We start from the raw sequence: 57,671 nt of genomic DNA on the forward strand, positions 1-57,671 counted from the left end.
CCGGCCTTCGACAGCCCGCAGGCTTACCGGCAGGGCTACATCAACTACCTGAAGCATCGCCTGAAGGTGCGTGCGGTGTTCGTGCAGGAGGCCATCCGTGCCCACGCTGCACACGTATGACTATGCCGTCATCCGCGTGGTACCGCGGGTGGAACGCGAGGAGTTCATCAACGTCGGCGTGATCGTGTCCTGCCCGGGCGCACGGCACCTGGAAGCGGCAATCGAGATCGATGCCGCGCGCCTGCACGCCTTCGCGCCGGCGCTGGATATTGAAGCGCTGCAGCCGTGGCTGGATGCCATCGTGGCGATCTGCCGGGGCGATGCCGGCGCCGGCCCTATCGCGCAGCTGCCTGCGCGCGCGCGCTTCCATTTCCTGACCGCCAAGCGCAGCTCGGTGGTGCAGATGTCCAGCACACACGTAGGCCGCACGGCGGACCCGGCGGGCGTGGTCGAACACCTGATGGCAAAGATGGTTCGGGTACCTGCCTAGCGCACTACTTGCCACCGCCCCAGCGTGCAGTCATTTCGCTGCGGATCGGCGTGCGCTCGGTGTTGCTGTCCGTTGCCGTGAAGCGCATCGCCTTGACCGCATTCAACGCCCAGCCACTGAAGGCCGTCGACGGCTTGGCCTCCACCACCTTTACGTCATACGTGCGGCCGCGCTTGTTGACCGAATAGGCCACGGTCACCTCCTCCGCGAACGGCACACGGCCGGGGTCGACATTGAGTTGTGGGCGGAAGGTGCCCTCCACCGGCTTCCAGTACGTCAGCGCTTCGGCCTGCGGCAGCTGCAGCGGCTCGGGAGATGCGGCGGTGGCGACCTGGCTCAGTGCCAGGGCAAGCGTGATGGCAGCAACACGGAGCAGCATCGGGGGCATGGTTGTCATTCCTTGTACGCCAGTGGTTGGTTTCAAGCGTACGCCATCAGGGGCCTTTGCGGTTCACCGCAACGGTTACCGTGAAGTAGGGAATCGCGCTCCACTGCGTGCGCGGATGGTGCAGCGATTCCACGCCCATGCCGATCTGGTACTTCACGCTGCCCGGCTGCTCATGCCAGACATAAGGCGCGCCGCTGCTCCAGCCACAACATACATATGTCAATGACGGCATGCCAAAGGTCTGCTGCAGATAGGCTTCGATCTTCGCCGCCGAGGCACCGCTGACGCGATACCGCGCTTCCATCGGCTGGATGTAGGAATCGTCGTCCTGCGTGCAGCCCACGTATTCCAGCTCGGCTGGTTTTCGTCCCATCGCCTGCAGGAAATCCTGGCAGACGGTGTCGGGGCGGGCCAGGCCTTCGGAGCGGCCGTGCAGTTCCCACTCTGCGATCGCACTGATAGGCGCCTGCGCGCTGGCAGTGACGGCGCTGCCGATCAGAAGCAGCAGCCCAGCACTGCTTCCGAGGCGGACGAAACAGGAGGCAGACAGACGCAACAGGGTGATGGCAGATCCTCCGTGGGCGTGACGACATGCCATCGTAATCGACTGGCGCAGCCACCCGCTGCGAACGCTTCGATCAACGCTGCCCCGCAGCAGCGACGGACCCACAACGGGCACGTCGCTGTTGTCGGCTCAGGCCAATGAAGGCCCGCGGTTCTCGTGCTGGCGGCTGTCGAGGGCGAGTTGCTGCTCACGCTGCCGATGGTCACCGGCCAGATCGCGCACCATGTCGTCCATCGAGCGCGCGGGCTGCGCCGTATCCACACTGGCGCGCTCACCGGGAATCAAGCCGGCGACCCACAGGCGATCTCCGGCCATCATGACCCGGTCGACGCGCCCGGCATCGTCGATACCGTTGCGCTTGGACTCCAGCACGGCCTGCACGACGTGCTCATCGCCGATGGTTCCGGGTACTCCCTGGCGGATGCGCTCGAACAACGCTGCATCCCTGGGCGACAGCGAATCCACGCCACTGTGCTGTGGCAGCGGTTCCTGCGTGGCCGGGCCAGCGACCGGTGGATTCGCCGCAGCCTGCTGCCGCGCCTGTACCTGCTCCGGCTGGAACTCCGCCCGCGTATAGGGCGGACGCTGTGGCGGCCAGTTCTCTGCTCGGTCGAATTCGGTGGTGGGGGCAAACTCGCGCGCCACCGCTGCATCGTTCAACTGCCGGCGCGCATCTTCATCGATGGTGTTGCCCGGGCGCAGGGGCAGGCCGTAGTCCTGCTGGAAACTGCGCATGGCCGCCTGCATGCCGGCATCAAACGTGCGCGCCTCGCGCTCGGCACGTGGGTTCGGTTCGGCAAGGTACCCCAGCTCCTCCAGCTGGCGGCGCATCTCGAACACCGGCTCGCCCTTCTCACCTGGGCGCAGGTTACCGTCGGCCAGCGGCCCAGTCAGATCGGTCACCGTCCGGCGCTTGAAGTCCGGATCGACCGCCAGCGTGTCGGTGCGCATGCGCTCCAGCAATGCATCGTCGATGCGACCATTGGCCGGACTGATGCCCCGCTCGGTCTGGAAGCGGCGCACGGCCTGCTCGGTGGAAGAACCGAAGTCCCCATCGGGCTTGATCGCGGCATTGGCGTTGTTGCGGATGTCCAGCCGCTGCAGGTACTGCTGTGCTTCCAGCACCTTCTGGTTGGCGTCACCACGGTGCAGGTCCATCGCCCCAGCGGGCCCCTGCTGGATCGGCACCGGCATCTGGAAGCCCGGCTGCTGAACGCGCTGGACCAGGCCGGCGACCTGCGATTCCCATCCGGTGGCCAGCGTGGCGATGGCGTCCGGATAGGGACTGTCGTTGTTCAACTCACCGCCATTGACCGAGGCTCTCGCCTGTCGGTAGTCGACATGGCTGGCGTTGACGTTGTCGGACAGCCGCACGCCGAACATGCCATCGCGCATCCCCACCACCAGCACCTTGGTGGCGATTTCCGCTTCGGCCGCCCGCTCCGGGTGCTCGACCAGCTCGCGGCCCATTCCCAGCGCCTCGCCCAGCCGCTCGTAGTTGTTGACGTGGGTAAGGTGGGCAAAACCCCGGCCGAAATACTCTTCACCGCCGAAGTAGCGCAGATCCACCGCCTGCTTCCTGCCCCAGTCTTCCTCGGGCGCGGCGAAATTGCGCGATTCGTGCTGTGCTGTAGCCAGCACGTAAGCAATCTGCCGGTGGTCGGTAACGCCATTGTCGATACAGGTGCGGACGATCATCTCGACCGACTGGTCCCGGGTCAGGCCGAAGCCTGACCCACCCTTTCCATAGCCTTCGCTCATCCTTCAGCTCTCCAGTTCCGGAACGCATCCATTCGTCAGGGAAGGACCTACTTCAGCAGGTCCGATTCAGTAGGGACCTGACCCTTGCAGGTGTCATAGCGGCGCATCAGCAGCGTGCGTGGTTCGGTTCCGCGCAGTTGGATGACCTTGTCTTCCCGCTCGCACGGGCTTGCCTTGCCGCGCAGTACGAACCGGCCGTTGTCGATATGGTCGATGTCACGTCCACCGATGGCCGCTTCCAATGCCTTGGCACGCACATAGCGGTTGCCCTTGGCATCAAACAGGTAGAACGCGTGGACGGGAGCGTTGTAGACACCGTTGTTGTCCTGCCATACCTGCAGGTCTGGCAAGCCATCGCCGTTGAAGTCAGAAGCGGTCAGCAGCACGGCGGCCGCAGCATGGGTATTGGCACCGGCGCGGGTCAGGCGTGGCTGCATGTCCGTGACGGCCACCTTGCGGCCGCCACGGGTCACGCCCATGCTCCGCACCTGACAGGTCATCACGTTATCGGTGCCGCTGCAGTCGGCCACCTGGAAGACCACCTGCAGCGCAGGCGTGATCCTGCCCTCGCCGGGCTGCAGGACGATCCTGCCCTGCCTATCGGGTTCGCCATCTGCGGTATGAGCGGCGACCTGCGTGGGTGCCGGGGCCGCCTTGGCTTCAGCAACCAGGGCCGCCGCACCACCGGCCTGCAGCTGGCGGGCACGCAGCAGAGTCATGTGTATACGGCACTGCTGCGAATCCAGTTGGGCAGCGGCATTGCCACCTTCCGGGCAACGACGGTCACGCTGGCGCAGCCATTGCCGCTGCAGATCGCGCAGTACCTGCTGATCATTGGCCGTCATCGTGGAGCGCGCCGCGCTGTAGGCGGCGTTGAGCGCATCGTCGTGCGCCTTGAATTCAGCGTCGACACAGCGACGACGAGCGTCCAGCGCCGTGCCCGCATTGGCCATGCACGGCGCATAGGCGGGGCTCAGGTAACGCACATCGCCGGCGATCAGTTCGGCACCGCTGGGCAGCTTGCGTACGGTGGGCGGGGGCGAGGCCTGTGCCGATGCCCACAGGCAAGGGCCAAGCAGAAGCAGCCCAGCCAGCAACCGGGTGGCACGCCCCGGCAGGCGTTCTGAGTTCAGCATGCGATTCCTTCCGTGGGGCTTGGCCAGCCCCGTCCTGTTCCGATGATGGATCCTGCACGCTCACCCACGCAACTTCAGCGACAGCGGTCACATCCCGCATGCCGGCCTCGGAGCCGGACGCTATTCCGGCAACGCATACGCCATCACGTAATCCCCGGCCGGCGTCTCCATGAAATGGTGCCCGCCAGCCATGATGACCACGTATTGCCGCCCGCCCTGCTCGTACACCATCGGGTTGGCCTGGCCACCGGCTGGCAGCTTGGTGTGCCACAGCTCCTTGCCGGTCTTCAGGTCGATGGCACGCAGCAGGTCGTCGGTCGCTGCGGCGATGAAGATCAGGCCGCTGGCAGTCACCACCGAACCGCCATTGTTCGGCGTGCCGATTTCAATGGGCAGGCCGGAGCGGATGCCGAAGGGGCCGTTGCCACGCGCGCTGCCGAACGGCCGGTCCCACAGCAGCTTGCCGCTGCGCAGGTCGATCGCACGGATACCGCCATAGGGCGGCTGCTTGCACAGCAGGCCAGTGAACGGCAGCCGCCAACCGGCGTTGACGTCGATGCCATAGGGCGTGCCGACCTGCGGATCCCCTGCTCCTTCGGCACCGCCCTTGTCGGCGCGCATCTGCTCGCGCGGCAGCCAGCCCTTGCGGTCGGCTTCGGCGCGCGGCACCAGCCGGTTGTAGTTGGGCATGTCGTTGTAGTTGGCCACGATCACGCCACGCCGCGTATCGATGGCCACGCTGCCCCAGTCCGAGCCACCGTTGTAGCCGGGGTATTCGATGGAGTGGTGATCGCTGCTGGGCGGTGTGTAGAACCCTTCGTAATGTGCCTTGCGGAACTGGATTCGGCAGACCAGCTGGTCGATGGGGGTGATGCCCCACATGTCGCGCTCGGTCAGCGCGTCGTCGCGCCGCAGCGTGTGGTACAGCGAGAACAGCTGGGTGGCGGCACGCTGCTCGGGCTCCACGCCGCCCTGTGGCACCTTGCGCTCCTCGGCCGGGGTCAGCAGCTGGCCATTGCGACGGTCGAGGATGTACATGTCGCCCTGCTTGGTGGGCAGCAGGATCGCCGGCACCTTTCCCGATGCCGTCGGGTAGTCGATCAGGCTGGCCTGCGAACCCAGGTCGTAGTCCCAGACGTCCTTGCGCACGGCCTGGAAGTGCCAGACCGGCTTGCCGGTAGCCACATCGATGGCGACCAGCGAGGTCGCGTACCTGTTCTGGTTTTCGGTGCGCGAGCCACTCCAGTAGTCGCCTGCGGAATTGCCCATCGGCAGGTACACCAGGCCCAGTGCTTCATCGCCGGTAGCGGTGGTCCACATGTTCGGTGTGCCACGTGTGTAGGTCTGCTCGCGCGGTGGCAGGCCGCTGCGCTCGGGCTGGTCCATGTCCCACGCCCAGCGCAGCTTGCCGCTGATCGCGTCGTAGGCCTGGATGACGCCGGAGGGCGCGTCGCGGCGCTGGCCGTCCAGTACCTGGTGGCCGGTGACGATGACACCGCGGACGATCGCCGGCGGCGAGGTGATCGATACGTAACCCGGCGGCACCTCGCCCATGCCCAGGGTGATGTCGACCTGGCCGTTGTTGCCGAAATTCGCGCAGGGGCGACCGCTGTCGGCGTCCACCGCGATCAGGCGACCGTCCAGCGTGCCTTCGATGATGCGTGCGCTGCAGGCTGAGCGGCTCCCTGGCGCCGCGCTCCGGTGGGTGCGAGTCGGCGGCGGTGCGGGCAGCGCGAGATCGGCAGCCACATCAGCGAGTGCGGCATCGGCGAGGGTCGGCGCGCTGGGCAGCTCGTAATAGGACACGCCACGGCAGGCGGCCGTGTACGGGATCGACGCATCTTTCACCTTCGGATCGAAACGCCATAGCTCCTTGCCGCTGCCGGCATCGAGGGCGATCAACTGATTGCGTGCGGTGCACAGGTACAACCGATCACCGATCTTCAGTGGCGTGGTTTCCGCACCCCAGCGCTTCTTCGGCAGGTCGCCCGTGCGGAACTGCCACGCCAGTTGCAGGGTTCCCACGTTTTCCGGGGTGACCTGCTGCAGCGGCGAATAGCGGGTGGCCGCATTGCTGCGCCCCCATGCCGGCCAGTCACCCTCGGCCGGTTGGTCGGCAGGCTGCAGGCCGGTGGTGTCACGGGTGGGATCAAGCCCGGCGCCGACCGCCGGCTCGGGGAACGGCTGATGCCCGTCGACCACGCCATGCGGGGTGAACGCGAGACCGAAGGCGGCCACGAAGACCAGCATCAGTACAGCGGCCACGCTGCGCGACAGCCGCCTGGGCACCGGCGCCTGCAGGGTCGGCGCCAGCAATGCCAGGACGATGCCGAGGGCGGTCACCAGGCCCAGCCGAGGTACCCAGCGCCAGTAATCGCTGCCCGACTCCCACCAGGTCCACAGCAGGCTGCCGATGAACACCAGTGCATACAGCAGTGCACCGCTACGCCGATTGCCCCACAACAGGATGCCGCAGACCAGCAGGCCCAAGCCGGCGATGGCGTAGTACCAGGAGCCACCGAGGCTGAGCAGCCACGCACCAAGGCCGCCGATGACCAGGCCGAGCACGATCAGCAACAGGGCCAGCACGGTAACCAGAGGATGGCGGGGCGGAGGCGCGGAAGCAGACTGCGGCGTGGCGGACATCGTCGATCTCCGGGGGCAGCATGCGCCCTTATGCCACCGTCACCGTGAAGTGCGTGCGTATTTTCGACTGCAGACACGACGACGCCGGCACAAGGCCGGCGTCGTCGGGTACCTCAGCATCGCGGCAGGATCACTCCTGCGCGGCGTCCTCGCTACTGGCAGCAGCCGGTGCGCCGTCGGTCGTGGCCGGGGCGGCGGCGGCCACCTCGTCCTCGTCCTCGTCGATCGAGGCATCCATGCGCTCCACCGCCTGCAGCTTCTCGTCCTTGGACAGGCGGATCAGGGTCACGCCCTGGGTGTTGCGGCCGACGCGGCTGATTTCCGAGCCACGGGTACGCACCAGGGTGCCGCCGTCGGAGATCAGCAGGACTTCATCGTCGGTACCCATCAGCACCGCGGCAACCAGCTTGCCATTGCGCTCGGTGGTCTGGATGCCGATGACGCCCTGCGTGCCACGACCCTTGCGCGGGTAGTCCGGCAGCGGGGTGCGCTTGCCGTAGCCGTTTTCGGTGGCGGTGAGGATGTAACGCAGGTTGGCGTCGTCGGCACCTTCGATCAGCGCATCGCCATTGGCGACGGCCTCCTCGACACCGTTGTCGTCCTCGTTCTCGTCCTCGATGCCGCCAGCACTCTCGGCCACGATCAGGCTGACCACTTCCTCGCCGGCCGGCATCCTGATGCCGCGCACGCCGGTAGCGGTACGACCCATCGAGCGGACCTTGTCTTCACCGAAGCGCACGGTCTTGCCGTTGGAGGCGAACAGCAGGATGTCACGCTCGCCATCGGTCAGGCCGACGCCGACCAGCGCATCGCCCTCGTCGAGGTTGATCGCGATCTTGCCGCGGGCCAGACGGAAGGCGAACTCGCCCAGCGGGGTCTTCTTGACCGTACCGTTCTTGGTGGCGAAGAACACGAACTGGCCATCGGCGTACTCGCGCACCGGCAGCACGGCCTGCACGCGTTCGCCCGGCTCCAGCGGGATCCAGTTGATGATCGGGCGACCGCGAGCATTGGAACCGGCTTCAGGCAGCTGGTACACCGGCAGCCAGAACACCTTGCCCGAACTGGTGAAGGTCAGCAGCGTGTCGTGCGTGTTGACCAGCCACAGCTGCTCGATGAAATCCTCTTCCTTGGTCGACGCCGCGCTGCGGCCACGGCCGCCTCGACGCTGGGCGCGATAGGCGCTGACCGGCTGGCGCTTCACGTAACCGGCATGCGACAGGGTGACCACCACGTCTTCCGGGGCGATCAGATCAAGGATGTCCAGGTCTTCTTCGCTGTGGCGGATCTCGGTACGGCGCTCGTCACCGAACTCGGCCCGCACGTTGATCAGCTCTTCGCGGATCACCTGCAGCAGGCGATCGGGATCTTCCAGGATATGGATGAGCCCGGCGATCACTTCCAGCAGCTGCTTGTATTCCTCGGTCAGGCGGTCCTGCTCCAGCCCGGTCAGGCGGTGCAGGCGCATTTCCAGGATCTGGGTCGCCTGGATCTCGGTCAGCTGGTAGCCGCCTTCGATCAGGCCCACGCCCTTGGGCAGGTCATCGGGACGCGAGGCTTCGGCACCGGCGGCGCCGAGCATCGAACCGACCAGGCCCGGTTCCCACAGGCGCGCAAGCATGCGCTCGCGTGCCTCGGTGGGGTTCGGCGAGGTCTTGATCAGTTCGATCATCTCGTCGATGTTGGCCAGCGCAACGGTCAGGCCTTCCAGCACGTGGGCACGGGCGCGCGCCTTGCGCAGCTCGAACACGGTGCGGCGGGTAACCACTTCGCGACGGTGGCGGACGAAGGCCTCCAGCATCTGCTTGAGGTTCATCAACTGCGGGCGGCCGTCGACCAGCGCCACCATGTTGATGCCGAACACCGACTCCATCTGGGTCTGCTGGTAGAGGTTGTTGAGCACAACCTCGGCCGACTCGCCGCGCTTGATTTCGATGTAGATGCGCATGCCGTCCTTGTCGGACTCATCGCGCAGCTCGCTGATGCCTTCGATCTTCTTTTCCTTGACCAGCTCGGCGATCTTCTCGATCAGACGCGCCTTGTTCACCTGGTAAGGAATTTCAGTGACGATGATCGATTCGCGGCCGTTGTCGGCCACTTCGACATCCGCCTTGGCACGGATGCGCACGCGGCCACGGCCGGTGCGGTAACCGGCGATGATGCCGGCGGTGCCGTTGATGATGCCCGCAGTCGGGAAATCCGGGCCCGGGATGAACTCCATCAGGCCGTCGATATCGATTTCCGGATTGTCGATCAGCGCGATGCAGGCATTGATCGATTCGGTGAGGTTGTGCGGCGGAATGTTGGTCGCCATGCCCACCGCAATACCGGCCGAACCATTGACCAGCAGGTTCGGGAACCGGGTCGGCATGACCGTCGGCTCCAGTTCCTTTTCGTCGTAGTTGGGCTGGAAATCGACGGTTTCCTTGTCGATGTCCGCCATCAGCTCATGCGCGAGCCGCGACATGCGCGCCTCGGTGTATCGCATCGCCGCGGCGGAGTCGCCGTCGACCGAACCGAAGTTACCCTGGCCATCGACCAGCATGTAGCGCAGCGAGAACGGCTGTGCCAATCGCACCAGCGTGTCGTACACCGACTGGTCGCCATGCGGGTGGTACTTACCGATGACGTCACCGACGATACGTGCCGACTTGAAGTAGGGCTTGTTGCTGTGCGCGTTGAGTTCATTCATCGCAAACAGCACACGACGATGCACCGGCTTGAGGCCATCGCGCGCATCTGGCAGCGCGCGCCCCACGATCACGCTCATGGCGTAATCGAGGTAGCTCTTGCGCATCTCGTCTTCCAGGTTGACCTGGATGATTTCCTTGGCGGTTTCTGCCATTCGGGTTCCGTTGTCTGGTAGCGGTCCAGTCCGGCGCATCCACCCGGGGGTGGTCGTGCCGGAACCTCGATTCAACCGCTGGATTCTACCACACGGGGCCGTTTTCCGCCTGCCTTTACGGTGATTTTACCGGCACAAATCAGGAACTTAGGGGGTTGCCGGCCAGCGGCCGGCACTACCGGACGCCGGGGTCGGAGCCCTTTCCAGCGGAAAGGTACCCGCCCCCTGCCCGCGTCAGCCGCCGAAGGCAGCGCGCATGTTCTCCGCGGTCGGGTTCAGGATCACCCCCCGCTCGGTCACGATGGCATCGATCAGCTCGCCCGGGGTGACATCGAACACCGGGTTCCAGGCGGCGATGCCCTCGGCCACGGTGCGGGTGCCGCCCACGCCGTACAGTTCGCCCGGATCGCGCTGCTCGATCTCGATCTGGCTGCCGTCCACGGTATCCATGTCCACCGTCGAGGACGGCGCCACGACCATGAACTTCACCCCGTGGTGGCGGGCCGCGATGGCCAGCTGGTAGGTGCCGATCTTGTTGGCCGTATCGCCATTGGCGCAGATGCGGTCGGCGCCCACGATCACCCACTGCACCGCACCGGTCTTCATCAGGTGCGAGGCGGCCGAGTCGGCGATCAGCGTCGCGTCGATGCCGTCCTGCTGCAGCTCCCATACAGTCAGGCGCGCACCCTGCAACCACGGCCGGGTCTCACCTGCGAACACACGGGCGATGCGGTCCTGGGCCATGCCGGCGCGGATCACGCCCAGCGCCGTGCCGAAGCCGGCGGTGGCCAGCGAGCCGGTATTGCAATGGGTCAACACGCCGCTGCCGGCCTCGATCAGGCCGGCACCGAGTGCGCCCATGTGGCGGTTCGCGGCCAGGTCTTCTTCGGCGATCGCTTGCGCTTCAGCCTCCAGCAGCGCCTTCCAGTCGGCACCGGCAGCGCTCAGGCAACGTCGCATGCGTGCCAGCGCCCAAGCCAGGTTGACCGCGGTCGGGCGCGAGGCATTCAGCCGCTGCAGCGCCGGTTCCAGCTGCTGCAGGGCATGCGCGCCATCGGCCGCCTGCACATCACGTGCGGCCAGCACCACACCCCAGGCGGCGGCGATGCCGATGGCCGGCGCACCGCGCACGGTCAGGGCGTGGATGGCGGCAGCCACCTCATCGCTGTCATGGCAGGCCACATGCTCGACCACGAACGGCAGCTTGCGCTGGTCGAGCAGTTGCAGGGCATCGCCGGTCCACAGGATCGGGCGGATGTGGTCGTAGCGGGCGTAGTCGAGGTCGGTGGCGGTATTCATGGCCCCATTGTAGGGCCACGCCACGCACGGATGGACCCCGTCCGGGGTCAGTTCACCGAGAATTCGGCGCGGCAGCCGCCATCGACCCAGATGCCGCTGCGGTTCCAGCCCCAGGTGCTGCCTTCCTCGCACGGGGTGCTGGAAAGCTGGTTGGAGAGGGTGGCGCTGGTGGAGATGCTGGCGCCACAGAAGCGGCGCTTCTTGGACTTGGATTCGCAGGTCAGCCGGCGCGGCATGTCGACGAAACGACCCTGCTCGTCGGCCACCTCGAAATCACCCTGGCAACCCCGGGTGGTCCACACCTCATTGCGCTTGTAGCCCCAGCCCTGCCCTTCCCGGCACGGCAGCACCGACAGCTGCCGCAGCAACCGTACCGGCGCACCGTCCAAGCGTACCGGGCAGCTCTGCGGGCGACCATTGGACTCACAGCGCACCACCCGCCGCACCAGGCGCTTGCGACCCTCGGTCGGCGGCGCTGCAGCATTCTCTGCCGGGCGCGCACGGAATTCCGCGCGGCAGCCCAGCGTCACCCACACGCCACTGCGGTCGGTGCCCCACTCGCTGCCACGGATGCAGCTGTTGTTGGACAACTGGCGGATCAGGTCAACGCCGTTGCTGACATCGATGTCGCAATGCACCCAACCCATGTCGCGGGATTCGCAGGTCACCACTTCGCTGTCATAGCCAAGCGACTGCGCCGATGCGGTCGACGGAAGCAGGCCACCCCATATCGCCACGGAGTACATCGGTGCCGCTACGACCGCAAACCACTTGACCAAAGCCTTCCCCATGAATGGATGAACCACGACGCAAGTGTGCGGTATCGGCTGTGATAAGAGCATCATCGTGCTTGCTGAATCAAGCGCGCAGACGCGTGTTTTCGTTCAGCCTGCCAGGTCCAGCGGAAATCGGCTCATGCGTGGGCGAAATCGAATGCAAGCACGTCGGCGATGCGCGGTGTGCGGTGCATCGCCATCAGCAGGCGATCAATGCCAACGGCAACACCGGCACAGGCGGGCATTGCAGGCAGTGCATGCAACAACGCTTCATCCAGCGCGGGCTGTACCTGCCCCCGTGCATGGCGACGCTGCAGGTCATGCTGGAAACGCGCGCGCTGTTCAGCCGCATCGTTCAGTTCGTTATAGCCATTGGCCAGTTCCACCGCGCCCACGTACAGCTCGAAACGCTCGGCCAGCGGCGGTGTGCCGGGGCGGATGCGCGCCAGTGCCGCCTGGCTGGCGGGCCAGTCGTGGACCACGGTCATGACCGTGTCATCGAAGTGCGGTTGGATACGGTGGGTCATCAACAGATCCAGCCAATCATCGCGGGTCAGGCCTACCGGATCGATGTGCACCTCGCCCAGCGCGGCGCGCAGTTGGCCCTCATCGGCATCGAACGGGTCCACGCCGGCCTGTTGCTGGAACAGTTCGCGATAGCTCAGCACGCGCAGCGTCGCGCTGCGGCCAACCAGCGCCAACGCCTGCCCCACCAGTTCCGCGGTTTCTTGCAGCAACCGATGGTGGTCCCAGCCAACCCGATACCACTCCAGCATGGTGAACTCGGGATTGTGGCGGCCACCGGCTTCGCCATTGCGGAACACCCGGCCCAGCTCATAGCAGTCGCCCACGCCGGCAGCGAGCAGGCGCTTGAGCGGGAACTCCGGCGACGTGCGCAGCCAGCGGCGGCGTCCGCCCGCATCGACGTGGCCGCTGAAATCGGTGTGGAAGCTGTCGATGTTCGGCTCGGTGTTGCCGGCCACGGAAAGGATCGGCGTTTCCACTTCCAGCACGCCACGCTCGGCAAAGAAGCGTCGCACCAGCGCATTGAGGCTGGCACGCTGTTGCAGGCTGCGCAGCAGTGCCTCGCTCACAGGATGCCCTCCGGGCGCGGATGGTCCAGCGGCAGGGTCAGCAGATCGCGCGTGTCATCGATGTAGCCACTGGCCAGGTACAGGCGGCGCGCCAGTTCGTTGTGATGGTTGACCTCCAGCCGCAGCCGGCTGACCCCGCGCCCGCGCGCGCGTTGTTCGCAGATGGCCAGTGCCCGCTTGCCACGGCCACGGCCACGCGCGCGGTGGCTGAGGTAGAGCTCGTCGAGCAGCATGAAATGGCCGCCCTGCTCCAGGCTGAAGCCCATCGCGATCACCGCATAGCCAACGACGGCCGCGGCCTCGTCCAGCCACAGCAGCACTTCCCCGTTGCGCGGATCGGCCAGCAGCGCATCGACACCACGGCGCACGCGCGCATCGTCGAATTCGATCTTGTCTTCGGCGTAGAAATCGCGCATCAGCGCGATCAGCAGTTCCTCGTCGGCACGGGTGGCCAGGCGGAAATCCAGCGGAGCGGTCTGCATCAGTGTTCCTTTGCGGTTGCGTGCCGGGTGCCTGCGCACCCGGCCGGTTCATCACTCGTGTTCGGCCAGGTAGGCCAGCAGGCGCTCTTCATCCCACACCGGAACGCCCAGCGATTGCGCCTTGTCCAGCTTTGAACCCGCCTCGGTGCCGGCCACCACGAAACTGGTCTTCTTCGACACGCTGCCGGATACCTTGGCGCCCAGCGCCTCCAGGCGCTCCTTGGCGGTATCGCGATTGAGGTGGGCCAGCGTGCCGGTAAGCACCACCGTCTGCCCGTCCAGCGGACCGGCCACCACTTCGGCCAGGGCCGGCGCACTGGCCAGGATGTGCTTCATCTCCACTTCGGCGGCCAGCAACATCGCGCCATGGCCCTCGCTGTCCAGCCAGTCAGCGACGCCGCGCGCGGTGTCATCGGGCAGGCCGGCGTTGACGAACTGGCCGTGCTCGGCGTCCAGCACCGCCTGCGCGCTGGGCAGTGCGGCCACCAGCTTCTCCGCGCGCAGGCGGGTAATGCCGGGAATCTCCGCTTCGACCAGCAGCTGGGGAAGGTCCAGCCCCTCGCGCAGCTTTGCACTTGGCGGGTGCACGTCGCTGATGCGCACCTGCCCCACCTGCAGCAGCGCATCGATGGCCTGTTGGTTGCCCTCCTGTTCGAAGAAGTGGCCCAGCGAGCGCGCCACTTCGCCACCGATGTCGGGCACGCGCTTGAACAACGGCCACGGCAGGCGGCGGATCAACGCCAGATCGCCAAACCACTGTGCCAGTGCCTTGGCGGTGCTCTCGCCGACGTGCTCGATGCCCAGTGCGAACAGCAGTCGCTCCAGCGTCGCATCACGGCTGGCATCGATCGCAGCGATCAGGTTGTCAGCCCACTTGGTCGCGATCTTCCTGGTGTTCCATTCGAAGGCTGCCGGCTGCGCCAATGCCTGCGCGCGCCACCCCGCATCGTTGCCATCCAGCTTCAACACAGCGTTGAGCACCGCGCCACTGCCCTCTGCCGGCAGGTGCAGTTTCAGGCTGGCCGCGAGCGCGGAAGGATCTTCAGCATCCAGCACCAGCTTCAGGTGCAGCAGCTGGTCGCGGGTGAGGCGGTACAGATCAGCCACGCTCCTGACGATGCCGGCGTCCACCAGGGTTTCGATGTACTTGTCGCCAAGGCCGTCGATATCCATCGCCCGTCGCGAGGCGAAGTGGGCGATGGCCTCCTTGCGCTGCGCCGGGCAGGACAGCTCGCCCGAACAACGCCAGGCAGCAGCCCCTTCCTCGCGCACGATCTCCGAGCCGCACACCGGGCAGCTGGTCGGCATCTGCCAGGGCGTGGTGCCGGCGGGACGGCGGTCGAGAATGACGCTGACCACTTCCGGAATCACATCGCCGGCACGGCGCACGATCACGCTGTCGCCCACGCGCACATCCAGGCGCGCGATCTGGTCGGCGTTGTGCAGGGTGGCATTGGAGACGATCACACCGGCCACCGCGACCGGCGCAAGGCGCGCCACCGGGGTGGCGGCACCGGTGCGGCCGATCTGGATTTCGATGGCCTCCAGCGTAGTGCTCTGTTCCTGCGCCGGGAACTTGTGCGCGATGGCCCAGCGTGGTGCGCGCGACACGAAGCCCATGGCCTGCTGGCCAGCGCGGTCATCGAGCTTGTAGACCACGCCATCAATGTCGAATGCCAGGCCGTCGCGACGCTCGCCGATGTCACGGTAGTACGCCAGCAGACCGTCCCTGCCTTCCACCACCTTGCACAGGTCGCTGACCGGGAAACCCCAGTCGCGAAGCTGCGCCAGCGTGCCCGAGTGCGTATCGGGCAACTCACCGCCCTGCACTTCACCGGTACCGTAGGTGAAGAAACTGAGCCTGCGCTGCGCGCTGATCTTCGGGTCAAGCTGGCGCAGCGAACCGGCCGCGGCATTGCGCGGATTGGCCAGCACCTTGCCACCGTGCAGGCGCGCGCGCTCGTTGTAGGCCTCGAAGTCGGCGCGGGCCATGTAGACCTCACCGCGCACTTCCAGTACATCCGGCCAGTCCCTGCCTTTCAGGCGCTTGGGAATGTCGCCGATCTCGCGCAGGTTGGCAGTCACGTCCTCACCGGTGCTGCCATCGCCCCGGGTGGCGCCCAGCACGAAATGACCGTCCTCGTAACGCAGGCTGATCGCCAGGCCGTCCATCTTCGGTTCGGCGGAAAAACGCAGGGTGCCGCGGCGCAGGCGCTCATCGATGCGGCGCACGAAGTCGGCCACTTCCTCATCGCTGAAGGCGTTGGACAGCGACAGCATCGGTACCGCATGGGTGACTTCGGCGAAGCGGCCGGACGGGCGTGCCCCGACCTGCTGGGTCGGGCTGTCGGCACGGGCGAGATCAGGATGCTCGCGCTCCAGCGCCTCCAGCTCGCGCACCAGGCGGTCGTAGTCGACGTCGGGGATCTCCGGCGCATCCAGCTCGTGATAGGCGCGATTGGCCTGGGCGATCTGCCGGCGCAGGTCTTCGGCACGTTCGGCGGGGCTGGGGCTCATCGGAATCCGCGGGTTCTGGGATGGCCGTGAATTCTACCGCGCCTGCGCGCAGCACCTTGTAGAGCCGGGCCATGCGGGACTGGCGGCGAGCAACGGTCGCGCATGATTGGAGACGCTGCATACCCCCTTGCCCGCACTGACCACCAGCGCTAGCGTGCGTCGGTCGCCCTTCCGGAACCGCCCCCTGTGACCTTGCCTGCCTCCCGTCGCCACTTCCTGCAGCTGGCCGGTGCCGGTCTCGCCCTCGCCAGCAGCGGCCTGCCCCGGTCGGCCCAGGCACAGCCGGCGACCGTTGCGCCGCCACCCGCCGATGCGGGCGCGGTGCTGCTGAACTTCAACGAATGCCCCTATGGCCCCTCGCCGGCCGCCCAGCAGGCGGCGCGCGACAGCATCGCCAGCTGCGGCCGTTACCGCTTCGCCCTGGCCGGTGAGGTGCGCGACGCATTCATCGCCCAGGCGGGCATTCCCGCCAACCACGTGCGCTTGTATCCGGGCTCCAGCGAACCGCTGAACCGTGCGGCGACACTGTGGACCGGCCCGCAGGCGGGCCTGGTGGTGGCCGACCCGACCTTCGAGACGCTGGGCGAGATGGCTGCCTCGCGTGGTGCCCACGTGCAGAAGGTACCGCTGCGCGGCGATGGCGCGCACGACCTGCGCGCGATGGCGGCCGCCGCGCACGCGCGACCGACCGGCCTGCTGTACGTGTGCAATCCCAACAACCCCACCGGCTCGATCAGTCCGGCCAACGAGCTGGCCTGGCTGCTGGCCAACAAGCCCGCAGGTACCCGGGTGCTGCTGGACGAGGCCTATCTGCAGTACAGCGAACAGCCCAGCCTGATTGCACAGGTGGCCCAGCGCGATGACCTGATCGTGCTGCGCACCTTCTCCAAGCTGTACGGCATGGCCGGCCTGCGTCTTGGCGTGGCTGCAGCGCATCCGGAGCGCCTGCGCGAGCTGGCGAGCCTGGGCGAGAACCCGCTGCCGGTGCCCGCCCTTGCAGCGGCACTGGCCAGCCTGCGCGACCCGCAGTTGATCCCGCAGCGACGTCTGCAGAACGCCAAAGTCCGGCAGGCCACCATCGCCTGGCTGGGCAAGCGTGGCTTTGACTGCCTGCCGACCGAAGCGAACTGCTTCGTGGTGGATGTGCAGCGCGACGGCGCGGCCTTTGCCAAGGCGATGGCGGACAACGGCGTGGTGATCGGCCGCAGCTGGCCGATCTGGCCGCAGCGCGTGCGCGTGACCGTGGGCACCGAGGAAGAGATGGCGCGCTTCCGCAGCGCGTTCGCGAAGGTAGCCGGCGTACCGGCCTGACCCTATCCACGCATGGCGTGGATCTACTGGTCTGGTGGGGGGCGAACCCTGGTTCGCCGCATCCACGCATGGCGTGGATCTACTGTTGTGGGTGCCGACCGTTGGTCGGCACGCCAGGACCTGCCGCGCTTACCAGCGCGGGGTCTTGGTCAGCGGCGGCGCCTGGTGCTGGCGGTCATAGGCGCGCAGCTCATCACGGATGTGGGCGATGCGCTGGCGGCCGAGCGCGTTGCGGCTGTCATCCAGCACCACGCCATCGAGCAGTTCAGCCATGCGCTGCACGGTCGGCAGCATCTTCTCCCAGGCGTCCAGCGCGGTCAGCGGTGCCGGCAGGGTCAGGAAGAAGGCGATGGCCGGGGTTTCCATGGCGCGGATGTTGCCCATGTCGAAGCTGCCCGGCTTCATGATGCTGGCCATCGAGAAAATCGGGCCTCGCTCGGGATGCCCCTCCACCAGCCGGTGGAAGACATTCATGTGGCCAAACACCAGGCCGGTCTTCTCCGCTGCCACGACGATGTCTTCGCCGCGCAGCTGCTCACCGGCGCGGGCGGCCACGAACAGCGAAACGATCTTGTCGAAATCCTGCGTGGCGCGCTTGCCCAGGTCGCTGGCCGCGCCATCGACATCGGGCAGCCCCAGTTCGGCCTGCTCGACCGTCTCGCCCATGCCAGGCTCGACGCGGTCGCCGGCCACAGGCACGCCATCCTCGCCCAGCACCGGCTCGCGACGCTCGCCGCTGATCGGTTCGGCGCTATCGAGGCGACGGCCCTGGGGCTTCTTTTTCGGGCGGCCAAACAGGAAGATCGCAGCGACCAACAGCAGGCCGGCGGCCAGGATGCCGATGCGCAACAGTGCCGTGTCGGACATTCGTTAGGTTCTCCGGCTAGTTCATTCAGGTAACTAGGATGGCACGTCAGGCCGCGCCCGCCAATCGCGCGGCTTCTTCCAGGTCCACGCTGACCAGCCGGCTGACACCCGGCTCGCGCATCGTCACGCCCGACAACTGGTGCGCCGCTTCCATCGTGGCCTTGTTGTGGCTGACGAACAGGAACTGCACCTTCTCGCTCATTTCCTTGACCATGTTGGCCAGGCGGCCGACGTTGGCTTCATCCAGCGGCGCGTCCACCTCGTCCAGCAGGCAGAACGGTGCCGGGTTGAGCTGGAAGATCGCAAACACCAGCGCCACGGCGGTCATCGCCTTTTCGCCGCCGGACAGCAGCGAGATGCTCGACACGCGCTTGCCCGGGGGACGCGCCATGATGGTCACGCCGGTATCGAGAAGGTCTTCGCCGGTCAGCTCCAGGTAGGCGTGGCCGCCACCGAACAGGCGCGGATACAGCGCCTGCACACCGGCGTTGACACGGTCGAAGGTGTCCTTGAAGCGGCCCCGGGTTTCGCGGTCGATCTTGCGGATCGCATCTTCCAGGGTCTCCAGCGCGGTGGTCAGGTCCACGTGCTGCGCATCCAGATACTCCGAGCGCTGCGAGGCTTCGCCATACTCATGGATCGCGGCCAGGTTGACCGGCTCCAGCCGGCGCATGCGACCGTCGATCTGGTGCACCGCCTGCTCCCAGTCGCCCAGGCGGGCCTCTTCGGGCAGCGCGTTGATCACATCCTGCAGCACGAAACCGGCCTTCTCCACTGCGCCCTGCAGGGTTTCGGCACTGAGTACCAGCGCCTGCTGGTCCAGCTTGCGCTGCGAGATCCGCTCGCGCTGGGACAACGCCTGCTCATCGCGCTGGTGGCGGGTCTGCTCGTAGTTGCGCAGTTCGGCATCGATGCCATCCAGCAACGTGCGCGCTTCGGTCAGCACGCGATCGGCACGGACACGCTCTTCCAGCGCGTTCTGGTGCTCGGCCTGCAGCGATTCGACCGGGGTATCGCCTTCGTCCAGCTGCGAATGCAGTTCGCCCAGGCGTGCATCAAGCTGGCCACGCTGCGTACTCATGCGTTCCAGCGCCTGGCTCAACGACGCCACCTGGGCGCGCTGTGATTCCAGGGTCAGGGCCAACGCGTGCGAGCGCTCGCGCACCGCACGGGCGGCGTCGCGGGCCAGATCACGCGCCTCGGTCAACTGACGGCGTTCGCCCTCCAGGCCCTGCCGGTTAGACTCCAGGTCACCCATGCTGTTGACCGCATTCTCCAACCGCGCACGCGCCTCACGCGCCTGCTCGCGATTGATGTCCAGGGTCTCCAGCAACTGGCTGAGCTCGCCTTCGATACGGTCGATGCGCGTACGTGCCGCCTCGACCTTGCCCTGCTGGCCCTGCAGCTGGCCGGCCAATTCGGACACCGCGCGGTGCGCCAGGTACAGCGCACGCTGCGCATCCTCGCGCTGCTGTTCGGCGGCCAACAGGTGCTCGCGGAAACCGGCCAGCTGTTCTTCCAGTTCGGCTTCGCGCGATTGCAGCTGCTCGATCTGCTCGCGCAGTTCGTTGATTTCGCGTTCGCGCAGCAGCGCGCCCTGCTTGGCGGCGCCGGAGCGCGACACGCGCACCCAGCCTTCGCCCAAGCGTTCACCGCCCTGGGTGATGATGGAATCGCCCTCGGGCAGGCTGGCCTGCAGTGCATTGGCTTCGGCAAGGTCACGCGCGCCGTGCAGGCGTGCAAGCAGGCGCCGGATCGGCGCTGGTCCACGCACACGTGCAGCCAGCGAGGTCGGCGCGACCTTCAGGTCCGCACCGTCATTGGCAACCAGCGCGATGCGGCCTTCGCCCAGCTCACCCAACGCATCGACCAGGCTGGCCGGGTCGTCGACCAGCACGCCTTCGATCAATTGACCGAGCGCGCTTTCCACTGCGTTTTCCCAACCCGCATCAACATCCAGGCGCTCACCCACGCGCGCGGCCGAATCCAGCCCACGCGACTTCAGCCACGCCACCGCCGCGCCCTGCTCCTGGCCGAGTGCAGCCTGCTGCAGGGTTTCCAGCGAAGACAGGCGCCCGCGCAGGCCATTGACCTGCTTGCGCAGCTCGGCCAGCTCGTTCTGCCCGTTGCGCTGCTGCTCCTGCACGGCGGCGACACCGTGCTTGCGCTCCTCGACCTGCTCGGTCAGCTCATCCAGCGCGGTCTTCTGCGTATCGTGCTGCAGGTGCAGCTGCTCGAAGACTTCATCCAGTGCATCCACGTCCAGCCCGGCACGTTCGGCCGCCAGCGCTTCGCGGCGACGATCGGCATCAAGGATCTGCTTGTCCAGGTAGTCCACGCGGGTGCGCTCGACCTCGCCGGCGCGCGAGGCTTCCGAGCTCTGCGAGGTGTGCTGCTCCCAACGCTGCTGCCAATCGGACAACCGCGCTTCGGCCTCACGCAGGCCTTCCTGCTTGATCTCGTTTTCTTCCTGCAGCGCTTCCAGCTGCGGGGTAGCCGCATCGACCGCTTCGCGCAGCACCATCAGCTTGGCCTCGTCGCCGCTGATGTGCTGGCCCAGTTCGGCCAATGCCTGGCGGGTTTCATCGCGCGCCTTGTGCAGGCGCTGCGACAGTTCGCGCTGGTGCTGGATCTGCTGTTCGAGGCGGGCCAGCGTGCTGCCCACCTGGTAGACCTCGGCCTGCGCGGCATTGAGCGCGTCGGCAGCCTCCTCGCGGCGCACGCGGGAAGTCTCGATCCGCGCCTCAGCGTCGCGCTGGTCGGCAATCAGCTGCTGCAGCTTGGTTTCTTCCTGCGACAGCCCTTCGCGCAGCTTGGACAGGCGACCATCCAGGCCACGGTATTCCAGCGCCTTCCACTCCGCATCCTTGACCCGGCGCTCTTCCTGCAACGCCTGGTACTGCTCGGCCTGCTTGGCCTGCCGCTTGAGGTGCTCGAGCTGCTTGGTGATTTCCTCGCGCAGGTCGCCAAGGCGATCCAGGTTCTCGCGGGTGTGGCGGATGCGGGTCTCGGTTTCCTTGCGGCGCTCCTTGTACTTGGAGATGCCGGCGGCCTCTTCCAGATACACGCGCAGGTCTTCCGGGCGCGCCTCGATGATCTGGCTGATCATGCCCTGCTCGATGATCGAGTAGCTGCGCGGGCCCAGGCCAGTGCCGAGGAACAGGTCGGTGATGTCGCGACGACGGCACTTGGTGCCGTTGAGGTAATAGTTGCTGCTGCCGTCGCGGCTGACGGTACGCTTGACCGAGATCTCGTTGAACGAGGCGTACTCGCCGGAGATCGTGTGGTCGGAGTTGTCGAAGATCAGCTCGACGGTGGCCTGCGAGACCGGCTTGCGGGCATTGGAACCGGAGAAGATCACGTCGGTGAGCGAGTCACCACGCAGGCGGCTGGCCGAACTTTCGCCCATGACCCAACGCACCGCGTCGATGATGTTCGACTTGCCGCAGCCATTGGGTCCCACCACGCCGGTCATGTTGGTCGGCAGGTGCAGGGTGGTCGGATCGACGAAGGACTTGAAGCCGGACAGCTTGATCGTGGAAAGACGCATGGCGTGATTGGGTTCCGGGCAAGGGCCTTACGGCCGCCACCATAGTGGATGTCAGGTCAGCCAGCACCTCAAGCCCTTGATTTCAAAAGAATTCAACAAGGCCAAGGGTGACGCAATGGAATGAGTATAGCGGGGCCAATGTTCCACGGGCGGGATGACCGTGGGAGGAGGCTCAGCGCTCACGCCCGCTCGTGCTTCCAGGCTCTGCCGGAGGCCGCCCCGTAAACCGACCCGGGTCCGGAAAATGAGGCCAACGCATTGATCTTCATGGATTCATCCAGGATCTATCGGCACAGGCGCGGCAGGCCAAGCACCGACCCGGCCGGACGGGCCGCCCCAAAACAAAACGGGCACCCTTGCGGGCGCCCGTTCTGGTGATACCAGGCCTTGCGGCGTGGGATCAGGCCTTTTCGGCTTCAACCACGACCTTGACGGTGGTCTCGACGTCCGCGTGCAGGTGCACCAGGACTTCGTACTCGCCAATGTTGCGGAAGGCGCCTTCGCCCAGGATGACTTCGCTCTTGCTCAGCGCCAGGCCGGCAGCGGTGAAGGCATCGGCGATTTCGCGCGCGCCGACCGAGCCGTACAGCTTGCCTTCGGTCGAAGCGTTGGCGGCGACGGTCACGCTCGCGCCTTCCAGCTTGGCCTTGCGGGCTTCGGCTTCAGCGTGGATGGACTGGGCCTTGGCTTCGTAATCAGCGCGCTTGGCTTCGAACTCGGCCTTGTTGCTCTCGGTGGCCGGAACGGCCTTGCCCTGCGGCACGAGGAAGTTACGGCCGTAGCCCGGCTTCACGTCGACCAGGTCGCCCAGGTTGCCGAGGTTGGTGACTTTCTGCAGGAGGATCAGCTGCATGGTATTGCTCCAGATAAGTTATTCGTTAGCGAGGCGCGGGCCCCGCAACAAAGGCTGTCCGAATAGCTGGCACAGCGGGGGCAGCGCGAAGCTGCCCCGCCGGCATCAGACGTCGTGGTTGTCGGTGTACGGAATCAGGGCCAGGAAGCGAGCGCGCTTGACGGCGGTCGCCAGCTGACGCTGGTACTTCGACTTGGTACCGGTGACGCGGCTCGGCACGATCTTGCCGTTCTCGGTCAGGTACTGGCGCAGGGTGTTGAGATCCTTGTAGTCGATCTCCTTGACACCTTCGGCCGTGAACTTGCAGAACTTGCGGCGACGGAAGAACTTGGACATGTCAGTGCTCCTTAGGCGGCCGAAGCGGCGTCGTCGCCGGCATCGTTGTCAGCGGCGGGGGTGGTTTCGCCTTCTTCGTCATCACGACGACGACGCTCACCACGCTCGGGCTTGTCGCCCTTCTCGTCCTTGCTCTTCATGATCAGCGACTGCTCGGTGTCAGCCTCGTCACGCTTGATGACCAGGTTGCGCAGCACGGCGTCGTTGAAGCGGAAGCTCTCGGTCAGTTCGGTCAGCACGGCCTGGTCGACTTCGATGTTCAGCAGCACGTAGTGCGCCTTCACCAGGTTCTGGATCGGGTACGCCAGCTGGCGGCGGCCCCAGTCTTCCAGACGGTGGATGGTGCCGTTGCCGTTCTCGACCAGCGACTTGTAGCGCTCGATCATGGCCGGGACCTGTTCGCTCTGGTCCGGGTGGACCATGAACACGATTTCGTAATGACGACTCATGTTTTTCTACCTTTCGGATGTGGCCTTGCGGCCGGACAGCCCCCCGCCGTTGATACCGCGGTGGGGCAAGGGATCCTGCCAGGGAGGCAGGAAGCCGCGCATTATGGCGCAGATGGGGCTGCCGGGCAACCGGCGAGCCGCAGAGCGACCTGAACCTGGTAGCGCCGGGCCATGCCCGGCGAACGCGGAAACCGCCCCGGGCTACCCCAGATCCACATGCAGGCGGTGCTGGCCGCATTGCAGGCACTGGAACAGGCAGCCAACCATCTCCCCGTCCCGGCTCAGGTGTTCCAGCAACCAGTCGGCGTCGCGCGGGTTGACCTCGGCCACGTCCGGCCGGACCTGATCGAGGATGGGCAGGAGGTCCTCGCTGCCGGCAAAGCCGAGGAAGGCGCAGGGCCGTTCACAATGGCTCAGCCAGACCGATTGCTGCCAGGACGAGTAGCCCGGGGTGCGCTCGCAGATCTCCAGCAGCAGCTCACGGGCGATGGTTGGCGGCGGGTCGGCTGGATCCGGCGACACCCCCTCGATGTCACTCCAGCCGGTGAATTCACCCTCGCAACTGGCCGCTGCCCTGCCATCGGCGATACACCAGGGGCACAGGTAATCGGGACGCAGAGGTGTGTAGAACGGCCCCCGGTAACGAAGCGTCCGCGACTGACCGCAGCAGTCACAGATCCCGTCGACCTCTTCGAAGGAGAGGGCGTAGGCGTTGGGGTGATAAATGAAAAGCGGTCGTTCCATCCGTGGATCCCTTCCCTGCCGACCAAGGTCGGCATCTACCAGAGCAGGTTCCGATAGCGCCGGACCACGTCCGGCGGACGCCAGAACCGGCCGTCAGGCCTTGTCGGCGTCGGTGGTGAAGCTCTCGCCGCAGCCGCACTCCGCGGTGGCATTCGGGTTGCTGAACGTGAAGGTCTCGCTCAGGCCGTGCTTGCCGAAGTCGATCACGGTGCCGTCCACCAGGGCCAGGCTCTTGGCATCGACATAGATCTTTACCCCGTCCTGGTCGAACACGGTGTCGTCCGCGCGCTCCTCGCGGGCCAGGTCGGTGATGTGGCCCCAGCCCGAGCAGCCGGTCTTGGTCACGCCAAAACGCAGGCCCAGCGCGCCGGGGGTCTGGGCGACAAAGCGCTGCACGCGCTCAAAGGCAATAGGGGTCAGGCTGACAGCCATGGTGGATCACTCCAGAGGTACCGGGACATTATAGGGAGCCGATGACCGCAGAAATGCCTCGCAAGCAGAACGCTGCAACCGGTAAACTCCCGTGTTCATAGATCGAGTCGATCAGCAGAGGATTCAAGTCATGACGGTGGTCAGCGTTGAACATGCGCTTGCCGGGAAGATCCCGGAAGGTGGCGAAGTCACGGTACGCGGTTGGGTGCGCACGGTGCGCGGTTCAGCAAATCTGGCTTTCGTGAATGTGACCGACGGCTCCTGCTTCGCCCCGATCCAGGTCGTGGCCGGCGACGCGCTGGCCAACTTCGACGAGATCAAGCGCCTGACCACCGGCTGCTCGCTGGTGGCCACCGGCACGCTGGTGAAGTCGCAGGGCAAGGGCCAGTCGTTCGAGATCCAGGCCAGCGCGGTCGAGGTGGTCGGCTGGGTCGAAGACCCGCTCACCTACCCGATCCAGCCCAAGCCGATGACGCCGGAGTTCCTGCGTGAAGTGGCGCACCTCCGCCCGCGCACCAACCTGTTCGGCGCGGTCACCCGCATCCGCAACTGCCTGGCCCAGGCCGTGCACCGCTTCTTCCACGAGAACGGCTTCAACTGGATCAGCACCCCGATCATCACCACCTCCGACGCCGAAGGCGCCGGCCAGATGTTCCGCGTGTCCACCCTGGACATGGTGAACCTGCCCCGTGACGCCCAGGGCGGGATCGACTTCAGCCGCGACTTCTTCGGCAAGGAAACCTTCCTGACCGTGTCCGGCCAGCTGAACGTCGAGGCCTACTGCCTGGCGCTGAGCAAGGTGTACACCTTCGGCCCGACCTTCCGCGCCGAGAACAGCCACACCACCCGCCACCTGGCGGAGTTCTGGATGATCGAGCCGGAAATCGCCTTCGCCGACCTGGCCGAAGACGCACGCCTGGCCGAGGAATTCCTGAAGTACCTGTTCCGCGCGGTGCTCAACGAGCGCGGCGACGACCTGGCCTTCATCGCCGAGCGCGTGGACAAGAACGCGATCACCAAGCTGGAAGACTTCATCAACGCGCCGTTCGAACGCATCGATTACACCGATGCGGTCAGCCTGCTGCAGAAGTCCGGAAAGAAGTTCGACTTCCCGGTCGAATGGGGCCTGGACCTGCAGACCGAGCACGAGCGCTGGCTGACCGAGGAACACGTCGGTCGCCCGGTGGTGGTGACCAACTACCCCGAGCACATCAAGGCCTTCTACATGCGCCTGAACGATGACGGCAAGACCGTCGCGGCGATGGACGTGCTGGCCCCGGGCATCGGCGAGATCATCGGTGGCAGCCAGCGCGAAGAGCGCCTGGACGTGCTGGATGCACGCATGGCGCAGTTCGGCCTGGATCGCGAGCACTACAGCTGGTACCGCGATTTCCGCCGCTACGGCTCGGTACCGCACGCCGGCTTCGGCCTGGGCTTCGAGCGCCTGGTGGTGTACGTCTGCGGTCTGTCCAACATCCGCGATGCGATCCCCTACCCGCGCGCCCCGGGCAGCGCGGACTTCTAAGCCCACACGCACGACCACGGAGGTACTGCCCCCATGACCCTGTTCTTCGCCCTGTGTTTCGTCGGCGTTGCAGTGGCCGGGTTCAGTGCCTTCGTGATTTTCTGGCCGCTGACCCTGGTGCATGTGCGCGATCGCCATCCGGCGCTGGCGCAGCGCTTCGGCAGTGGCGCCTTCCTCAAGCCCGATGCGCTGGGCTGGCTGCTGCGGCGCGAATACCGCACCCAGCCGGACCGCTCGCTGTCCGGGCTGGCGACGCCCGCCTGGGTATCGCTGCTGACCCTGCTGGCCGGACTGGGCATGGCTGCCCTGCTCTGGCTGGCCTCGCTCTGGTAAGACACACATGAACGACCTTTCCCACGTCCGCGACAGCTGGTGGCTGGCCAGCCTCGGCAACACCCTGATCTGGGCACGCCTGCGCATCCGCGAGGCCGGCACTGCCGAAGTGCTGGACAGCGATGGCAATACGCTGAGCTACGACAGCGAAGACACCGCCCGCTCGCAGCTGTTCGATGCCGAGTTCGTCGAGTACGACGGCCTGGATGAAGAAGATGCGCTGGTGCGCGGCTTCTCGCTGCATGAAGTGCAGCCACCGCAGGCAGGCAGCGACGAAGGCCTGCGCGGGCGCATGGTGCAGTCGCTTGGCAGCCGCGCCTGAGGCCAACCGATGTTCACCCCGCGCGCTTTCGCCGAGACCGACCTGCTGTGGCTGGATCGCCTGCTGGCGCGTGATCCATTCGTCACCGTGCTGACCGCCGGTGGCGATGGCCTGCCGGAACTGACCCGGCTGCCGGTGCTGTACCAGCGCGACGGCGACCACATCGAGCTGCGCGGCCACTGGGCCCGTGCCAACCCGCAGGCACGCCACAGCGGTGCGGCCAAGGTGCTGGTGGAGGGGCCGCATGGCTATGTATCGGCCAGCTGGTATCCGGACAAGGAACCGATGGCACGGGTGCCCACCTGGAACTACGCCGCCGCCGAGCTGCGCGGCCAGTTGCAGCCCTTCGACGATACCGATGCCCTGGCCCAGCTGGTCAGCGATACCGGCGACCACTTCGAAGCCAGCGTCGGCCAGGACTGGCGGTTCGAACCCGAGCGTGACGACCACCGCCGCCAGCTGCGCGGCATCGTCGGCTTCCGTTTTACCGTCGAACAGGTGCAGCTGACGCTGAAGCTGAGCCAGAACCACCCCGAGGCCAACCAGCAGGCGGTGATGGCCGAACTGGAACGCCTGGACAATCCCCATTCCACCGAACTGGCGCAGTGGATGCGCCGGTATCGCGACGAAGCCGCCGCAGGCAGCTGAGCGCTCTGTTTCCCGCGACGACGCGACCAGAACGGCCGCGCCTTGCCCCCACCCGACGTCAGGGACCCCGAACATGAAAGACATCCACAAGCTGCTGCAGAACAACCGCGAATGGGCTGACCGGATCGAGAAGGAAGATCCGGACTTCTTCCATCAGCTGGCCAAGCAGCAGCATCCGGAATACCTGTGGATCGGCTGTTCCGACTCGCGCGTGCCAGCCAACCAGATCATCGGCATGGCTCCGGGTGAGGTGTTCGTGCATCGCAACGTGGCCAACGTGGTGGTGCATACCGACCTGAACTGCCTCAGCGTGATCCAGTACGCCGTGGACCAGCTGAAGGTGAAGCACATCCTGATCGTTGGCCATTACGGCTGCGGCGGCGTGCACGCCAGCCTGAACAACACGCGGGTGGGCCTGGCCGACAACTGGCTGCGCCATGTCGGTGACGTGGCACAGAAGCACGCCGCGATCATGGATGCGATCGAGGAGCCGGAGCTGAAGCATGCCCGCCTGTGCGAACTGAACGTGATCGAGCAGGTGGTCAACGCCTGCCGCTCGACGATCGTGCAGGACGCCTGGGCCCGCGGCCAGAAGCTGATGGTGCACGGCTGGGTGTACAGCCTGAAGGACGGCCGCGTGCGCGAAATGGGCATCGACGTGGGCGCACCTGAAGAACTGCAGCCGGCCTACGAGAAGGCCCTGTCCTACGTTCCGCGCCGCGGCCGGCGCGACTGACCCTCCCTTACGGACACCCCCATGCTTGCCTCCCCCATCAACCTGCTGGGCTGGATCGAGGAAAACCGGCATCTGTTGAAGCCGCCGGTCGGCAACAAGATGATCGACAACGGCGATTTCATCGTGATGGTGGTCGGCGGGCCGAACAGCCGCACCGATTTCCACTATGACGAAGGCCCGGAGTGGTTCTACCAGCTGGAAGGCGAGATGGTGCTGAAGGTGCAGGAGGATGGCGCGGTGCGCGATATCCCGATCCGTGCCGGCGAAATCTTCCTGCTGCCGGGCAAGGTGCCGCACTCACCGCGGCGCCCGCCCGGTGGCATCGGCCTGGTGGTGGAACGCAAGCGCCTGCCGCATGAACGCGATGGCGTGATCTGGCATTGCGAGCGCTGCAACCACAAGCTGTACGAAGAGTACTTCACGCTGCAGAACATCGAGACCGACCTGCCGAAGGTGTTCGCGCACTACCAGGCCAGCCTGGAACTGCGCACCTGCAGCGCGTGCGGCCACGTGGATCCGTTGCCGGCGCCAGTGGCGGCCTGACGGCGCTCCGCCCCCGGTAGATGCCCACCTTGGTGGGCGCTTGTTCGCACGTGCGCCAACCAAGGTTGGCCACTACCGGATCAAGCGGCGCTGGCGCTGGGTGCGCAGCTACCGGGTGATGCCCCAGGCGCTACACTGGCAACCCCGTTGCAGCCTGTTGCCCGACCATGTCCGACCTGCTCAGCCGCACACACGCCATTGCCCTTGATGCCGCCGATCCGCTGCGGCCGCTGCGGCAGGAATTCCTGATTCCGCGCCACGGTGGCGGTGAGCAGACCTACTTCGTCGGCAACTCGTTGGGCCTGCAGCCACGCGGCGCACAGGCTGCAGTGCAGGAAGTGATGAAGCAGTGGGGCGAACTGGCGGTGGAAGGCCACTTCACCGGGCCGACCCAATGGCTGTCGTACCACCGCCTGGTCAGCGCACAGCTGGCCCGCGTGGTCGGTGCGCTGCCAAGCGAAGTGGTGGCAATGAACACGCTGAGCGTGAACCTGCACCTGATGATGGTCAGCTTCTACCGGCCCACGGCCGAACGCCCGGTGATCCTGATGGAAGCCGGCGCGTTCCCGACCGACCGCCATGCAGTGGAGGCACAGATCCGCTTCCATGGCTTCGACCCGGCCGACTGCCTGGTGGAAGTGCAGCCGGATGAAGCCAACGGCACGATCTCGATGGCCGCCATCGAACGCGCGATCGCCGCGCACGGTCCGCGCCTGGCGCTGGTGCTGTGGCCCGGCGTGCAATACCGCAGCGGCCAGGCCTTCGACCTCGATGCGATCACCCGCGCCGCACGCCTGCAGGGCGCGCGCATCGGCTTCGACCTGGCGCACTCGGTCGGCAACCTGCCGCTGCGCCTGCATGACGTTGCCCCGGATTTTGCCGTGTGGTGCCACTACAAATACCTCAACAGCGGTCCCGGCGCAGTAGCCGGTGCCTTCGTGCACGAGCGCCATCATCGCGACACCACGCTGCCGCGCTTTGCCGGCTGGTGGGGCCACGACGAAGCCACCCGCTTCCAGATGGCACCGCAGTTCACGCCAGCGGTCGGTGCCGAGGGCTGGCAGCTGAGCAACCCGCCGATCCTCGGCCTGGCACCGCTGCGGGCATCGCTGGACCTGTTCGAACGTGCCGGCATGGAATCGCTGCGCAGCAAGTCGCTGGCACTGACCGGCATGCTCGACGCACTGGTACGCGCGCGCCTGACGCAGGTGCTGGAGATCGTCACCCCGGCCGAGCCGGAGCGCCGCGGCTGCCAGCTGTCGCTGCGGGTGATCGGCGGCCGCGAGCGCGGACGCGCTCTGTTCGAGCACCTGCGCGCCATCGGCGTGCTGGGTGACTGGCGCGAACCGGACGTCATCCGCATCTCGCCCACCCCGCTCTACAACCGCTATCTCGACGTGCACCACTTCGTCGAGGAAGTGGAAGCCTGGGCTGGCCTGTAAGCCGCCCTCCCCTACTGCTGGACAGTTCGTTGATCGCACATGCATCCCGCTCGCTGAGCATTGTCGGCGCCGGCCTGGCCGGATCCCTGCTGGCCATCCTGCTGTCACGGCAGGGATGGCGCATCACCCTGTACGAACGCCGTGGCGATCCGCGCATCGCCGATTACGAAAGCGGCCGTTCGATCAACCTGGCCCTGGCCGAGCGCGGGCGCAACGCGTTGCGCCAGGCCGGCGTGGAAGACGAAGTGATGGCGCGTGCGGTGATGATGCGCGGGCGCATGGTGCATCCGCGCGAGGGCGAGCCGCAGCTGCAGCGTTATGGTCGCGACGACAGCGAAGTGATCTGGTCGATCCATCGCAGCGACCTGAATACCACGCTGCTGGAACTGGCCGAGCAGGCCGGCGCCACCGTGCATTTCCACCGCCGCCTGCACACCGTCGATTTCGATGCCGGCTACGCACGCTTCATCGATGATCGTGACGACAGCCCGCACGATATCCGCTTCGATACGCTGGTAGGTGCCGATGGCGCCGGCTCGGCGCTGCGTGCGGCGATGAACCGGCGCGAACCGCTGGGCGAGGACATTGCCTTCCTCGACCATTCCTACAAGGAACTGGAGATTCCGCCGAGCGACGATGGCGGCTTCCGCATCGAGCGCAATGCCCTGCATATCTGGCCGCGTGGCCACTACATGTGCATCGCCCTGCCCAACCACGAGGGCACCTTCACCGTCACCCTGTTCCTGCCCAACGATGGCGATCCTAGCTTCGCCACGGTCACCACCGGCGCCCAGGCCGAAGCGCTGTTCGCGCGCGAGTTCGCCGATACCCTGCCGCTGATTCCCAACCTGCGTGCAGACTGGGAGCAGCATCCGCCCGGCCTGCTCGGCACCCTCACCCTGCAACGCTGGCACCAGCAGGCACGTGCCGTGCTGATCGGTGACGCCGCGCATGCGATGGTGCCGTTCCACGGCCAGGGCATGAACTGCGCGTTCGAGGACTGCGTGGCGCTGGCCCGCCATCTGATGGAGGCGGACGACCTGCAGAGTGCGTTCGCCGCATTCGAGGCCGAGCGCAAGCCGAACGCGCGTGCGATCCAGCAGATGGCGCTGGAAAACTATCTGGAGATGCGTGACAGGGTGGCCGATCCGGCCTTCCTGCTGCAGCGTGAGCTGGAACAGGAACTGCAGCGGCGCTGGCCCACGCGTTTCGTCCCGCACTACACGATGGTGACGTTCCTGCACACGCCCTATGCCGAGGCACTGCGCCGCACCGACCTCCAGCGCGCGATGCTGATCGCCGCCACCGCAGGCCACGACACCCTGGACAACATCGACTGGAACGCACTGGAAGCGCAGATCCATGCGCAGCTGCCGGTGCTGGAGGGTGCGCACTGATGGCCGACAGCTTCCTGTTCTACGACCTGGAAACCTTCGGCCAGGATCCACGTCGTACCCGTATCTCCCAGTACGCGGCAATCCGTACCGACAGCGACCTCAATGAGATCGACACGCCGGTCAGCTTCTTCGTTCGCCCGGCCGATGATCTGCTGCCCTCGCCGATGGCGACGATGGTCACCGGCATCACTCCGCAGCAGGCGCTGGCTGAAGGCATCAGCGAAGCCGAGGCGTTCGATCGGATCAACGAGCAGCTCTCGCGTCCCGGTACCTGCGCACTGGGCTACAACACCCTGCGCTTCGACGACGAGTTCATCCGCTACGGCCTGTTCCGCAACTTCCACGACCCGTACGAACGCGAGTGGCGCAACGGCAACTCGCGCTGGGACCTGCTGGACATGCTGCGTCTGATGCACGCCATCCGCCCGGACGGCATCCACTGGCCCAAGCGCGAGGACGGCGCCACCTCGTTCAAGCTGGAGCATCTGGCCGAGGCCAACGGCGTGCGCGAGGGCGATGCCCACGAAGCGCTGTCGGACGTGCGCGCGACGATCGGCATGGCGCGCCTGTTCAAGCAGTCGCAGCCGCGCCTGTGGGACTACGCGCTGAAGCTGCGCGACAAGCGTTTCGTCGGCAGCCTGCTCGACATCACTGCATTGAAGCCGGTGCTGCATATCTCGATGCACTACCCGGCCAGCCGCCTGTGCGCGGCACCGGTGTTGCCGCTGGCGGTACATCCGACCATCAACAACCGGGTGATCGTGTTCGATCTCGACGGCGACATCGATGACCTGCTGGAACTGCCCGCCGAAGTGATCGCCCAGCGCCTGTACCTGCGCGCCAGCGAACTGCCCGAAGGCGTGGCCCGGGTGCCGTTGAAGGAAGTGCACCTGAACAAGGTGCCGGCGCTGGTGGCCTGGAACCACCTGCGCGCTGATGACCACGCACGACTCGGGCTGGACGTGGCGGCGATCGAAGCCAAGGCCGAACGCCTGCGCGCGTTCGCGCCGCAGTTGGCCGAGAAGGCGCGCCAGGTCTACAACCAGCCGCGCGCGGCGAGCGTTTCCGATGTGGATGCATCGCTGTACGACGGCTTCCTCGGCGCCGGCGACAAGCCGCTGCTGGCACTGGCACGGACCACGCCCGCCGAGCAGCTGGCCGCACTGGAAGGCCGCTTCCGCGATCCGCGCCTGCCGGAACTGCTGTTCCGCTATCGCGCCCGCAATCATCCCGACAGCCTCGCGCCGGAAGAACGCGAGCGCTGGAAAGCCTATCGCCGCCAGCGCCTTTTCGGCGAGGAAGGCATGGGCGAACTCAACCTGGCCCAGTTCCAGCAGCAGCTCGACGCGCTGGCAGCCGAGGCGCCCGACGATGCCCGGCGCGCCGCGCTGCTGCAATCGCTGCGTGACTGGGGCCAGCACCTGCAGGAGGACCTGTGAGCACCTATTTCTCCGATGCCAGTTTCAAGTTCCTGCGCAGCCTGGCGCTGCACAACGACAAGACCTGGTTCAACGACCATCGCCAGCAGTATGAAGACCACGTGCGGCAGCCGTTCCTGCGCCTGCTGGGCGACCTGCAGCCGGCCCTGGCCGAGGTCAGCGGACACTTCCGCGCAGACACGCGTGGTGTGGGCGGCTCGTTGTTCCGCATCCACCGCGACGCGCGGTTCTCCAACGATAAATCGCCGTACAAGACCTGGCAGGGTGCGCGCCTGTTCCATGAGCGCCGCCGTGAAGTGGCCGCACCCTCGTTCTACGTGCACCTGCAGCCGGGCGAGAGCTTCGTCGGTGCCGGGCTGTGGCATCCCGAACCGGAAACCCAGCGCCGCGTCCGCCACTTCATCCTCGACAACCCGGGCAGCTGGAAGGCGGCTGCGCACGCACCGGCGCTGCGCAGGCGTTTCGACTTCGAGGAAACCGAGAAGCTGGTGCGCCCACCGCGCGGCTTCCCGGCCGACTTCGAGTTCATCGATGACCTCAAGCACCGCAACTGGGTGATGTGGCGTTCGCTGGACGATGCCACGATGACCGGCCCGCGCCTGCTGTCCACGCTCGGCAAGGACCTGGCGGCGCTCGGCCCGTTCGTGGACTACCTGTGCGCTGCACTGGATCTGGAGTTCTGACCGGCGCCGGTGGCATCGCTGGGATCACCCGCCGTTCACCACCGGCAACCGTACTTGCGGCAGGCTGTGCAGCATGAAGAAGCTCATTGGCATCCTCGTTCTGCTGATCGCTGTGGTGGCCGCCTGGTGGTTCGGCGGCCCCTACCTGACCGTGCATGGCCTGTCCAAGGCCATCGAACAACGGGACACCGCCCGTCTGGAGCGCTACGTGGATTTCCCACGCGTGCGTACCAGCCTGCGCGCCCAGCTCAATGACTACCTGGTGCGCCAGGCCGGCCCCGAGGTGGCTGCCAGTCCCTTCGGTGCCCTGCTGTACGGGCTGGGTGATCAGTTGGGTGGCGCCGCGGTGGACACGATGGTCACGCCCACCGGCATCGGTGCGATGTTGCAGGGCCACGTCCTGTGGAAGCGCGGCCGCAACGAACTGCAGGGCGGCGAGGCCTTGGGTGCAACCGAGCCGGCGCGACCGCTGAAGAACGCCGAACACCACTTCGAAGCCCTGGACCGCTTCGTGGTCGACGTCGATCGCGGCGCCGGCCAGCCACCGTTGAAGGTAGTGCTGGAACCGCAGGGCCTGCGCTGGAAGGTGGTGGACCTGCAGCTGGGGATGTCAGGCACTCCGTAAGCGGTATGCTCACCTTTGAGGACACTGATACAAACGACTGCCAACCAAGGTTGGCAACTACCGAGACATGGCGCTCTGGTAGATGCCCACCTTGGTGGGCGCTGCTCTGGTAGATGCCCACCTTGGTGGGCGCTGCTCTGGTAGATGCCCACCTTGGTGGGCGCCGATACAAAGAAGTGCCAACCAAGGTTGGCAACTACCGGGGCAAGCATCACCCTTCGTTGGCGACACCATGCGGCACGTGGCCGGCAGCTACGTGTTCACGCGCACTGTCGATGTTGTGCTGCGAATCGTCAAAGAAGATGTCGGCACCGAATGCCTGCAGGAACGGGCCCTTGTGCCGCCCCCCTAGGAACAGCGCCTCGTCCAGGCGCACGCCCCATTCGCGCAGGGTGCGGATCACCCGCTCATGCGCCGGTGCAGAACGTGCGGTCACCAGCGCCGTGCGGATGGGCGCGCTGTCGCCGGCCGGGAACACTTCCTGCAGCGTGTGCAGCGCAGAGAGGAAACCGCGGAATGGACCGCCACTGAGTGGCTCGCGTGCACGCTCGCGTTCGTGCCGGCCAAAGGCTTCCACGCCCTGCTCGCGCGAAATGCGCTCGCTCTCGTCCCCGAAGATCACCGCATCACCATCGAAGGCGATGCGCAGCTGCCCGGCCGGGCGGGTGATGTCGATCTGGTCGGCGGCAGCGGCAGCGGTCTCACCCGGCGGCTTGGGCAGGATGGTCGCCGCGGCGATGCCATGCCGAAGCGCGCTGCGCACCGATTCCGGATTGGCCGACAGGAACAGGTCGGTGCCGAACGGCTTCACGTACGGCCAGGTCGGCTCACCGGCGGTGAAGGTCGCGCGGATGATGCCCAGCCCGTAGTGCTGGATGGAATTGAAGATGCGCAGGCCGGTATCGGCCGAGTTGCGTGACAGCAGGATCACTTCCACGCGCGGGTTCTCGGGACTGGCGCCCTGGTTCAGCGCCAGCAGCTTGCGCACCACCGGGAAGGCCACGCCCGGCCCGAGGACGTCGTCCTCGTGCTGGCGCTGGTACTCGGCATAGGCGGCCACGCCATCGCTTTCGAACAGCGCATGGCTTTCTTCCAGGTCGAACAGCGCACGCGAGGTCACCGCGACGGTCAGCAAACGGGGGGAGTTGTCGCCCATCGGTGGGGTCCTTCAAGCGGTCGGCAGTGCCGGCCACCTATTGTCGTCAAAAAACGAACTGTTCGCTCAGGATCCGGTCTTCGAGGTTGTGCTCCGGGTCGAACAGCAGGGTCACCCGGTGCTCGCGCGACTCACGGATCGTCACTTCGACCACATCGCGGGTCTCGTGCGAATCGGCAGTGACGCTGACCGGACGCTTGTAGGGATCGAGCACGCGGAAGCGCACTTCGGTGTCGGCCTTGAGGATGGCGCCGCGCCAGCGTCGCGGGCGATAGGGGGCCAGCGGCGTCAGGGCGATGGTGTGCGAGCCCAGCGGCAGCACCGGCCCATGTGCGGAGTAGTTGTAGGCGGTGCTTCCGGCCGGGGTGGCGACCAGCACGCCATCGCCGATCAGTTCGCCCACCCGCTCCTGGCCATTGAGGTCGATGCCGATATGCGCCGCCTGCCGGGTCTGGCGCAGCAGCGAGACGTCGTTGTAGGCCAGCGACCCGGTGGTGGTACCCGATTCGGTCAGCGCCATCATTTCCAGCGGGCGCAGGTGGGCCGGCTCGGCACGGGCGATACGCGCATGCACGTCGTCGTCGCCGCGGTACTGGTTCATCAGGAAACCCACCGTGCCCAGCTTCATCCCGAATACCGGCCTGCCCAGGTGTCCGTGACGATGCAGGGTCTGCAGCATGAAGCCATCGCCGCCGAGCGGGCACAGCACGTCGGCCTGGTCCGGGGCGTGGTCGCCATAGCGCGAGACCATCGCCGCACGGGCCATCTGTGCAGGTTCGGTGGTACTGGCCAGGAAAGCGATGCGGGGGGTGTCGCTCATCGGTGGATCCGGGGGAAGGCTCGGTGGAGAGCATAACCGAGCGCCGCTGCGCTCGCCGGGCATGTCCTGGCGCTACCTGCTCCGCCGTACATCGGTAGCGCCGGGCCATGCCCGGCGGTCGTCCGCAAGAAAAAACGGCCCCGCTTTCGCGGGGCCGTTCCGGTTCACGCATGCCAGGCGTGGCCTGGCACTACATCACTTACGCGCCGTGGGCAGCAAGCTGACCCAGGCGCTGCACCGCGACCGAAACGGTCGGGTAGTCCAGGGTCTTCTGCTCGGCCAGTTCGGCCAGCATCGCCAGGGTGAAGCGCAGGCTGCTGTCGTCACGACCGATCCACGCGGCCACCTTGGCTTCAGCGGTGCTGCCCTTGGTGGCCAGCACCTGGCCGGCCAGGCTGCGGTGGTGTGCGGCCAGTTCGTCGCGCAGCACGCCACGTGCCACCGCGTGCCAGCGGCCGTTGACCTCCAGCGCGTCGATCTGCTCGAACAGCCACGGCAGCTGCAGGGCGTCGCCCAGGCGGAAGTGGATCTTGGAGACATCCACCGGCTTCAGCTTGCGGGTACGGGCCAGTTCGATGATGTCGAACGCCGGTTCCAGGAAGTGCAGTTCGGCCAGCTGCTGTGCCAGCGCCGACGGCAGGCCCTTTTCCTTCCACTCGGCCACCAGGGCTTCGTAGGTCGGACGCTGCGAATCCGGCAGCACACCCGAAGCAACACGGATGTCGTTGAACGGACCCTGGTAGCGGTTGACCGCCTCGGTGATGCCCGGCATCGGGCCCGGGCGCGACAGCAGCCAGCGTACGAACGAACGCTGCAGCTTCCAGATCACTTCCAGCGCGTCGATCTGCACCGACTCCGGCAGCGTGCCGTCGAGGGCATCGATCTGCGCCCACAGCGCGCGTGCGTCCAGCGTTTCGCGGCTGATGGTGTAGGCCTTGGCGACCTCGGCAATGGAGCGGCCGGTGTCTTCCTGCATGCGCATCAGGAAGGTGGCGCCCATGCGGTTGATGGTCTGGTTGGTCACGGCCGTGGCGATGATTTCACGCTTCAGGCGGTGACGCTCCATCGCGTCGGCGTACTTCTTCTGCAGCGGCGTCGGGAAGTAGCGCTGCAGTTCCTTGGACAGGTACGGATCTTCCGGGATGTCCGAATCCAGCAGCTGGGCGAACGCCACCAGCTTGGAATAGGACAGCAGCACCGACAGTTCCGGACGGGTCAGGCCCTGGCCGCGTGCCTTGCGCTGGGACAGCTCGGCGTCGGACGGCAGGAACTCGATCTGGCGATCCAGCAGGCCCTGCTGTTCCAGGGTACGGATGAAGTGCTGCTTGGAACCCAGGCGCTTGACCGCCATCCGCTCCATCAGGCTCAGGGCCTGGTTCTGGCGGTAGTTGTCGTTGAGCACCAGCGCGGCGACTTCGTCCGTCATCGACGCCAGCAGCTTGTTGCGCTGCTCGACGGTCAGCTTCTTGGCCCGCACCACATCGTTGAGCAGGATCTTGATGTTGACTTCGTGGTCGGAGGTATCCACACCGGCCGAGTTGTCGATGAAGTCGGTGTTGAGCAGCACGCCGGCCTGGGCAGCTTCGATGCGGCCCAGCTGGGTCATGCCCAGGTTGCCGCCCTCGCCCACCACCTTGCAGCGCAGCTCGCCACCATTCACGCGGAGGGCGTTGTTGGCGCGGTCGCCGACATCGCTGTGCTGCTCGCTGGCGGCCTTCACGTAGGTACCGATGCCGCCGTTCCACAGCAGGTCGACCGGTGCCTTCAGGATCGCGCTCATCAGATCGTTCGGCGACAGCGCCTTGACGTTCTCGTCCAGGCCCAGCGCTTCACGCACCTGCGGGGTGATCTCGATCGACTTCAGGCTGCGCGGATACACACCACCGCCCTTGCTGATCAGCTTGGCATCGTAGTCCGCCCAGCTCGAACGCGGCACGGTGAACAGACGCTCACGTTCGACGAACGTGGTCGCTGCATCCGGGTTCGGGTCCAGGAAGATGTGGCGGTGGTCGAACGCAGCGACCAGGCGGATGTGGCGCGACAGCAGCATGCCGTTGCCGAACACGTCGCCGGACATGTCGCCGACGCCAACCGCGGTGAAGTCCTGGGTCTGGCTGTCACGGCCCAGTGCACGGAAGTGGCGCTTGACCGACTCCCATGCGCCGCGCGCGGTGATGCCCATGCCCTTGTGGTCGTAACCGACCGAACCGCCGGAGGCGAACGCATCGCCCATCCAGAAGCCGTGCGCGATGGCCAGGCCGTTGGCGATGTCGGAGAAGGTCGCGGTGCCCTTGTCGGCGGCCACCACCAGGTACGGATCGTCCATGTCATGGCGCACGACATCCACCGGCGGCACGATCTTGTTGTTGACGATGTTGTCGGTGATGTCCAGCAGGCCCTGGATGAACAGCTTGTAGCACGCCACGCCGTTGGCGAAGATCGCATCGCGATCGCCGTTCACCGGCGGCATCTTGGCGAAGAAGCCGCCCTTCGCGCCGACCGGCACGATGACGGTGTTCTTGACCATCTGCGCCTTGACCAGGCCCAGCACTTCGGTACGGAAGTCTTCGCGGCGATCCGACCAGCGCAGGCCGCCACGGGCGACGGCACCGAAGCGCAGGTGGGTACCTTCCACGCGCGGGCCATACACGAAGATTTCGCGGTACGGGCGCGGCTTGGGCAGGTCCGGCACCAAGGCCGAATCGAACTTGAAGCTGATGACATGGCCGTGCTGGCCATTGGCATCGGTCTGGTAGTAGCTGGTGCGCAGGGTCGCATCGATCACGCCCATGAAGGAACGCAGGATACGGTCCTCGTCCAGGCTCGACACGCGGTCCATCAGCTTAAGCAGCGCTTCGCGCGCGGCCTGCATCTGCGCATCGCGGTCACCCTTGCGGGCGTCGACCACGGTCTTGAGCACTTTCAGGGTGGCCTCGTCGCCGGCAGCCAGCACCTCGAGGTGGGCTTTCAGCTGCGCCTGGCCGGCGGCGATGTCTTCCTTGCTTTCATGGCCGGTGGCCGGATCGAAGCGGGCTTCGAACAGTTCCACCAGCAGGCGTGCCAGCAACGGGTAGCGGGTGAAGGTGCCTTCGACGTAAGCCTGCGAGAACGGCACGCCGGTCTGCAGCAGGTACTTGCAGTAGCCACGCAGCATGGCGACCTGGCGCCAGTGCAGGCCGGCAGCCAGCACCAGGCGGTTGAAGCCATCGTTCTCGGCATCGCCGTGCCAGACGCGGGCAAAGGTCTCACCGAAGGCTTCATCGACGCTGGCCGCATCGATCGCACCAGCGGTCGACTCTACCTCGAAGTCCTGCACGTACACCGGCGCGTTGTCCACCGACAGGCGGTACGGACGCTCGGCGATCACCCGCAGGCCCATGTTTTCCATCATCGGCAGCGCGTCCGACAGCGGGATGTCATCCAGCTGGCGATACAGCTTCAGGCGCAGGCCATCGCCGGATTCGCGCGGCACGGCCTGCAGGCTCAGGCGCAGGTCGTCCGGACCGGTCAGCGCGTCGAGCTGGCTGACATCGTTGGCGGCAACGGCGGTGCTGTTGTCTTCGATGTAACCGGCCGGCAGCGCCTTGCCGATACGCGCAGCAATGCGCAGGCCTTCGGCTTCGCCATGGCGGGTGACCAGCGCTTCGCGCAGGTCGTCCTGCCAGTTGCGCAGCACCTGGGCCAGCTTCTGTTCCAGTTCGGCGGTGTCGACATCGAGCATTTCGCCCGGCTTCGGACGCACGATCAGGTGCACCTGGGCCAGCGGCGATTCACCCAGCACCACCGAGCTGTCCACGTACTCGCCGTGCAGCGCTTCCTTGAGCATCGCTTCGATGCGCAGGCGCACGTCGGTGTTGAAACGCTCGCGCGGCAGGTAGACCAGCGCGGAAATGAAACGGCTGTACTTGTCGCGACGCAGGAACAGGCGGCTGCGCACGCGCTCCTGCAGGCCCAGCACGCCCATCGCGGTGCGGAACAGTTCATCCTCGCTGGACTGGAACAGTTCTTCGCGCGGCAGGGTTTCCAGGATGTGGCGCAGGGCCTTGCCGCTATGGCTGGAGCCGGCCAGGCCGGACTGCTTCATCACGTGTTCGTAGCGCTGGCGCACCAGCGGGATTTCCCACGGGCGGCGGTTGTAGGCGCTGGAGGTGAACAGGCCGAGGAAGCGCTGTTCGCCGATGATCTTGCCCTTGGCGTCGAATTCCAGCACGCCGATGTAATCCATGTAACCGGCACGATGCACGCGCGAACGGGCATTGGTCTTGGTCAGGATCAGCGCGTCCTTCAGCCCGGACGTGGTGTTCAGGCCCTGCGCGGCCAGGGTCTTGACCGGACGTGCAGCGGACTTGTCCTTGCCGCGCATCAGGCCCAGGCCGGTGTCGTTCAGCGGCGCCAGCACGTCTTCCTTGCCCTGCTTCTCGACGCGGTACTCGCGGTAGCCGAAGAAGGTGAAGTGGTTGTCGGCGGCCCAGCGCAGGAATTCCTGTGCTTCCTTGCGCGAGGCAGCGTCGACCGGCAGCTGGCGGCTGCCAAGGTCGTCGGCCAGCGCCAGCGCCTTGTCCTGCATCGGCTGCCAGTCGCGCACGATGGCGCGCACTTCATCCAGTGCCTTGTTGATGGCCTGCTCGATGTCTGCCATGGCTTCGGCCGGCTGGCGGTCGATCTCCAGCAGCATCACCGATTCCAGCTGGCCCTCGCCGACCTTGGTCAGCTTGCCGGCCTTGTCACGGGTGAAATGCAGCACCGGGTGGCCCAGCACATGCACGCCCACGCCATGCTCGGCCAGCGACATGGTCACGGTGTCGACCAGGAACGGCATGTCGTCGTTGATGATCTGCAGCACGGTGTGCGGCGATTCCCAACCGTTGGCCTTCGCCGTCGGATTGAACACGCGGACGTTGGCCTTGCCGGCCTTGCGGGCACGGGCGAATTCCAGCGTTTCGGCTGCGAGCGCGGCCCACTCCTCAGCGCTGTGATGGGGGAACTCGTCGGCCTCCATGCGCTTGTAGAAATCGGCTGCGAATGCCACTGCCTCGGCCTGGGCGGCCGCGGGGTAACGCTTGCGCAAGGCCGTGTACACCGGCTCCAGGGAGAAACCAGCGGTCACTGCGACCTCCGACTCAACTGGTTTGCTTTTGTTTTTCACGGTCTTGGCTGCGGTTTTTTGCGGTTTCATGGCAGAGCGGCGCGCTTGCTCAGTTGGGAAAATGAAATTGTAGCCCTACCGCACGAAAAGGCCTTGCTGCAGGACGGAATAACCAGATTCGGGTTTGCTGCGGTTTAGACGCCCTATTCAGTTCGCACCGGTATGGGTGTCGCAGTCGCACAGCGTTGCCGACAGGATCGGCAAAACGTGTTACCGGAAGACACATGCGGCAACATCGGCGCGATTCCACAATCCTGAACTGGACGGTATAGTCCACCGCGTGAATCCGGCCTACCTTCCTGTCGCCCTCGACGCGCGTGATGAGCGCGTGTTCGACGCCGTGCGCGAACTGCTTGCCCAACAGGGCATGCAGATGAGCATGGACGCGGTCGCCCAGCATGCAGGCTGCTCGAAGCAGACCCTGTACTCGCGCTACGGCAACAAGCAGGCCCTGCTGCGGCGGGTGATGCAGCGCCACGTCGGCCACGCCACCGGGGCCATGCTGCGTGCACTCCGCGGTGACGACCTGCGTGGCAGCCTGCTGCAGTTCGCCACCGACTTCCTGGAGCACTTCAACCAGCCCCACGTCGGCCAGGCCTGCCGCCTGATCGCCGCCGATGCAGCACAGTTTCCCGAAGAGGCGCGTACGCTGTACCGGCATGGCGCCGGCGCGTTGACACTTCATCTTGCTGAATGGATTGAAACCGTTTGCAGTCGCGGGCTGCTGCGGCATGACGACCCGCACTTCATGGCCGAACTGCTGCTGAGCATGATTGCCGGTCAGGATTTCGACAAACAGCGCTTCCATACCCCCCATCGTGATGACGCTGCATTGCGTCGGCGCTGGGCAGAGTTCTCCGTCGATGGCTTCCTGCGCGCGTTCGCGCCGCAGCCCTCGCCGGCCCCGTCTTCAAACCAACCCCGGAGTTCCTCCTGATGACCGCCCCACTCCGCACCCTTGCCTTGACGTGCGCCGTTGCTGTCGCCGTAGCTGCCTGCAAGAAGCCGGAACAGCCGACGCCCCCACCGCCGGAGGTGGGCGTGATCGACGCCAAGCCGCAGACGCTGCCGCTGCAGCGCGAGCTGGTCGGTCGCCTGTCGCCGTTCCGCAGCGCCGATGTGCGCGCCCGCGTGCCCGGCGTGCTGCTCAAGCGCGTCTATCAGGAAGGCAGCGAGGTCAAGCAGGGCCAGACCCTGTTCCTGATCGACCCGGCGCCCCTGCGCGCCTCGCTCAACGCCTCCGAGGCCCAGCTGGCTTCGGCCCGCGCGACCTACGCCAACGCCAAGGTCGCCGCTGACCGCGCCCGTTCGCTGGCGCCGCAGAAGTTCGTGTCCAAGGCCGACCTGGACAATGCCGAGTCGGCCGAGCGCACCGCGCTGGCCGCGGTCAAGCAGGCCGAAGCCACCGTTACGTCCTCGCGCATCAGCCTGGGCTACACCGAAGTCACCGCCCCGATCAGTGGCGTGGCCAACAAGCAGCAGGTCACCGAAGGCGCGCTGGTCGGCCAGGGCGATGTGACCCTGCTGACCACCGTGGACCAGCTCGACCCGCTGTATGTGAACTTCTCGCTGAGCGTGGATGAACTGACCCAGCTGCGTGCTCAGCAGGCCAAGGGCACCCTGGCCCTGTCCGGCGACGGCAAGGCCACGGTCAACGTCAAGCTGGCCGACGGCAGCACCTACAGCGAGCCGGGCACGCTGGACTTCTCCTCGACCACGGTCGACCCGGCCACCGGCGCGGTGTCGCTGCGCGCGGTGCTGCCGAACCCGCAGAAGATTCTGCTGCCGGGCGCCTTCGTCAGCTTCCAGGCCAACCTGGGCGAGCGCAACAATGCCTACCTGGTGCCGCAGCAGGCCCTGCTGCGTGACACCAACGGCGGCTATGTGATGGTGGTGGGTGCCGACGGCAAGGTCGTCCGCAAGAACGTCAAGACCGACGGCGCGCAGAACGGCAACTGGCTGGTCAGCGAGGGCCTGGCCGCGGGTGACAAGGTGGTCGTCGCCGGCGTGCAGAAGGTCAAGGAAGGCACGCCGGCCACGGCCAAGCCGTGGACCCCGGGCCAGGACGCCAACGGCAAGCCTGCCGCCGGCGGTGCTGCTCCGGGCGCGCCTGCCGCAGCTCCGGCCGACGCCAAGGCACCGGCCAAGGCTGACCAGGCCGACAAGGCCGAGCCGGCCGCCACCGAATCGAACAAGCAGTAACGGGACCTTCCGTCATGCCTAAATTTTTCATCGAACATCCAGTCTTCGCCTGGGTGGTGGCGATCCTGATCTCGCTCAGCGGCGTGATCGCGATCCTCAACCTGGGCGTGGAGTCCTACCCCAACATCGCCCCGCCGCAGGTGACCGTCTCGGCCACCTACCCGGGTGCAAGTGCGGATACCACGGAGAAATCGGTCACCCAGGTGATCGAGCAGCAGCTGACCGGCATCGATCACCTGCTGTACTTCAGCTCCTCATCGGCCTCCAACGGCCGCGCGTCGATCACCCTGACCTTCGAGACCGGTACCGATCCGGACATCGCCCAGGTGCAGGTGCAGAACAAGGTCTCGCTGGCCACGCCGCGACTGCCTTCGGAAGTCACCCAGCAGGGTGTGGTGGTGGCCAAGGCCAACGCCGGCTTCCTGATGGTGGTGGCGCTGCAGTCCGATACGCCGACGATCAACCGTGACGCACTGAACGACATCGTCGGTTCGCGCGTGCTCGACCAGGTCTCGCGCATCCCCGGCGTCGGCAGCACCCAGCAGTTCGGTTCCGAGTACGCCATGAACATCTGGCTCAACCCGGAAAAGATGCAGGGCTATGGCCTGTCGGCCAGCCAGGTGCTGGCGGCGGTACGCGCGCAGAACGTGCAGTTCGCCGCCGGTGCGCTGGGCTCCGACCCGTCGCCGGAAGGCCAGCACTTCACCGCCACTGTGTCGGCCGAAGGCCGCTTCAGCTCGCCGCAGGAGTTCGAGAACATCATCCTGCGCGCCAATGCAGATGGCTCGCGCGTGCTGTTGAAGGACATCGCCCGCGTCGCCTTCGGTGCCAACAACTACGGCTTCGATACCCAGTACAACGGCAAGCCCACCGGCGCCTTCGCCATCCAGCTGCTGCCGGGCGCCAACGCCCTGAACGTGGCCGAGGCGGTGCGCGGCAAGATGGACGAGCTGCAGCCCAGCTTCCCGGCCGGCGTCACCTGGTTCTCGCCGTACGACAGCACCACCTTCGTCAAGATCTCGATCCAGGAAGTGGTCAAGACCCTGTTCGAAGCGGTGTTGCTGGTGTTCCTGGTGATGCTGATCTTCCTGCAGAACTTCCGCGCCACCCTGATCCCGACCCTGGTCATCCCGGTGGCCCTGCTGGGTACGTTCCTGGGCATGTGGATGATCGGCTTCACGATCAACCAGCTGACCTTGTTTGCGATGGTGCTGGCGATCGGCATCGTGGTCGATGACGCGATCGTGGTGATCGAGAACGTCGAACGCATCATGACCGAGGAAGGCCTGGCGCCGAAGCCGGCCACGCAGAAGGCGATGACCCAGATCACCGGCGCGGTGGTGGCCATCACCGTCGTGCTGGCGGCGGTGTTCATCCCCTCCGCCCTGCAGGGCGGTGCGGCCGGTGAGATCTACAAGCAGTTCGCCCTGACCATCGCCATCTCGATGGCGTTCTCGGCGTTCCTGGCGTTGGGCTTCACCCCGGCACTGTGCGCGACGTTCCTCAAGCCGACGCACAACGACAACCCGAACATCGTCTACCGCACCTTCAACAAGTACTACGACAAGATCAGCCACACCTATGTGGGCCACATCACCTCCGCGGTGCGCCATGCACCACGCTGGATGATCCTGTTCGTGGTGCTGACCGCGCTGTGCGGTTTCCTGTTCACCCGCATGCCGGGCAGCTTCCTGCCTGAGGAAGACCAGGGCTATGCACTGGCGATCGTGCAGTTGCCGCCGGGCTCGACCAAGAGCCAGACCAACGAAGCGTTCGCACAGATGCGCGGCATCCTGGAAAAGCAGGATGGCTATGAAGGCATGCTGCAGGTGGCCGGCTTCAGCTTCGTCGGCTCCGGCGAGAACGTAGGCATGGGCTTCATCCGCCTGAAGCCGTGGGAAGAGCGCAAGTTCACTGCTCCGGAATTCATCCAGAACATGAACGGCGCGTTCTACGGCATCAAGGAAGCGCAGATCTTCGTGGTCAACCTGCCGACCGTGCAGGGCCTTGGCCAGTTCGGCGGCTTCGACATGTGGCTGCAGGACCGCAGCGGCGCCGGTTACGAGCAGCTGACCCAGGCCCGCAACATCCTGCTCGGCCAGGCCGCGCAGAAGCCGGACCACCTGGTGGGCGTGCGCCCGAACGGCCTGGAAAACGCCCCGCAGCTGCAGCTGCACGTGGACCGCGTGCAGGCGCAGTCGATGGGCATGTCGGTGTCGGACGTGTACAGCACCATCCAGCTGATGCTGGCCCCGGTGTACGTCAACGACTTCTTCTACGAAGGCCGCATCAAGCGCGTGACCATGCAGGCTGATGGTCCGTACCGCACTGGCCAGGAATCGCTGAAGAGCTTCTACAGCCCGTCCAGCCTGACCACCAATGCCGATGGCACCAACGCGATGATTCCGTTGAGCACGGTGGTCAAGTCCGAATGGGTCTCGGCACCGCCGTCGCTGAGCCGCTACAACGGCTACTCGGCGATCAACATCGTCGGCTCGCAGGCACCGGGCACCAGCTCGGGTGAAGCGATGCAGACCATGGAAGGCATCGTCAACGACGACCTGCCGGCGGGCTTCGGCTACGACTGGTCCGGCCTGTCCTACCAGGAAATCCTGGCAGGCAACGCCGCGACGCTGCTGCTGGTGCTGTCCATCGTGGTGGTGTTCCTGTGCCTGGCCGCGCTGTATGAAAGCTGGTCGATCCCGGTGGCGGTGCTGCTGGTGGTACCGCTTGGCGTTCTGGGCGCACTCGCCCTGTCGATGATGCGTGGCCTGCCGAACGATCTGTTCTTCAAGATCGGCCTGATCACGGTGATCGGCCTGGCCGCGAAGAACGCGATCCTGATCGTGGAGTTCGCGGTGGAGCAGCGTGCGGCGGGCAAGACCCTGCGCGATGCCACCATCGAAGCGGCGCGCTTGCGATTCCGCCCGATCCTGATGACGTCCTTCGCGTTCATCATGGGCGTCATCCCGATGGCGATCTCCACCGGTGCCGGCGCCAACTCGCGTCACGCCATCGGTACCGGCGTGATCGGCGGCATGCTGTTCGCCACCCTGCTCGGCCTGCTGATGATCCCGGTGTTCTTCGTGGTGGTGCGCCGCATGCTGGGCGACAAGCTGGATGAACCGTCGAAGGAATTCCTCGGCCGCCAGCGTGATGCGGAAAGCGCCCACCGCCCGGATCGCTGATCCGACGGTAAGTTGAAACGAGGAAGGCCCCGGAGCGGTCCGGGGCCTTTTTCTTTGCCGCTTTTGAATCCATGCCAACCAAGGTTGGCATCTACCAAGCAGCGGCATGCCCGGTAGCCGCCAACCTTGGTTGGCGCTCTCCAAGGCGACGTGTCAGCGCAGCAGCGCGATCAGGGCGCACACCGCCACGAGAACCAGCGCGGCCCATTGCATGGGCACGAAGAAGAAATGATGGGGTGCGGCCTCACCCTTATGCCGCGGCGCACGGTTGAGCCACAGGCCCAGCAGCACGTTCACTGCCGCACCGATGCCACCACCCAGCAGCACCTGCTGCAGCGGGATGTTGCCCTTGGCGCCGTCGTGCGGGAAGAAGTACGCCAGCAACAGGATGCCTGCGATCGGCGTCACCAGCGTCATGAAGCCCCAGCCGCGGTAGATCATGCGGTATCTCCAGAAAAACGATCCGCATTGGAGCAGCATGAATCCTGGCAGGCAAGAGGCGGACACGCCATCTGGACACCTGATTCCCGCAGCAGTCGCTCGGCGCTAGACGTTCCAGCCTGCGCGGGCTACGGCCAGTCGCAGTTGTTCTTGTAGTTGCGCCAGCGAGTGCGCCTGCGCGCTGAACAGCGGGACGTCCCAATCGGTTCCGTCGATCAGCAGGATCCGAAAGCTGCCAGAAGCATCAAACTCGGGATACCAACCGACGTCGAGCATCTTGCCGCCAGGCAACTGCCACTGCAAAAGATCTTCTTTCAACGCGTCCAGCTGTCCCAGCAAGGGCAACCCGGGATCCACATGGAAATCCAGAAACGCACCTGGCGCACTCAGCTGGTCGATGCGTTCGATCAACGCGTCCATGACTCGTTTCTTCTTCCAGTTCCTGGCCGACGGATGGGCAGAAGCACTAGGCAACGACCTCATCCACGCATGGCGTGGATCTACTGCCGCGCCGCCATTGCAGCGGCGCGGCACGGGAAAATCAACGCAGACCGGTCTCGTTGCGGGCGATCACCAGGCGCTGGATCTCCGAGGTGCCTTCGTAGATCTCGGTGATCTTGGCATCACGGAAGTAGCGCTCCAGCGGCATTTCCTTGGAATAGCCCATGCCGCCATGGATCTGTACGGCCTGGTGGGTGATCCACATTGCCGCTTCCGAAGCGGTCAGCTTGGCGATGGCGGCCTCGTTGCTGAAGCGCTTGCCCTCGCCCTTCACCCATGCCGCACGCAGGGTCAGCAGCAGCGCCGCATCCAGCTTGCACTTCATGTCGGCAATCTTCGCCTGGGTCATCTGGAACGTACCGATGGCCGCACCGAAGGCCTTGCGGTCCTTCACATACTCCAGGGTCGCTTCATAGGCGGCACGGGCAATACCGATCGCCTGCGAGGCAATGCCGATGCGGCCGGCGTCGAGTACGCCCATGGCGATCTTGAAGCCCTCGCCTTCCTGCCCCAGCACGTCTTCGGGCTGCGCCACGTAATCGTTGAACTCGATCTCGCAGGTGGCCGAGGCACGGATGCCCAGCTTCGGTTCGGTCTTGCCGCGGCCGAAACCGGCCTTGTCGGTGTCGATCATGAACGCGGTGATGCCACGCGCGCCCTTGTCCGGCTCGCTCATCGCGAACAGCACGATGTACTTGGCCACCGGGCCGGAAGTGATCCAGCTCTTCTTGCCATTGATGACATAGCTGCCGTCGGCCTGCTTGACCGCGCGGCAACGCATGGCAGTGGCGTCCGAGCCCGACTGCGGCTCGGTCAGCGCGAATGCACCGATGGCCTCGCCTTCGGCGATGGCGCGCACGTACTTCTGCTTCTGCGCTTCGCTGCCATGGGTCAGGATGCCGTTGCAGAACAGCGAATTGTTGACCGACATGATAGTCGAATGCGCAGCATCACCGGCGGCGACCTCCACCATCGCCAGCACGTACGCGATCGGGTCCATGCCCGCGCCACCGTATTCGGTCGGCACTTCGATGCCCATCAGGCCGTTTTCGCCCAGCAGGCGGATGTTGTCCAGCGGGAACTCACCGGTACGGTCATGGTGCTCCGCGCTAGGGGCGATCTTTTCCTGCGCGATCCGGCGCGCAACGTCCTGCAGCATCAACTGCTCTTCGGTAAAGCTGAAATCCACAACACCCTCCCGGGAAAATGGTTCGCCGATTGTACCGGGGGCCGGCCATCGGCGGCTGACTCGTGGGGAGCTGCGACTTGACCGGAAGGCGTGCCGTCGGCGAATATATCTCTATATCGCGATAGGTGGATACTTATGGATCTGGAAGACTGGTCGACCCGCCTGAAGGTGTTCGCCGATGCTACCCGCGTGCGCCTGCTGGCGCTGCTGGAGCAGGAAGAGCTGACCGTGGCCGAGCTTTCGGCCATCACCCGGCTGGCGCAACCGCGGGTATCGACTCATCTGGCGCGCCTGAAGGAAGCCGGCCTTGTGCGCGACCGCCGTGCGGGCGTGTCGGCTTACTACCGCTTCGACGAAGCCCAGCTGGACCCGGCGCAGCGTGCATTGTGGCATGCCCTGAGCAACGGAAGCGACGACCCGTTGCTGCGCCAGGATGCTGAACGGGTAGCGGCGGTGCTCGCCCACCGCGCTGCCGACCAGAACTGGGCCGACAGCGTGGCCGGCGACATGGAGCGCCACTACTCCCCGGGCCGCACCTGGGAAGCGCTGGCGCGCACCGCGCTGCCATTGCTGGAAACCGGCGACGTGCTGGATATCGCCTCCGGCGACGGTGTGCTGGCCGAACTGGTCGCCCCGCACGCCAGGCGTTACATCTGCATCGATACCAGTGCACGCGTGGTGGCCGCCGCCAGCGAACGCCTGCGCCGCCTGCCGAACGTGGAAGTCCGCGAGGGCGACATGCATGCCCTGCCCTTCAAGGACCGCAGCTTCGACCTTGTGGTGCTGATGCACGCCCTGACCTACGCCAGCAAGCCGGCGCAGGCGGTCACCGAAGCCGCGCGCGTACTGCGCCCGGGCGGTCGCCTGCTGCTGTGCAGCCTGGCCCGCCACGAGCACAAGGCCGCGGTCGATGCTTATGGCCATGTCAACCTCGGCTTCAGCGACAAGGAGCTGAAGAAGTTCGTCGACAAGGCCGGCCTGCAGGTCTCCAACCTGGAAACGGTCACCCGCGAAAAGCGCCCGCCGCATTTCGAAGTGATCTCGCTGATCGCCAACAAACCCTGAGGTCGACATGCCCGCATTGCCCTGGCTGCACCCGGAACGCGTGGAATCGCTGCTCGCTGCCCTGCGTGATCGGATCCTGATCATCGACGGCGCGATGGGCACGATGATCCAGCGCCACGGCCTGCAGGAAGAGGATTACCGGGGCGAGCGCTTCGCCGGCGGTTACGACCACGCCCATGGGCCCGGCTGCGACCACGGCAGCACACCCGAAGGCCACGACCTGAAGGGCAACAACGACCTGTTGCTGCTGACCCGGCCGGAGGTCATCGCCGGCATCCACACCGCCTACCTGGAAGCGGGCGCGGACCTGGTGGAAACCAACACCTTCAACGCCACCTCCGTCAGCCAGGCCGACTACCACCTCGAACACCTGGTGTACGAGCTGAACAAGGCGGGTGCGGCCGTCGCACGTGCCTGCTGCGATGCGGTGGCGGCCACCACACCGGACAAGCCGCGCTTCGTCATCGGCGTGCTCGGCCCGACCAGCCGCACCGCTTCGATCAGTCCGGACGTCAATGATCCCGGCTTCCGCAACACCAGTTTCGATGAGCTGCGCGGCACCTACCGCGAAGCCATCGATGGCCTGATCGATGGTGGCGCCGACACGATCATGGTCGAGACCATCTTCGATACGCTCAACGCCAAGGCTGCGCTGTACGCCATCGAGGAGGCCTTCGATGCACGTGGCGCGCGGCTGCCGATCATGATTTCCGGCACCATCACCGATGCTTCCGGGCGCACCCTGTCCGGACAGACCGCCGAGGCGTTCCAGGCGTCACTCGCGCATGCACGGCCGTTGTCGATCGGCCTGAACTGCGCACTCGGCGCCGATGCCATGCGTCCGCACGTGGAAACCCTGTCGCAGGTGTCGGACTGCTACGTCAGTGCCCATCCCAACGCCGGCCTGCCCAATGCATTCGGTGAGTACGACGAAACACCCGAGGAAATGGCCGCCACCCTGCGTGGCTTTGCCGAAGATGGCCTGCTCAATCTGGTCGGCGGCTGCTGTGGCTCCACCCCGGACCACATCCGCGCGATCGCGCTGGCGGTGGCCGGGCTGCCGCCCCGCGCCCTGCCTGCCGCCCAGGTGCAGGCGGCATGAACACCTCCACCCCCTCCCGCACGTCCCCCTGTTGCCGCTGAGTTGCCGCCGATCATGACGCCTGTCCGCCCTACCCGCCTGTCCGGCCTGGAACCGCTGGTCATCACCCCGGATCTGCTGTTCGTCAATGTCGGCGAACGCACCAACGTCACCGGCAGCGCGCAGTTCCGCAAACTGATCAAGGAAGGCCGTTACGAAGAAGCGGTGGACGTGGCCCGGCAGCAGGTGGCCAGCGGCGCACAGATCCTCGACGTCAACATGGACGAGGGCCTGATCGATTCGGAAGCGGCGATGACCCGCTACCTCAACCTGATCATGTCCGAGCCGGACATCGCCCGCATCCCGGTAATGGTCGATTCCTCCAAGTGGAGCGTGATCGAGGCTGGCCTGAAGTGCCTGCAGGGCAAGAGCGTGGTCAATTCGATTTCGCTGAAGGAAGGCGAGGACCTGTTCCGCGAGCACGCGCGCAAAGTGCTGCGCTACGGTGCGGCGGCGGTGGTGATGGCCTTCGATGAGAGCGGGCAGGCCGATACCTGCGCGCGCAAGGTTGAAATCTGCACCCGCGCCTATCGCCTGCTGGTCGATGAAATCGGCTTCCCGCCACAGGACATCATCTTCGACCCGAACATCTTCGCCGTCGCCACCGGCATTGAAGAGCATGACAACTACGCGGTCGACTTCATCGAAGCCACCCGCATCATCAAGCAGACGCTGCCGCACTGCCATGTGTCCGGCGGCGTGTCCAACGTTTCGTTCTCGTTCCGCGGCAACGAAACCGTGCGCCAGGCGATCCACTCGGTGTTCCTGTACCACGCGATCGCCGCGGGCATGGACATGGGCATCGTCAACGCCGGCGCCATGCCGATCTACGACGAGCTGGAGCCGGAACTGCGCGAGCGCGTGGAGGACGTGATCCTCAACCGCCGCTCTGATGCCACCGAGCGCCTGCTTGAAATCGCCGAGCGCTACAAGGGCAGCAAGGGCGCGGCGAAGACCGAAGACCTGGCCTGGCGCGAGAAGCCGGTGGACGCACGGTTGGCGCATGCGCTGGTGCATGGCCTGGATGCCTGGGTCGACGCCGATACCGAAGAAGCCCGGCAACGTTCCAGCCGCCCGCTGGACGTCATTGAAGGCCCGCTGATGGCCGGCATGAACGTGGTCGGCGACCTGTTCGGTGCCGGCAAGATGTTCCTGCCGCAGGTGGTGAAATCGGCACGGGTGATGAAGAAGGCAGTGGCCTACCTGCTGCCCTACATCGAAGCCGAAAAGGCCCGCAGCGGCGACACCGCCAAGAGCAACGGCAAGATCATCATGGCTACGGTGAAAGGCGATGTGCACGACATCGGCAAGAACATCGTCGGCGTGGTCCTGGCCTGCAACAACTTCGAGGTGATCGATCTGGGCGTGATGGTGCCGGCGCAGAAGATCCTCGATGCCGCCCGCGAGCACCAGGCCGACATCATCGGCCTGTCCGGCCTGATCACGCCGTCACTGGAAGAAATGAGCCATGTCGCCCGTGAAATGCAGCGGCAGGGCTTTGACCTGCCACTGATGATCGGCGGCGCGACCACCTCGCGTGCGCACACCGCGCTGAAGATCGACCCGCACTACAAAGCCCCGACGGTCTGGGTGAAGGACGCCTCGCGCGCCGTGGGCGTGGCGCAGTCGCTGATCTCGCGCGAGCTGCGGGATGCGTTCGTCGCCGCCAACGAGGCGGACTACGCCGAGATCCGCACCCGCCACCGCAACCGCGGTGACGCCAAGCGCCTGGTGTCGCTGGAGCATGCACGTGGCCAGAAGTTCCAGTGCGACTGGCAGGCGTACACGCCACCCGCACCGAAGCAGCCGGGCCTGCATGTATTCGATGACTACCCACTGGCCGAGCTGGTGCCCTACATCGACTGGACGCCGTTCTTCCAGGCGTGGGAGCTGGCCGGCAAATATCCGGCGATCCTCACCGATGAGATCGTCGGCACCCAGGCCAGCGAGCTGTACCAGGACGCGCGCGCGATGCTCGACCGCATCGTCAACGAGAAGTGGCTGCGGGCCAAGGCCGTGTTCGGCCTGTGGCCTGCCAACAGCATCGGCGACGACGTACGTGTGCAGCATCCCGATGGCGAAGCCACCCTGCACTTCCTGCGGCAACAGGTGGACAAGCCCGCCGAACGCCCGGATTTCTGCCTGGCCGATTTCATCGCTCCGGCCGACAGCGGCAAGCAGGACTGGATCGGCGCCTTCGCAGTGACCGCCGGGATCGGCATCGACGCGCACGTGGCCCGTTTCGAGGCCGACCACGACGACTACAACGCAATCCTGCTGAAGGCGCTCGCCGACCGCTTTGCCGAAGCCCTGGCCGAACGCCTGCACCAGCGCGTACGCACCGGATTCTGGGGGTACGACCACGCCGAAACGCTCGACAACGAAGCGCTGATCGACGAAAAGTACCGCGGCATCCGCCCCGCGCCCGGTTACCCCGCCTGCCCCGAGCACAGCGAAAAACGCCGGTTGTTCGACCTGCTGGGCGCGGAAACCAACGCCGGCATGCAACTGACCGAGAGCTTCGCGATGCTGCCGACCGCGGCGGTGTCGGGCTACTACTTCAGCCACCCGCAGAGCCAGTATTTCGTGGTCGGCCGCCTCGGTCGCGAGCAGGTCACCGACTACGCACGCCGCAAGGGCGTGGACCGTGCCCAGGCCGAACGCTGGCTGGCGTCCAACCTCGACTACGATCCGGAATGAAAAAAGGGGACGGAGGGGATTAAGTCGTTCTTGGCACAAACGACTTAATCCCCTCCGTCCCCTTTTTGTCGGTGCTTACCAGACCAGGTCGTCGGGCACCTGGTACTGCGGGTCGGCGTAAGGATCGTCCTCGGCCGGTGCATTCGGGTCGACCTTCAACGCCACCGAAGCGGCGAACACCGCTTCAGACTGGGCCAGGACTTCAGCCGTCACCAGCAGGTAGCGACCGTTGAGCTGGACCACGCCCAGTTCACCGGCATTGAGTGCCTTGAGCTGCTCGGCGGTGACGTAGATGCGCTTGATCTTGCCGCCGTACGGGAAGTGGCGCGCGATATCGGCCGCTTCGGCATTCAGGCTCTTGTCCTTCAGCAGTTCTTCCAGCTTCACCTTGGCCTCGCGGCGCTGGCGGGCTTCTTCCTGCTTCAGGCGCTCGGTCTCGATGCGCTCTTCCTTCTCCCGCTGCGCACGGATCGCGTAAGCCTTGGCCAGATCCATTTCCTCGGCGGTACGCGGCTTGCGCGGCCCCTGCCCGTGGCCCTGGCCACGCTGCTGGCCAGGCTTGCCCGGGCCGCCATTGCCATGCGCCCGCCGCTCGCCGGGTTTGTGTTCGCCCTTGCCAGCGTGCTGCGGCTTTCCATTGCCAGCGCCACCCTTGCCCTGCGGGCGGCCATCACGGCGGGGGGCATCATTCTTGCGCTCGGGCTTGGGCGCGGGCTTGAAGCCCAGGCCCATCAGCTGGTCGCGGAGGGTATCGCTCATAGGATATGGATCAGTAGTGCGGCGGCGGCGGTTCGCTCGCCGGATCAGAAGAATTCAATGCATTGCGGACCTTGCCCAGGTCTTCCAGCAGCACGCGCAGGATGCCGGCATTGCGGCTGCCTTCCATGCGCGCGTCTGCAAGTGCATCGCTCAGTTCGGCCAGCGCGTGTTCCTGGAAGGACACGCGCATCTCCAGCTCGACCAGGCGCGCTTCCAGCGCCTGCTCGCGTTCGGTCGGTACTTCAGACATGCAGCGAACGCCCCCGGCCAATGCCGTAATACGCGAGGCCGGCAGCCTCGACTTCAGCCGGCTCGTACAGATTGCGGCCGTCGAACACCACCGCATCCTTCAGCCGCTCGCGCAGCATCTGGAAATCGGGGCTGCGGAACTGCTTCCACTCGGTCACCACGACCAGTGCATCGGCGCCCTGCAGCGCATCGTCGGCGCTGTCACAGAGCACCAGATCATCGCGCTCGCCGAAGATCCGCTGCGATTCATGCATCGCCTCCGGATCGTAGGCGCGCACTGTCGCACCGCCTTCCCACAACTGGGCCAGCAGGCGGCGGCTGGAGGCCTCGCGCATGTCATCGGTGTTCGGCTTGAACGCCAGGCCCCACACGGCGAACGTCCTGCCGCGCACGCCTTCGTCTTCGCCCTTGTCGTAGTGGCGCTGGATCAGGGCAAACAGGTGCCCCTTCTGCGATTCATTGACCGCCTCCACCGCGTTCAGCAGCTTCGGCTCCAGGCCGGCCTGCTGCGCGGTGCGCGCCAGTGCCTGCACGTCCTTGGGGAAACACGAACCGCCATAACCGGCACCCGGATAGATGAAGTGCCAGCCAATACGCGGATCCGAACCGATGCCCTGGCGGACCTGCTCGACGTCGGCGCCCACGCGCTCGGCGATGTTGGCGATTTCATTCATGAACGAAATCTTGGTTGCCAGCATTGCATTGGCGGCGTACTTGGTCAGCTCGGCCGAACGCACGTCCATCTCCACCACGCGATCGTGGTTGCGATTGAACGGTGCGTACAGGCGACGCATCACTGCGACCGACTCGGCGCTGGTCGCACCGATGATGATGCGGTCAGGCCGCATGCAGTCGGCAACGGCGTCGCCTTCCTTCAGGAATTCGGGGTTGGACACCACATCGAAGGCGATATCCGCCCCACGCGCCGCCAGCTCCTCGGCAATGGCCGCACGCACTTTGTCGGCGGTGCCTACCGGCACCGTCGACTTGTTGACCACCACGGTCGGCACCGAAATGTACCGACCGATGGTGCGGGCCACGGCCAGCACGTATTGCAGATCGGCGCTGCCATCCTCGTCCGGCGGCGTGCCCACGGCGATGAACACCACCTGGCCGTGGCCGATGGCGGTCGCCGCGTCGGTGGTGAACACCAACCGCGACGCGGCGTGGTTGGCCTTCACCATCGGCTCCAGGCCGGGCTCGTAGATCGGGATGATGCCCCGGTTGAGGCCATCCACCTTGGCCTGGTCGATATCGACGCAGACCACCTGGTGGCCAACGTCGGCCAGGCAGGTGCCGGTCACCAGACCTACGTAGCCGGTACCAAAAATCGCAACGCGCATATCCGTGCTGACTCCGTGTTGGCTTACGGCAGAACGCCCAGCAGCTCGACGTCGAAGGTCAGGGTGGAGTTCGGACCGATCGGGCCACCCGGGGTGCCGTTCTCGCCGTATGCCAGTTCACCCGGGATCCAGAAGCGGTACTTCGAGCCGACCGGCATAAGGGCCACGCCCTCGGTCCAGCCCTTGATGACCTGGTCCAGACCGAATTCGGCCGGGCCACGGCCCGCGGAACTGTCGAACACCGTGCCGTTGAGCAGCTTGCCTTCGTAGTTCACGCGCACCTTGCTGGAGGGCAACGGACGCTCGCCACTGCCCGGACGGATCACCTGGTACTGCAGGCCCGACGGGGTGGTCACCACGCCCGGCTGGGTCTTGTTCTTGGCCAGGAACGCGTTGCCTTCCTGACGGTTGGTCTGCGCTGCCTGTGCGGCCTTTGCCTGCATCTCGGCCTGCTTGGCACCCATGAACGACTGGATGGTGGCAGTGGCATCGGCTTCGCTCATCTTCGGCTGGCCCTTGCTCAGGCCAGTGTTGATCGCGTCAAACAGCGAAGCGGTATCGATATCGTCCTTCAGCTGTGCCAGCGACGGACCCACCGAATAAGCACCGATCATCTGCGCGACCTTGACCCGATCGACCTTCGCCGGCTGCGAGCCCGGCGCGACGCCCGGCACCTGCTGGCCGCTGCGGGCCATCACCACCTGGCGCAGGGCGGCATCGGTCGCCTTGGCCTGTTCCTGGGTGATCTGCGGCTGCAGGCCTTCGAAGGAACGCTCCACGGCAGTGCGCAGCGCGGCTGCATCGATTTCATCGGCGATCGGCGCGAACGACTTGGCCACATCCAGACCAATGGCGTAGCCGAGCTTCTGCTTGGGGGAATTCAAGGGTGCGGTCTCCTTGGCGGCCGAAGGAGCGGCCGGTTGTTGCGACAGGGCGACACCGGAGGTGCCCATCGCCAGAATCAGAACCGACGCCGCGGCGCCGCGCATTCCCATTTTCATTCGCTGCATTCCTGGAAGTGACTGGACGCCGACGTCGGCGCGAAAACACGTATTGTCGCACGCATGCCGTCGATGTCGAGGCATCCGTGCCGGCATTCAATGTGCGGCCGGTGCCGCCAGCGCCTTGTCGATGGCCGCTTTCAGCTGCGGATCATCCGGGGTGACCTTGCTGGCGAACTGGGCAATGACCGTGCCATCGCGTCCGACCAGATACTTGTGGAAATTCCAGGCCGGCGCCACGCCGGTGGCGGCGGTCAAGCGCTGATACAGCGGCGTGGCCTGCGCGCCGGTCACGTGCACCTTTTCGAACATCGGGAATTTCACACCATAGGTAAGCGTGCAGAAATCCTGGATCTGCTTTTCATCACCCGGCTCCTGCCCCTTGAAATCGTTGGACGGGAAGCCGAGCACGGCAAATCCCTTGCCGGCGTACTGCTTCTGCAGCGCTTCCAGACCCTCGTACTGCGGGGTATAGCCGCACTTGCTTGCCGTATTGACCACCAGCAGCACCTGCCCGTGGTAACGCTGCTGCAGGT

Annotated in this window: 49 protein-coding genes (2 of these 49 only partly in view); 20 read left to right on the top strand and 29 right to left on the bottom strand. The window is 65.9% G+C overall.

The annotated features are described in order from the left end of the window. Positions 1 to 120, top strand: partial view of a HipA family kinase gene (locus BW38_RS10835; RefSeq protein WP_032976287.1) — the 3' portion only. The gene continues 657 nt to the left of window position 1, outside the view; 120 of the gene's 777 nt are visible here — the last part of the coding sequence; its start codon lies beyond the left edge, outside the window; the stop codon is at positions 118 to 120. Further along, positions 98 to 490 (top strand): DUF3037 domain-containing protein, encoded by a 393-nt coding sequence (locus tag BW38_RS10830; RefSeq protein WP_025876936.1) that lies wholly within the window; start codon positions 98 to 100, stop codon positions 488 to 490. Before BW38_RS10835 ends, BW38_RS10830 begins: the two co-directional genes overlap by 23 nt. 4 nt (positions 491 to 494) lie before the next feature. Here BW38_RS10830 and BW38_RS10825 read toward each other — a convergent pair whose 3' ends face one another. From BW38_RS10825 to ligA, 11 genes are all read right to left on the bottom strand, one after another. Next, positions 495 to 878, bottom strand: coding sequence for an energy transducer TonB (locus tag BW38_RS10825; RefSeq protein ID WP_032976288.1), 384 nt, complete (start codon positions 876 to 878; stop codon positions 495 to 497). A gap of 46 nt (positions 879 to 924) precedes the next feature. Further along, positions 925 to 1,548, bottom strand: a complete 624-nt coding sequence (locus BW38_RS10820) for a DUF4952 domain-containing protein (RefSeq protein ID WP_235189950.1) — start codon at positions 1,546 to 1,548, stop codon at positions 925 to 927. Between the two features lie 24 nt (positions 1,549 to 1,572). Further along, positions 1,573 to 3,204, bottom strand: coding sequence for a peptidoglycan-binding protein (locus BW38_RS10815; RefSeq protein WP_032976289.1), 1,632 nt, complete (start codon positions 3,202 to 3,204; stop codon positions 1,573 to 1,575). A 47-nt stretch (positions 3,205 to 3,251) separates the two neighbouring features. Then, positions 3,252 to 4,340 (bottom strand): lysozyme inhibitor LprI family protein, encoded by a 1,089-nt coding sequence (locus BW38_RS10810; RefSeq protein WP_032976290.1) that lies wholly within the window; start codon positions 4,338 to 4,340, stop codon positions 3,252 to 3,254. A gap of 120 nt (positions 4,341 to 4,460) precedes the next feature. Beyond that, positions 4,461 to 6,986: a membrane-bound PQQ-dependent dehydrogenase, glucose/quinate/shikimate family gene (locus tag BW38_RS10805; RefSeq protein WP_032976291.1), complete on the bottom strand. Its 2,526-nt coding sequence runs from the start codon at positions 6,984 to 6,986 to the stop codon at positions 4,461 to 4,463. Between the two features lie 130 nt (positions 6,987 to 7,116). After that, positions 7,117 to 9,831, bottom strand: a complete 2,715-nt coding sequence (gyrA, locus tag BW38_RS10800; RefSeq protein WP_032976292.1) for a DNA gyrase subunit A — start codon at positions 9,829 to 9,831, stop codon at positions 7,117 to 7,119. Positions 9,832 to 10,065: 234 nt separating this feature from the next. After that, entirely contained in the window at positions 10,066 to 11,130 is a 1,065-nt protein-coding gene (gene mtnA / locus BW38_RS10795) for an S-methyl-5-thioribose-1-phosphate isomerase (protein WP_032976294.1), read from the bottom strand. A gap of 47 nt (positions 11,131 to 11,177) precedes the next feature. Then, positions 11,178 to 11,909 (bottom strand): DUF3011 domain-containing protein, encoded by a 732-nt coding sequence (locus BW38_RS10790; protein ID WP_032976333.1) that lies wholly within the window; start codon positions 11,907 to 11,909, stop codon positions 11,178 to 11,180. Between the two features lie 134 nt (positions 11,910 to 12,043). Continuing rightward, the gene (epmA, locus tag BW38_RS10785) at positions 12,044 to 13,000 is read right to left on the bottom strand and encodes an EF-P lysine aminoacylase EpmA (RefSeq protein ID WP_032976296.1); all 957 of its coding nucleotides are present in this window, start codon (positions 12,998 to 13,000) and stop codon (positions 12,044 to 12,046) included. Then, positions 12,997 to 13,482 (bottom strand): GNAT family N-acetyltransferase, encoded by a 486-nt coding sequence (locus BW38_RS10780; protein WP_025876917.1) that lies wholly within the window; start codon positions 13,480 to 13,482, stop codon positions 12,997 to 12,999. Before BW38_RS10780 ends, epmA begins: the two co-directional genes overlap by 4 nt. A 51-nt stretch (positions 13,483 to 13,533) precedes the next feature. After that, positions 13,534 to 16,005: an NAD-dependent DNA ligase LigA gene (gene ligA, locus BW38_RS10775; RefSeq protein WP_200867505.1), complete on the bottom strand. Its 2,472-nt coding sequence runs from the start codon at positions 16,003 to 16,005 to the stop codon at positions 13,534 to 13,536. Positions 16,006 to 16,185: 180 nt separating this feature from the next. On the opposite strand from ligA, the gene BW38_RS10770 reads away from it, so the two are divergent. Beyond that, entirely contained in the window at positions 16,186 to 17,310 is a 1,125-nt protein-coding gene (locus BW38_RS10770) for a pyridoxal phosphate-dependent aminotransferase (protein WP_032976298.1), read from the top strand. 129 nt (positions 17,311 to 17,439) lie between these two features. Here the strand turns inward: BW38_RS10770 and zipA are convergent, their stop codons facing one another. The 7 genes from zipA to BW38_RS10735 all read right to left on the bottom strand — a co-directional run bounded on the left by zipA (position 17,440) and on the right by BW38_RS10735 (position 24,541). Then, positions 17,440 to 18,177, bottom strand: a complete 738-nt coding sequence (gene zipA / locus BW38_RS10765) for a cell division protein ZipA (protein ID WP_032976300.1) — start codon at positions 18,175 to 18,177, stop codon at positions 17,440 to 17,442. 46 nt (positions 18,178 to 18,223) lie between these two features. Continuing rightward, a complete protein-coding gene (gene smc, locus BW38_RS10760) occupies positions 18,224 to 21,727 on the bottom strand; it encodes a chromosome segregation protein SMC (RefSeq protein ID WP_025876909.1) in 3,504 nt (1,167 codons plus the stop codon). 400 nt (positions 21,728 to 22,127) lie between these two features. Further along, complete coding sequence (gene rplI, locus BW38_RS10755) at positions 22,128 to 22,580, bottom strand: 50S ribosomal protein L9 (RefSeq protein WP_025876905.1); 453 nt, start codon at positions 22,578 to 22,580, stop codon at positions 22,128 to 22,130. 105 nt (positions 22,581 to 22,685) lie between these two features. Further along, positions 22,686 to 22,916, bottom strand: coding sequence for a 30S ribosomal protein S18 (gene rpsR, locus BW38_RS10750; RefSeq protein WP_002804494.1), 231 nt, complete (start codon positions 22,914 to 22,916; stop codon positions 22,686 to 22,688). Between the two features lie 11 nt (positions 22,917 to 22,927). Continuing rightward, entirely contained in the window at positions 22,928 to 23,365 is a 438-nt protein-coding gene (gene rpsF, locus BW38_RS10745; protein ID WP_025876882.1) for a 30S ribosomal protein S6, read from the bottom strand. A gap of 201 nt (positions 23,366 to 23,566) precedes the next feature. Next, positions 23,567 to 24,109, bottom strand: a complete 543-nt coding sequence (locus BW38_RS10740; protein WP_032976301.1) for a CbrC family protein — start codon at positions 24,107 to 24,109, stop codon at positions 23,567 to 23,569. A 93-nt stretch (positions 24,110 to 24,202) separates the two neighbouring features. Next, positions 24,203 to 24,541 carry an iron-sulfur cluster assembly accessory protein gene (locus BW38_RS10735; RefSeq protein ID WP_025876879.1) on the bottom strand — a complete coding sequence of 113 codons (339 nt, stop codon included), beginning with the start codon at positions 24,539 to 24,541 and terminating at the stop codon, positions 24,203 to 24,205. 130 nt (positions 24,542 to 24,671) lie between these two features. Between BW38_RS10735 and asnS the strand changes: the two genes are divergently transcribed. The 11 genes from asnS (at position 24,672) to BW38_RS10680 (ending at position 34,234) form a co-directional block, all read left to right on the top strand. After that, complete coding sequence (gene asnS / locus BW38_RS10730; RefSeq protein WP_012511556.1) at positions 24,672 to 26,066, top strand: asparagine--tRNA ligase; 1,395 nt, start codon at positions 24,672 to 24,674, stop codon at positions 26,064 to 26,066. Between the two features lie 33 nt (positions 26,067 to 26,099). Continuing rightward, positions 26,100 to 26,399, top strand: a complete 300-nt coding sequence (locus BW38_RS10725; protein WP_006376524.1) for a hypothetical protein — start codon at positions 26,100 to 26,102, stop codon at positions 26,397 to 26,399. Between the two features lie 7 nt (positions 26,400 to 26,406). Further along, positions 26,407 to 26,721 carry a hypothetical protein gene (locus tag BW38_RS10720; protein ID WP_025876872.1) on the top strand — a complete coding sequence of 105 codons (315 nt, stop codon included), beginning with the start codon at positions 26,407 to 26,409 and terminating at the stop codon, positions 26,719 to 26,721. Positions 26,722 to 26,730: 9 nt separating this feature from the next. Further along, a complete protein-coding gene (locus tag BW38_RS10715; protein WP_032976302.1) occupies positions 26,731 to 27,369 on the top strand; it encodes an FMN-binding negative transcriptional regulator in 639 nt (212 codons plus the stop codon). Between the two features lie 73 nt (positions 27,370 to 27,442). Further along, on the top strand, positions 27,443 to 28,105 hold the full coding sequence (gene can / locus BW38_RS10710; protein WP_006376530.1) for a carbonate dehydratase: 663 nt from the start codon (positions 27,443 to 27,445) through the stop codon (positions 28,103 to 28,105). Between the two features lie 21 nt (positions 28,106 to 28,126). Then, positions 28,127 to 28,648: a 3-hydroxyanthranilate 3,4-dioxygenase gene (locus tag BW38_RS10705; protein ID WP_032976303.1), complete on the top strand. Its 522-nt coding sequence runs from the start codon at positions 28,127 to 28,129 to the stop codon at positions 28,646 to 28,648. 167 nt (positions 28,649 to 28,815) lie between these two features. Further along, the gene (kynU, locus tag BW38_RS10700) at positions 28,816 to 30,090 is read left to right on the top strand and encodes a kynureninase (protein ID WP_032976304.1); all 1,275 of its coding nucleotides are present in this window, start codon (positions 28,816 to 28,818) and stop codon (positions 30,088 to 30,090) included. 29 nt (positions 30,091 to 30,119) lie between these two features. Further along, positions 30,120 to 31,487 (top strand): NAD(P)/FAD-dependent oxidoreductase, encoded by a 1,368-nt coding sequence (locus BW38_RS10695; protein WP_032976306.1) that lies wholly within the window; start codon positions 30,120 to 30,122, stop codon positions 31,485 to 31,487. Next, complete coding sequence (gene sbcB / locus BW38_RS10690) at positions 31,487 to 32,926, top strand: exodeoxyribonuclease I (protein WP_032976307.1); 1,440 nt, start codon at positions 31,487 to 31,489, stop codon at positions 32,924 to 32,926. The genes BW38_RS10695 and sbcB overlap by 1 nt, the downstream gene beginning before the upstream one ends. Beyond that, positions 32,923 to 33,609: a DUF2461 domain-containing protein gene (locus tag BW38_RS10685; RefSeq protein ID WP_025876858.1), complete on the top strand. Its 687-nt coding sequence runs from the start codon at positions 32,923 to 32,925 to the stop codon at positions 33,607 to 33,609. The genes sbcB and BW38_RS10685 overlap by 4 nt, the downstream gene beginning before the upstream one ends. Positions 33,610 to 33,682: 73 nt before the next feature. Continuing rightward, positions 33,683 to 34,234: a DUF2939 domain-containing protein gene (locus BW38_RS10680; protein ID WP_032976308.1), complete on the top strand. Its 552-nt coding sequence runs from the start codon at positions 33,683 to 33,685 to the stop codon at positions 34,232 to 34,234. A 211-nt stretch (positions 34,235 to 34,445) separates the two neighbouring features. On the opposite strand, the gene BW38_RS10675 is transcribed toward BW38_RS10680, so the two are convergent. From BW38_RS10675 to BW38_RS10665, 3 genes are all read right to left on the bottom strand, one after another. Then, the gene (locus BW38_RS10675; protein WP_025876852.1) at positions 34,446 to 35,390 is read right to left on the bottom strand and encodes a 5'-nucleotidase; all 945 of its coding nucleotides are present in this window, start codon (positions 35,388 to 35,390) and stop codon (positions 34,446 to 34,448) included. A 46-nt stretch (positions 35,391 to 35,436) separates the two neighbouring features. Beyond that, positions 35,437 to 36,210, bottom strand: a complete 774-nt coding sequence (locus BW38_RS10670) for an NAD kinase (protein WP_025876850.1) — start codon at positions 36,208 to 36,210, stop codon at positions 35,437 to 35,439. Positions 36,211 to 36,409: 199 nt separating this feature from the next. Then, the gene (locus BW38_RS10665; protein WP_032976309.1) at positions 36,410 to 41,386 is read right to left on the bottom strand and encodes an NAD-glutamate dehydrogenase domain-containing protein; all 4,977 of its coding nucleotides are present in this window, start codon (positions 41,384 to 41,386) and stop codon (positions 36,410 to 36,412) included. A 250-nt stretch (positions 41,387 to 41,636) separates the two neighbouring features. Here BW38_RS10665 and BW38_RS10660 point away from each other — a divergent pair, with 250 nt between their 5' ends. The 3 genes from BW38_RS10660 to BW38_RS10650 are packed head-to-tail and all read left to right on the top strand — an operon-like array spanning position 41,637 to position 46,746. Next, positions 41,637 to 42,293, top strand: coding sequence for a TetR/AcrR family transcriptional regulator (locus BW38_RS10660; protein ID WP_025876846.1), 657 nt, complete (start codon positions 41,637 to 41,639; stop codon positions 42,291 to 42,293). Continuing rightward, a complete protein-coding gene (locus BW38_RS10655; protein ID WP_025876844.1) occupies positions 42,293 to 43,558 on the top strand; it encodes an efflux RND transporter periplasmic adaptor subunit in 1,266 nt (421 codons plus the stop codon). The genes BW38_RS10660 and BW38_RS10655 overlap by 1 nt, the downstream gene beginning before the upstream one ends. 14 nt (positions 43,559 to 43,572) lie before the next feature. After that, entirely contained in the window at positions 43,573 to 46,746 is a 3,174-nt protein-coding gene (locus BW38_RS10650; RefSeq protein WP_025876842.1) for a multidrug efflux RND transporter permease subunit, read from the top strand. A 153-nt stretch (positions 46,747 to 46,899) separates the two neighbouring features. Here BW38_RS10650 and BW38_RS10645 read toward each other — a convergent pair whose 3' ends face one another. The 3 genes from BW38_RS10645 to BW38_RS10635 form a co-directional block, all read right to left on the bottom strand. Further along, positions 46,900 to 47,187 carry a hypothetical protein gene (locus BW38_RS10645; RefSeq protein ID WP_032976310.1) on the bottom strand — a complete coding sequence of 96 codons (288 nt, stop codon included), beginning with the start codon at positions 47,185 to 47,187 and terminating at the stop codon, positions 46,900 to 46,902. 105 nt (positions 47,188 to 47,292) lie between these two features. Continuing rightward, the gene (locus BW38_RS10640) at positions 47,293 to 47,607 is read right to left on the bottom strand and encodes a hypothetical protein (protein WP_051585001.1); all 315 of its coding nucleotides are present in this window, start codon (positions 47,605 to 47,607) and stop codon (positions 47,293 to 47,295) included. Between the two features lie 121 nt (positions 47,608 to 47,728). Further along, on the bottom strand, positions 47,729 to 48,877 hold the full coding sequence (locus tag BW38_RS10635) for an acyl-CoA dehydrogenase family protein (RefSeq protein ID WP_032976311.1): 1,149 nt from the start codon (positions 48,875 to 48,877) through the stop codon (positions 47,729 to 47,731). Positions 48,878 to 49,012: 135 nt separating this feature from the next. Here BW38_RS10635 and BW38_RS10630 point away from each other — a divergent pair, with 135 nt between their 5' ends. The 3 genes from BW38_RS10630 to metH are packed head-to-tail and all read left to right on the top strand — an operon-like array spanning position 49,013 to position 53,783. Beyond that, complete coding sequence (locus BW38_RS10630) at positions 49,013 to 49,942, top strand: metalloregulator ArsR/SmtB family transcription factor (protein WP_032976312.1); 930 nt, start codon at positions 49,013 to 49,015, stop codon at positions 49,940 to 49,942. A gap of 7 nt (positions 49,943 to 49,949) precedes the next feature. Next, entirely contained in the window at positions 49,950 to 51,044 is a 1,095-nt protein-coding gene (locus tag BW38_RS10625; protein ID WP_032976314.1) for a homocysteine S-methyltransferase family protein, read from the top strand. 54 nt (positions 51,045 to 51,098) lie between these two features. Continuing rightward, positions 51,099 to 53,783 (top strand): methionine synthase, encoded by a 2,685-nt coding sequence (metH, locus tag BW38_RS10620; RefSeq protein WP_025876832.1) that lies wholly within the window; start codon positions 51,099 to 51,101, stop codon positions 53,781 to 53,783. Between the two features lie 75 nt (positions 53,784 to 53,858). On the opposite strand, the gene BW38_RS10615 is transcribed toward metH, so the two are convergent. The 5 genes from BW38_RS10615 to BW38_RS10595 form a co-directional block, all read right to left on the bottom strand. After that, positions 53,859 to 54,542 carry a DUF2058 family protein gene (locus BW38_RS10615; protein WP_032976315.1) on the bottom strand — a complete coding sequence of 228 codons (684 nt, stop codon included), beginning with the start codon at positions 54,540 to 54,542 and terminating at the stop codon, positions 53,859 to 53,861. A 10-nt stretch (positions 54,543 to 54,552) separates the two neighbouring features. Further along, on the bottom strand, positions 54,553 to 54,792 hold the full coding sequence (locus BW38_RS10610) for a SlyX family protein (RefSeq protein ID WP_025876828.1): 240 nt from the start codon (positions 54,790 to 54,792) through the stop codon (positions 54,553 to 54,555). After that, entirely contained in the window at positions 54,785 to 56,134 is a 1,350-nt protein-coding gene (locus BW38_RS10605) for a UDP-glucose/GDP-mannose dehydrogenase family protein (protein WP_032976316.1), read from the bottom strand. The genes BW38_RS10610 and BW38_RS10605 overlap by 8 nt, the downstream gene beginning before the upstream one ends. 23 nt (positions 56,135 to 56,157) lie before the next feature. Beyond that, complete coding sequence (locus BW38_RS10600; RefSeq protein WP_025876825.1) at positions 56,158 to 57,135, bottom strand: FKBP-type peptidyl-prolyl cis-trans isomerase; 978 nt, start codon at positions 57,133 to 57,135, stop codon at positions 56,158 to 56,160. A 96-nt stretch (positions 57,136 to 57,231) separates the two neighbouring features. After that, on the bottom strand, positions 57,232 to 57,671 hold the 3' portion of the coding sequence (locus BW38_RS10595) for a glutathione peroxidase (RefSeq protein ID WP_025876823.1). 148 nt of this gene lie beyond the right edge of the window; 440 of the gene's 588 nt are visible here — the last part of the coding sequence; the start codon falls outside the window, past its right edge — the gene reads right to left on this strand; the stop codon is at positions 57,232 to 57,234.

This window comes from Stenotrophomonas sp. RIT309, from assembly GCF_000632045.1.
GTDB classification, from domain to species: Bacteria; Pseudomonadota; Gammaproteobacteria; order Xanthomonadales; family Xanthomonadaceae; genus Stenotrophomonas; species Stenotrophomonas indicatrix.

Coding starts and splice junctions, on each gene's coding strand:
- BW38_RS10725 (WP_006376524.1), top strand. CDS start 26,100: ATGACCCTGTTCTTCGCCCTGTGTTTCGTCGGCGTTGCAGTGGCCGGG.
- BW38_RS10645 (WP_032976310.1), bottom strand. CDS start 47,187: ATGATCTACCGCGGCTGGGGCTTCATGACGCTGGTGACGCCGATCGCA.
- BW38_RS10780 (WP_025876917.1), bottom strand. CDS start 13,482: ATGCAGACCGCTCCGCTGGATTTCCGCCTGGCCACCCGTGCCGACGAG.
- zipA (WP_032976300.1), bottom strand. CDS start 18,177: ATGTCCGACACGGCACTGTTGCGCATCGGCATCCTGGCCGCCGGCCTG.
- mtnA (WP_032976294.1), bottom strand. CDS start 11,130: ATGAATACCGCCACCGACCTCGACTACGCCCGCTACGACCACATCCGC.
- BW38_RS10715 (WP_032976302.1), top strand. CDS start 26,731: ATGTTCACCCCGCGCGCTTTCGCCGAGACCGACCTGCTGTGGCTGGAT.
- BW38_RS10665 (WP_032976309.1), bottom strand. CDS start 41,386: ATGAAACCGCAAAAAACCGCAGCCAAGACCGTGAAAAACAAAAGCAAA.
- asnS (WP_012511556.1), top strand. CDS start 24,672: ATGACGGTGGTCAGCGTTGAACATGCGCTTGCCGGGAAGATCCCGGAA.
- BW38_RS10720 (WP_025876872.1), top strand. CDS start 26,407: ATGAACGACCTTTCCCACGTCCGCGACAGCTGGTGGCTGGCCAGCCTC.
- BW38_RS10600 (WP_025876825.1), bottom strand. CDS start 57,135: ATGAAAATGGGAATGCGCGGCGCCGCGGCGTCGGTTCTGATTCTGGCG.
- rplI (WP_025876905.1), bottom strand. CDS start 22,580: ATGCAGCTGATCCTCCTGCAGAAAGTCACCAACCTCGGCAACCTGGGC.
- BW38_RS10610 (WP_025876828.1), bottom strand. CDS start 54,792: ATGTCTGAAGTACCGACCGAACGCGAGCAGGCGCTGGAAGCGCGCCTG.
- sbcB (WP_032976307.1), top strand. CDS start 31,487: ATGGCCGACAGCTTCCTGTTCTACGACCTGGAAACCTTCGGCCAGGAT.
- BW38_RS10805 (WP_032976291.1), bottom strand. CDS start 6,986: ATGTCCGCCACGCCGCAGTCTGCTTCCGCGCCTCCGCCCCGCCATCCT.
- BW38_RS10615 (WP_032976315.1), bottom strand. CDS start 54,542: ATGAGCGATACCCTCCGCGACCAGCTGATGGGCCTGGGCTTCAAGCCC.
- rpsF (WP_025876882.1), bottom strand. CDS start 23,365: ATGAGTCGTCATTACGAAATCGTGTTCATGGTCCACCCGGACCAGAGC.
- BW38_RS10735 (WP_025876879.1), bottom strand. CDS start 24,541: ATGGCTGTCAGCCTGACCCCTATTGCCTTTGAGCGCGTGCAGCGCTTT.
- BW38_RS10630 (WP_032976312.1), top strand. CDS start 49,013: ATGGATCTGGAAGACTGGTCGACCCGCCTGAAGGTGTTCGCCGATGCT.
- BW38_RS10670 (WP_025876850.1), bottom strand. CDS start 36,210: ATGAGCGACACCCCCCGCATCGCTTTCCTGGCCAGTACCACCGAACCT.
- kynU (WP_032976304.1), top strand. CDS start 28,816: ATGTCCGACCTGCTCAGCCGCACACACGCCATTGCCCTTGATGCCGCC.
- BW38_RS10650 (WP_025876842.1), top strand. CDS start 43,573: ATGCCTAAATTTTTCATCGAACATCCAGTCTTCGCCTGGGTGGTGGCG.
- BW38_RS10810 (WP_032976290.1), bottom strand. CDS start 4,340: ATGCTGAACTCAGAACGCCTGCCGGGGCGTGCCACCCGGTTGCTGGCT.
- BW38_RS10640 (WP_051585001.1), bottom strand. CDS start 47,607: ATGGACGCGTTGATCGAACGCATCGACCAGCTGAGTGCGCCAGGTGCG.
- metH (WP_025876832.1), top strand. CDS start 51,099: ATGACGCCTGTCCGCCCTACCCGCCTGTCCGGCCTGGAACCGCTGGTC.
- BW38_RS10605 (WP_032976316.1), bottom strand. CDS start 56,134: ATGCGCGTTGCGATTTTTGGTACCGGCTACGTAGGTCTGGTGACCGGC.
- rpsR (WP_002804494.1), bottom strand. CDS start 22,916: ATGTCCAAGTTCTTCCGTCGCCGCAAGTTCTGCAAGTTCACGGCCGAA.
- BW38_RS10740 (WP_032976301.1), bottom strand. CDS start 24,109: ATGGAACGACCGCTTTTCATTTATCACCCCAACGCCTACGCCCTCTCC.
- BW38_RS10815 (WP_032976289.1), bottom strand. CDS start 3,204: ATGAGCGAAGGCTATGGAAAGGGTGGGTCAGGCTTCGGCCTGACCCGG.
- BW38_RS10625 (WP_032976314.1), top strand. CDS start 49,950: ATGCCCGCATTGCCCTGGCTGCACCCGGAACGCGTGGAATCGCTGCTC.
- BW38_RS10825 (WP_032976288.1), bottom strand. CDS start 878: ATGCCCCCGATGCTGCTCCGTGTTGCTGCCATCACGCTTGCCCTGGCA.
- BW38_RS10675 (WP_025876852.1), bottom strand. CDS start 35,390: ATGGGCGACAACTCCCCCCGTTTGCTGACCGTCGCGGTGACCTCGCGT.
- can (WP_006376530.1), top strand. CDS start 27,443: ATGAAAGACATCCACAAGCTGCTGCAGAACAACCGCGAATGGGCTGAC.
- BW38_RS10655 (WP_025876844.1), top strand. CDS start 42,293: ATGACCGCCCCACTCCGCACCCTTGCCTTGACGTGCGCCGTTGCTGTC.
- BW38_RS10680 (WP_032976308.1), top strand. CDS start 33,683: ATGAAGAAGCTCATTGGCATCCTCGTTCTGCTGATCGCTGTGGTGGCC.
- smc (WP_025876909.1), bottom strand. CDS start 21,727: ATGCGTCTTTCCACGATCAAGCTGTCCGGCTTCAAGTCCTTCGTCGAT.
- gyrA (WP_032976292.1), bottom strand. CDS start 9,831: ATGGCAGAAACCGCCAAGGAAATCATCCAGGTCAACCTGGAAGACGAG.
- BW38_RS10705 (WP_032976303.1), top strand. CDS start 28,127: ATGCTTGCCTCCCCCATCAACCTGCTGGGCTGGATCGAGGAAAACCGG.